Annotated in this window: 54 protein-coding genes, 2 tRNA genes and 2 pseudogenes (2 of these 58 cut by a window edge); 24 read left to right on the top strand and 34 right to left on the bottom strand. The window is 56.8% G+C overall.

Features of this window, described 5'->3' with window-relative positions; genetic code table 11:
- The 3 genes in view from ACLI4M_RS06920 to aroQ are tightly spaced (each overlapping or abutting the next) and all read left to right on the top strand, a layout consistent with a single transcriptional unit that may run on beyond the window.
- Window positions 1-881, top strand: partial view of a gallate dioxygenase gene (locus ACLI4M_RS06920; protein WP_133622634.1) — the 3' portion only. Its footprint begins 379 nt before the window's first position; only the last 881 of its 1,260 coding nucleotides appear in the window; the start codon falls outside the window, past its left edge; its stop codon occupies window positions 879-881.
- Window positions 881-1,717, top strand: coding sequence for an amidohydrolase family protein (locus tag ACLI4M_RS06925; RefSeq protein WP_048914523.1), 837 nt, complete (start codon window positions 881-883; stop codon window positions 1,715-1,717). Before ACLI4M_RS06920 ends, ACLI4M_RS06925 begins: the two co-directional genes overlap by 1 nt.
- Window positions 1,717-2,160: a type II 3-dehydroquinate dehydratase gene (gene aroQ, locus ACLI4M_RS06930; protein ID WP_048914522.1), complete on the top strand. Its 444-nt coding sequence runs from the start codon at window positions 1,717-1,719 to the stop codon at window positions 2,158-2,160. The genes ACLI4M_RS06925 and aroQ overlap by 1 nt, the downstream gene beginning before the upstream one ends.
- A gap of 19 nt (window positions 2,161-2,179) precedes the next feature.
- Here the strand turns inward: aroQ and epmA are convergent, their stop codons facing one another.
- The gene (gene epmA, locus ACLI4M_RS06935) at window positions 2,180-3,157 is read right to left on the bottom strand and encodes an elongation factor P--(R)-beta-lysine ligase (protein WP_099754289.1); all 978 of its coding nucleotides are present in this window, start codon (window positions 3,155-3,157) and stop codon (window positions 2,180-2,182) included.
- 252 nt (window positions 3,158-3,409) lie between these two features.
- On the opposite strand from epmA, the gene frdA reads away from it, so the two are divergent.
- From frdA to ACLI4M_RS06960, 5 genes are all read left to right on the top strand, one after another.
- Window positions 3,410-5,200, top strand: coding sequence for a fumarate reductase (quinol) flavoprotein subunit (gene frdA, locus ACLI4M_RS06940; protein ID WP_133622633.1), 1,791 nt, complete (start codon window positions 3,410-3,412; stop codon window positions 5,198-5,200).
- Window positions 5,193-5,927 carry a succinate dehydrogenase/fumarate reductase iron-sulfur subunit gene (locus ACLI4M_RS06945; RefSeq protein ID WP_133622632.1) on the top strand — a complete coding sequence of 245 codons (735 nt, stop codon included), beginning with the start codon at window positions 5,193-5,195 and terminating at the stop codon, window positions 5,925-5,927. Before frdA ends, ACLI4M_RS06945 begins: the two co-directional genes overlap by 8 nt.
- Window positions 5,928-5,937: 10 nt before the next feature.
- Window positions 5,938-6,333, top strand: a complete 396-nt coding sequence (gene frdC, locus ACLI4M_RS06950) for a fumarate reductase subunit FrdC (RefSeq protein ID WP_133622631.1) — start codon at window positions 5,938-5,940, stop codon at window positions 6,331-6,333.
- 9 nt (window positions 6,334-6,342) lie between these two features.
- Window positions 6,343-6,699, top strand: coding sequence for a fumarate reductase subunit FrdD (gene frdD / locus ACLI4M_RS06955; RefSeq protein ID WP_133622630.1), 357 nt, complete (start codon window positions 6,343-6,345; stop codon window positions 6,697-6,699).
- A gap of 278 nt (window positions 6,700-6,977) precedes the next feature.
- The gene (locus tag ACLI4M_RS06960) at window positions 6,978-7,502 is read left to right on the top strand and encodes a lipocalin family protein (protein WP_048914516.1); all 525 of its coding nucleotides are present in this window, start codon (window positions 6,978-6,980) and stop codon (window positions 7,500-7,502) included.
- 36 nt (window positions 7,503-7,538) lie between these two features.
- On the opposite strand, the gene ACLI4M_RS06965 is transcribed toward ACLI4M_RS06960, so the two are convergent.
- Both ACLI4M_RS06965 and efp read right to left on the bottom strand, forming a co-directional pair.
- Entirely contained in the window at window positions 7,539-7,670 is a 132-nt protein-coding gene (locus tag ACLI4M_RS06965; protein WP_048914515.1) for an entericidin A/B family lipoprotein, read from the bottom strand.
- A gap of 139 nt (window positions 7,671-7,809) precedes the next feature.
- Complete coding sequence (gene efp, locus ACLI4M_RS06970) at window positions 7,810-8,376, bottom strand: elongation factor P (protein WP_048914514.1); 567 nt, start codon at window positions 8,374-8,376, stop codon at window positions 7,810-7,812.
- 41 nt (window positions 8,377-8,417) lie between these two features.
- On the opposite strand from efp, the gene epmB reads away from it, so the two are divergent.
- The gene (epmB, locus tag ACLI4M_RS06975; protein ID WP_133622629.1) at window positions 8,418-9,446 is read left to right on the top strand and encodes an EF-P beta-lysylation protein EpmB; all 1,029 of its coding nucleotides are present in this window, start codon (window positions 8,418-8,420) and stop codon (window positions 9,444-9,446) included.
- Window positions 9,447-9,674: 228 nt separating this feature from the next.
- Window positions 9,675-10,913, top strand: coding sequence for a serine/threonine transporter SstT (gene sstT, locus ACLI4M_RS06980; RefSeq protein ID WP_133622628.1), 1,239 nt, complete (start codon window positions 9,675-9,677; stop codon window positions 10,911-10,913).
- Window positions 10,914-10,953: 40 nt separating this feature from the next.
- Here the strand turns inward: sstT and ACLI4M_RS06985 are convergent, their stop codons facing one another.
- Together ACLI4M_RS06985 and ACLI4M_RS06990 are read right to left on the bottom strand one after the other, a co-directional pair.
- A complete protein-coding gene (locus ACLI4M_RS06985; RefSeq protein WP_133622627.1) occupies window positions 10,954-13,512 on the bottom strand; it encodes a DEAD/DEAH box helicase in 2,559 nt (852 codons plus the stop codon).
- 534 nt (window positions 13,513-14,046) lie between these two features.
- Window positions 14,047-14,373 carry an FAD/NAD(P)-binding protein gene (locus ACLI4M_RS06990; RefSeq protein WP_133622626.1) on the bottom strand — a complete coding sequence of 109 codons (327 nt, stop codon included), beginning with the start codon at window positions 14,371-14,373 and terminating at the stop codon, window positions 14,047-14,049.
- Window positions 14,374-14,591: 218 nt separating this feature from the next.
- Here ACLI4M_RS06990 and ACLI4M_RS06995 point away from each other — a divergent pair, with 218 nt between their 5' ends.
- From ACLI4M_RS06995 to nrdG, 3 genes are all read left to right on the top strand, one after another.
- Window positions 14,592-15,758: a YbfB/YjiJ family MFS transporter gene (locus ACLI4M_RS06995; protein ID WP_133622625.1), complete on the top strand. Its 1,167-nt coding sequence runs from the start codon at window positions 14,592-14,594 to the stop codon at window positions 15,756-15,758.
- Window positions 15,759-15,885: 127 nt separating this feature from the next.
- On the top strand, window positions 15,886-18,024 hold the full coding sequence (gene nrdD, locus ACLI4M_RS07000) for an anaerobic ribonucleoside-triphosphate reductase (protein WP_133622624.1): 2,139 nt from the start codon (window positions 15,886-15,888) through the stop codon (window positions 18,022-18,024).
- Window positions 18,021-18,491, top strand: coding sequence for an anaerobic ribonucleoside-triphosphate reductase-activating protein (gene nrdG, locus ACLI4M_RS07005; protein ID WP_133622623.1), 471 nt, complete (start codon window positions 18,021-18,023; stop codon window positions 18,489-18,491). Before nrdD ends, nrdG begins: the two co-directional genes overlap by 4 nt.
- On the opposite strand, the gene ACLI4M_RS07010 is transcribed toward nrdG, so the two are convergent.
- Entirely contained in the window at window positions 18,488-18,886 is a 399-nt protein-coding gene (locus ACLI4M_RS07010) for a DUF350 domain-containing protein (protein WP_133622622.1), read from the bottom strand. The genes nrdG and ACLI4M_RS07010 overlap by 4 nt on opposite strands.
- 177 nt (window positions 18,887-19,063) lie before the next feature.
- Between ACLI4M_RS07010 and ACLI4M_RS07015 the strand changes: the two genes are divergently transcribed.
- Both ACLI4M_RS07015 and ACLI4M_RS07020 read left to right on the top strand, forming a co-directional pair.
- Window positions 19,064-19,585, top strand: coding sequence for a type 1 glutamine amidotransferase domain-containing protein (locus ACLI4M_RS07015; RefSeq protein WP_133622621.1), 522 nt, complete (start codon window positions 19,064-19,066; stop codon window positions 19,583-19,585).
- Window positions 19,586-19,688: 103 nt separating this feature from the next.
- The gene (locus ACLI4M_RS07020) at window positions 19,689-19,994 is read left to right on the top strand and encodes a GIY-YIG nuclease family protein (protein WP_133622620.1); all 306 of its coding nucleotides are present in this window, start codon (window positions 19,689-19,691) and stop codon (window positions 19,992-19,994) included.
- Here ACLI4M_RS07020 and ACLI4M_RS07025 read toward each other — a convergent pair.
- Together ACLI4M_RS07025 and ubiT are read right to left on the bottom strand one after the other, a co-directional pair.
- Window positions 19,981-20,484: a GNAT family N-acetyltransferase gene (locus ACLI4M_RS07025; protein ID WP_133622619.1), complete on the bottom strand. Its 504-nt coding sequence runs from the start codon at window positions 20,482-20,484 to the stop codon at window positions 19,981-19,983. The two genes, ACLI4M_RS07020 and ACLI4M_RS07025, sit on opposite strands and share 14 nt — an antisense overlap.
- A complete protein-coding gene (ubiT, locus tag ACLI4M_RS07030; protein WP_413449794.1) occupies window positions 20,478-21,002 on the bottom strand; it encodes a ubiquinone anaerobic biosynthesis accessory factor UbiT in 525 nt (174 codons plus the stop codon). Before ubiT ends, ACLI4M_RS07025 begins: the two co-directional genes overlap by 7 nt.
- 208 nt (window positions 21,003-21,210) lie before the next feature.
- Between ubiT and ubiU the strand changes: the two genes are divergently transcribed.
- Window positions 21,211-22,206, top strand: coding sequence for a ubiquinone anaerobic biosynthesis protein UbiU (gene ubiU, locus ACLI4M_RS07035; protein WP_133622617.1), 996 nt, complete (start codon window positions 21,211-21,213; stop codon window positions 22,204-22,206).
- A 9-nt stretch (window positions 22,207-22,215) separates the two neighbouring features.
- Window positions 22,216-23,094 (top strand): U32 family peptidase, encoded by an 879-nt coding sequence (locus ACLI4M_RS07040; RefSeq protein ID WP_133622616.1) that lies wholly within the window; start codon window positions 22,216-22,218, stop codon window positions 23,092-23,094.
- Between the two features lie 193 nt (window positions 23,095-23,287).
- On the opposite strand, the gene ACLI4M_RS07045 is transcribed toward ACLI4M_RS07040, so the two are convergent.
- From ACLI4M_RS07045 to ACLI4M_RS07055, 3 genes are read right to left on the bottom strand one after another with little or no spacing between them, the layout of a single operon-like run.
- Window positions 23,288-24,400: an ABC transporter permease gene (locus ACLI4M_RS07045; protein ID WP_133622615.1), complete on the bottom strand. Its 1,113-nt coding sequence runs from the start codon at window positions 24,398-24,400 to the stop codon at window positions 23,288-23,290.
- Window positions 24,397-25,545 (bottom strand): ABC transporter permease, encoded by a 1,149-nt coding sequence (locus ACLI4M_RS07050; protein ID WP_133622614.1) that lies wholly within the window; start codon window positions 25,543-25,545, stop codon window positions 24,397-24,399. The genes ACLI4M_RS07045 and ACLI4M_RS07050 overlap by 4 nt, the downstream gene beginning before the upstream one ends.
- Window positions 25,533-26,504 (bottom strand): HlyD family secretion protein, encoded by a 972-nt coding sequence (locus tag ACLI4M_RS07055; protein WP_133622613.1) that lies wholly within the window; start codon window positions 26,502-26,504, stop codon window positions 25,533-25,535. Before ACLI4M_RS07055 ends, ACLI4M_RS07050 begins: the two co-directional genes overlap by 13 nt.
- 339 nt (window positions 26,505-26,843) lie before the next feature.
- Here ACLI4M_RS07055 and ACLI4M_RS07060 point away from each other — a divergent pair, with 339 nt between their 5' ends.
- Window positions 26,844-27,854, top strand: a complete 1,011-nt coding sequence (locus ACLI4M_RS07060) for a luciferase-like monooxygenase (RefSeq protein ID WP_133622612.1) — start codon at window positions 26,844-26,846, stop codon at window positions 27,852-27,854.
- A 98-nt stretch (window positions 27,855-27,952) separates the two neighbouring features.
- Here ACLI4M_RS07060 and ACLI4M_RS07065 read toward each other — a convergent pair whose 3' ends face one another.
- From ACLI4M_RS07065 to rlmE, 17 genes and pseudogenes are all read right to left on the bottom strand, one after another.
- Entirely contained in the window at window positions 27,953-29,866 is a 1,914-nt protein-coding gene (locus ACLI4M_RS07065) for a DEAD/DEAH family ATP-dependent RNA helicase (protein ID WP_062818065.1), read from the bottom strand.
- Complete coding sequence (yrbN, locus tag ACLI4M_RS07070) at window positions 29,859-29,939, bottom strand: protein YrbN (protein WP_099753987.1); 81 nt, start codon at window positions 29,937-29,939, stop codon at window positions 29,859-29,861. Before yrbN ends, ACLI4M_RS07065 begins: the two co-directional genes overlap by 8 nt.
- Window positions 29,940-30,043: 104 nt before the next feature.
- Complete coding sequence (gene nlpI, locus ACLI4M_RS07075; RefSeq protein ID WP_133622611.1) at window positions 30,044-30,928, bottom strand: lipoprotein NlpI; 885 nt, start codon at window positions 30,926-30,928, stop codon at window positions 30,044-30,046.
- A 129-nt stretch (window positions 30,929-31,057) separates the two neighbouring features.
- Window positions 31,058-33,196: a polyribonucleotide nucleotidyltransferase gene (pnp, locus tag ACLI4M_RS07080; RefSeq protein ID WP_099753986.1), complete on the bottom strand. Its 2,139-nt coding sequence runs from the start codon at window positions 33,194-33,196 to the stop codon at window positions 31,058-31,060.
- Window positions 33,197-33,504: 308 nt separating this feature from the next.
- Window positions 33,505-33,774, bottom strand: a complete 270-nt coding sequence (rpsO, locus tag ACLI4M_RS07085; protein WP_048914493.1) for a 30S ribosomal protein S15 — start codon at window positions 33,772-33,774, stop codon at window positions 33,505-33,507.
- A 107-nt stretch (window positions 33,775-33,881) separates the two neighbouring features.
- Complete coding sequence (gene truB, locus ACLI4M_RS07090; protein ID WP_048914492.1) at window positions 33,882-34,826, bottom strand: tRNA pseudouridine(55) synthase TruB; 945 nt, start codon at window positions 34,824-34,826, stop codon at window positions 33,882-33,884.
- A complete protein-coding gene (gene rbfA, locus ACLI4M_RS07095; protein WP_048914491.1) occupies window positions 34,826-35,239 on the bottom strand; it encodes a 30S ribosome-binding factor RbfA in 414 nt (137 codons plus the stop codon). The genes truB and rbfA overlap by 1 nt, the downstream gene beginning before the upstream one ends.
- Window positions 35,240-35,308: 69 nt before the next feature.
- Window positions 35,309-38,002, bottom strand: a complete 2,694-nt coding sequence (infB, locus tag ACLI4M_RS07100) for a translation initiation factor IF-2 (RefSeq protein ID WP_048914490.1) — start codon at window positions 38,000-38,002, stop codon at window positions 35,309-35,311.
- Between the two features lie 24 nt (window positions 38,003-38,026).
- Complete coding sequence (gene nusA / locus ACLI4M_RS07105; protein ID WP_048914489.1) at window positions 38,027-39,532, bottom strand: transcription termination factor NusA; 1,506 nt, start codon at window positions 39,530-39,532, stop codon at window positions 38,027-38,029.
- A gap of 24 nt (window positions 39,533-39,556) precedes the next feature.
- Complete coding sequence (rimP, locus tag ACLI4M_RS07110; RefSeq protein ID WP_048914488.1) at window positions 39,557-40,009, bottom strand: ribosome maturation factor RimP; 453 nt, start codon at window positions 40,007-40,009, stop codon at window positions 39,557-39,559.
- Between the two features lie 212 nt (window positions 40,010-40,221).
- A tRNA-Met gene (locus ACLI4M_RS07115) sits at window positions 40,222-40,298 on the bottom strand.
- Window positions 40,299-40,346: 48 nt separating this feature from the next.
- A tRNA-Leu gene (locus ACLI4M_RS07120) sits at window positions 40,347-40,433 on the bottom strand.
- 55 nt (window positions 40,434-40,488) lie between these two features.
- Window positions 40,489-40,821: a preprotein translocase subunit SecG gene (gene secG, locus ACLI4M_RS07125; RefSeq protein WP_048914487.1), complete on the bottom strand. Its 333-nt coding sequence runs from the start codon at window positions 40,819-40,821 to the stop codon at window positions 40,489-40,491.
- 268 nt (window positions 40,822-41,089) lie between these two features.
- On the bottom strand, window positions 41,090-42,424 hold the full coding sequence (glmM, locus tag ACLI4M_RS07130) for a phosphoglucosamine mutase (RefSeq protein ID WP_099753985.1): 1,335 nt from the start codon (window positions 42,422-42,424) through the stop codon (window positions 41,090-41,092).
- A 4-nt stretch (window positions 42,425-42,428) separates the two neighbouring features.
- A complete protein-coding gene (gene folP, locus ACLI4M_RS07135; RefSeq protein ID WP_133622610.1) occupies window positions 42,429-43,265 on the bottom strand; it encodes a dihydropteroate synthase in 837 nt (278 codons plus the stop codon).
- Window positions 43,266-43,424: 159 nt separating this feature from the next.
- A pseudogene (gene ftsH, locus ACLI4M_RS07140) lies at window positions 43,425-45,360 on the bottom strand (ATP-dependent zinc metalloprotease FtsH).
- Window positions 45,361-45,462: 102 nt separating this feature from the next.
- Entirely contained in the window at window positions 45,463-46,092 is a 630-nt protein-coding gene (rlmE, locus tag ACLI4M_RS07145; RefSeq protein WP_048914483.1) for a 23S rRNA (uridine(2552)-2'-O)-methyltransferase RlmE, read from the bottom strand.
- 128 nt (window positions 46,093-46,220) lie between these two features.
- Between rlmE and yhbY the strand changes: the two genes are divergently transcribed.
- Window positions 46,221-46,514 carry a ribosome assembly RNA-binding protein YhbY gene (gene yhbY, locus ACLI4M_RS07150; RefSeq protein WP_048914482.1) on the top strand — a complete coding sequence of 98 codons (294 nt, stop codon included), beginning with the start codon at window positions 46,221-46,223 and terminating at the stop codon, window positions 46,512-46,514.
- 130 nt (window positions 46,515-46,644) lie between these two features.
- Here the strand turns inward: yhbY and greA are convergent, their stop codons facing one another.
- The gene (gene greA / locus ACLI4M_RS07155) at window positions 46,645-47,127 is read right to left on the bottom strand and encodes a transcription elongation factor GreA (RefSeq protein WP_048914481.1); all 483 of its coding nucleotides are present in this window, start codon (window positions 47,125-47,127) and stop codon (window positions 46,645-46,647) included.
- Window positions 47,128-47,376: 249 nt separating this feature from the next.
- On the opposite strand from greA, the gene dacB reads away from it, so the two are divergent.
- The 3 genes from dacB to pmrB are packed head-to-tail and all read left to right on the top strand — an operon-like array spanning window position 47,377 to window position 50,529.
- Window positions 47,377-48,810 (top strand): serine-type D-Ala-D-Ala carboxypeptidase, encoded by a 1,434-nt coding sequence (dacB, locus tag ACLI4M_RS07160; RefSeq protein ID WP_099753983.1) that lies wholly within the window; start codon window positions 47,377-47,379, stop codon window positions 48,808-48,810.
- Window positions 48,811-48,814: 4 nt separating this feature from the next.
- On the top strand, window positions 48,815-49,477 hold the full coding sequence (gene pmrA / locus ACLI4M_RS07165; RefSeq protein ID WP_133622609.1) for a two-component system response regulator PmrA: 663 nt from the start codon (window positions 48,815-48,817) through the stop codon (window positions 49,475-49,477).
- On the top strand, window positions 49,474-50,529 hold the full coding sequence (gene pmrB, locus ACLI4M_RS07170; protein WP_133622608.1) for a two-component system sensor histidine kinase PmrB: 1,056 nt from the start codon (window positions 49,474-49,476) through the stop codon (window positions 50,527-50,529). The genes pmrA and pmrB overlap by 4 nt, the downstream gene beginning before the upstream one ends.
- Window positions 50,530-50,677: 148 nt before the next feature.
- Here the strand turns inward: pmrB and cgtA are convergent, their stop codons facing one another.
- From cgtA to rplU, 4 genes and pseudogenes are all read right to left on the bottom strand, one after another.
- The gene (cgtA, locus tag ACLI4M_RS07175) at window positions 50,678-51,856 is read right to left on the bottom strand and encodes an Obg family GTPase CgtA (RefSeq protein WP_048914473.1); all 1,179 of its coding nucleotides are present in this window, start codon (window positions 51,854-51,856) and stop codon (window positions 50,678-50,680) included.
- Window positions 51,853-52,849: pseudogene (locus ACLI4M_RS07180) on the bottom strand (DMT family transporter). Before ACLI4M_RS07180 ends, cgtA begins: the two are co-directional and overlap by 4 nt.
- Before the next feature lie 105 nt (window positions 52,850-52,954).
- The gene (rpmA, locus tag ACLI4M_RS07185) at window positions 52,955-53,212 is read right to left on the bottom strand and encodes a 50S ribosomal protein L27 (protein ID WP_048914471.1); all 258 of its coding nucleotides are present in this window, start codon (window positions 53,210-53,212) and stop codon (window positions 52,955-52,957) included.
- A 15-nt stretch (window positions 53,213-53,227) separates the two neighbouring features.
- Complete coding sequence (rplU, locus tag ACLI4M_RS07190; protein ID WP_048914470.1) at window positions 53,228-53,539, bottom strand: 50S ribosomal protein L21; 312 nt, start codon at window positions 53,537-53,539, stop codon at window positions 53,228-53,230.
- Window positions 53,540-53,794: 255 nt separating this feature from the next.
- Here rplU and ispB point away from each other — a divergent pair, with 255 nt between their 5' ends.
- Together ispB and ACLI4M_RS07200 are read left to right on the top strand one after the other, a co-directional pair.
- Window positions 53,795-54,769, top strand: coding sequence for an octaprenyl diphosphate synthase (gene ispB / locus ACLI4M_RS07195; protein ID WP_133622606.1), 975 nt, complete (start codon window positions 53,795-53,797; stop codon window positions 54,767-54,769).
- 239 nt (window positions 54,770-55,008) lie between these two features.
- Entirely contained in the window at window positions 55,009-55,269 is a 261-nt protein-coding gene (locus tag ACLI4M_RS07200; RefSeq protein WP_133622605.1) for a helix-turn-helix domain-containing protein, read from the top strand.
- Window positions 55,270-55,321: 52 nt separating this feature from the next.
- Here the strand turns inward: ACLI4M_RS07200 and murA are convergent, their stop codons facing one another.
- Window positions 55,322-56,426, bottom strand: partial view of a UDP-N-acetylglucosamine 1-carboxyvinyltransferase gene (gene murA / locus ACLI4M_RS07205; protein WP_099753981.1) — the 3' portion only. The gene runs 164 nt beyond the window's last position; only the last 1,105 of its 1,269 coding nucleotides appear in the window; its start codon lies off the right edge, out of view; it ends in the stop codon at window positions 55,322-55,324.

The following is a 56,426-nucleotide window of genomic DNA, read 5'->3' on the forward strand; positions in this document are numbered from 1 at the left end:
TGTTTTCGCCGCTGTCGGCGCTGGCACCCTGGCAGGGTGGCTGGCCGATGCAGATCGTCCCGCTGGCGGTCGGGGTGCTCCAGTTCCCCATCCCCACGGCGCGGCGCTGTTACAAGCTGGGCCAGGCGCTGAAACGCGCGGTTGAAAGCTTCCCGGAAGATTTAAAGGTGGCCGTGGTGGCGACCGGCGGCGTGTCGCACCAGGTGCACGGCGAGCGCTGCGGGTTTAATAATCCCGAGTGGGACGCGCAGTTTATCGACCTGCTGATTAACGACCCTGAGCGCCTGACCGAGATTACGCTCGCCGAATATGCCACCCTGGGCGGTCTGGAGGGGGCGGAAGTGATTATGTGGCTGATTATGCGCGGCGCGCTGTCGGCCAACGTGGAGAAACTGCATCAGGACTACTATCTGCCGTCGATGACCGGGATTGCCACGCTGATCCTCGAAAACCAGTCGCGCGAGGCGCCGGTCGATGTGCATCAGCGCCAGCGCGATAAGATCACTCTGCAGATGAACGGCGTGGAAAAGCTGCCGGGCACCTATCCGTTCACCCAGGCACGCAGCCTGAAGGCCCTGCGCATCAATCGCTTCCTGCACCGCATGATCCAGCCGGAGTGGCGCAAGCGCTTCCGCGAAGCGCCGCAGGCGCTGTTTGATGAAGCCGGGCTGACCGCTGAAGAGCAGACGCTGATCAATCAGCTCGACTGGCGCGGCATGATCCACTACGGCGTCAGCTTCTTCCTGCTGGAAAAACTGGGTGCGGTGGTGGGTGTCTCGAACCTGCATATCTATTCGGCGATGCGCGGAGAGACGCTGGAACAGTTCCAGCAGACGCGCAATCAGCAGGTCCTCTACTCTGTGGCGGGGAAAGCAGACTGATGTTGACGCAACCGGTTATCGACTGTCATCACCACGTGTTTGATCCGGCGAATTTTCCCTGGGCGCCCGAGAGCGCCTATAACCCTGACGGCCACGAGCTGGCGACGCCGGATTACTACCGCGCGGTGATGCAGGCTTACCACATTCGCCACTCGCTGATTGTCGGCCCGACCTCAGGCTACAACACCGACAACCGCTGCCTGCTGGATACCATCAAGCGCGGCGCGGGGCGTTTTAAGGGGATTGCGGTGGTGCCGCGTGATGTGGACAGCGACACGCTCGCCAGCCTGCAGGCGCAGGGAATTGTCGGCATTGCGCTGAACGTGGCGATGCTGGGCACTGAACCCTTTGTCCAGCTGGATGCCCTGATGGGCAGGCTGGCAGAGCTGGATCTCTTCGCCCAGATTCAGGTGCAGAACGATCAGCTGCCCGCGCTGATGCCGATGCTGTCGCGCACGCGCACGCGCCTGCTGATTGACCACTCTGGCAGGCCGGACGTCAGCGCCGGGCTGGCGCAGCCCGCGTTTCAGGCGCTGCTGTCGCTGGCAGGCCAGCAGCGGACCAGCGTGAAGCTCTCCGGGCTGGCGAAGTTTTCCCATCAGCACTATCCCTGGAAAGATGGCCACCCATACCTGCTGGCGCTGCTGGAGGCGTTTGGCGCGGAGAACTGCATGTGGGGCTCTGACTGGCCGTTTCTGCGTGCAGGAGAGCGGATGGATATGGGCACTCAATTGATGCTGATTGAACAGCTGATCCCCGACGAGAAACGCCGCCGCCAGGTGCTGTGGCACACGCCAAAGCGGCTGTTTGGCTTTACTGAATCACAGGAGTCATGATGAGAACTATCTATGTACTGAACGGCCCTAACCTCAACCTGCTGGGCACCCGCGAACCGGAAACCTACGGCTCTGATACCCTCGCCAGCGTTGAAGCGCTGTGTCGCGCCAGCGCCCGGGAGCTGGACGTGGCGATTGAGTTTCGCCAGACCAACCACGAAGGCGAGATGATAGAGTGGATCCAGCAGGCGCGCCTGCACGCGCAGGCGCTGGTGATCAATCCCGCGGCGTGGACGCACACCTCGGTGGCGATCCGCGATGCGGTCACCGCCGTCGCGCTGCCGCTGTGGGAGGTGCATATCACCAACGTGCACAAGCGTGAGCCATTCCGTCACCATTCGTATCTGTCAGACGTGGCGCAGGGCGTGATCTGCGGTTACGGCATTCGCGGCTACCGCTATGCGTTGATGGAAGCGGCGCGGGCAATCGGGATGCAGAGCTGACGCCAGGGTGAAACCCGGCTTAGCAACGATCGACGGTAAAGGCGATTACATCGCTCAGCTTTTCCGCCTTCAGCGCCAGCATCACAATACGATCGACGCCCAGCGCCACGCCGGAACAATCCGGCATACCGTGCGCCAGGGCGTCCAGCAGGTTGGTATCAATCGGCTGCTGCGGTAGCCCGGCTTTGGCGCGCTTGCGGTTATCCTGCTCAAAGCGCAACCGCTGCTCGCGGCTGTCGGTCAATTCACGGAAGCCGTTCGCCAGCTCGATGCCCTTGAAGTAGACCTCAAAACGCTCCGCCACGCGGTGATCTTCGGTGCTGATCTCCGCCAGCGCCGCCTGGGTCGCCGGGAAGTGGTAAACAAAGGCCGGTTTCTCTTTGCCGATCTCCGGCTCCACGCCGAGCATAAACAGCAGCTGCAGCAGGGTATCGCGATCTTCCTCGCGGTTGGCCAGATCGCCCGCGCCGAGCTTCTCCGCCACTTCGCGCAGCTGCGCTTTATCCGCCGACAGCGGGTCAATCTCCAGATGGCGGATAAACGCCTGCTGGTAAGAGAGGGTTTCCGCCGGGGCGCACTCCAGCACCTGCTGCATCAGGTCATCGACCTCATTCATCAGGCGATACATATCGTAGTGCGGACGATACCACTCCAGCATGGTGAATTCCGGGTTGTGGTGACGGCCCATCTCTTCATTGCGGAAGCTGCGGCACAGCTGATAAATCGGGCCGCTTCCGGCCGCCAGCAGGCGCTTCATATGGTACTCCGGGCTGGTCATCAGATAGAGATCCACCCCTGCCGCCGCCCCCGGACCGACAAAGCGCGTCTGGAACGGGAACAGGTGGACATCGGTCACCGTCGCCTGGCTCATCGCCGGGGTTTCCACTTCCAGAACGCCACGATCGGCAAAGAAACGCCGGATTTCAGCCATAATTGCCGCACGTTTTAATAAGTTTGCGATGGGTGCGCTTGGCTGCCAGCTGGACGTTTCGCTCATGTTGCTACCTCTAAGTCAGTCAGGGGGAGGAAGTCTACCTGTCGCCGCAGCAACACACAATTCACCAGGAAATAAAACCCTCATCTCCCTTTATGGCACCTGCGCTGACTTTTTGCCAGCAACCCACCCAAATGCCCGAACACATCAACTTAGCGCATTTTTAACCCACCTATACTGGGCGGCGACTGGCGGGCAATGCCTGCCGCTATCTCTCTGGTAAGCCTGAAAAACATCAATAATGGGGAGTAAACCGTGCAGACCCTGAATACCGATCTGGTGATTGTCGGCGCTGGTGGAGCGGGACTGCGGGCGGCAATCGCCGCCGCAGAAGCCAACCCGAAACTGAAGATTACGCTGATTTCCAAAGTCTATCCGATGCGCAGCCACACGGTTGCCGCCGAGGGCGGAGCCGCCGCCGTGACCCAGCAGCAGGACAGCTTCGATTCGCACTTTCACGACACCGTGGCGGGCGGCGACTGGCTGTGCGAGCAGCCGGTGGTCGACTACTTTGTTGAGCACTGTCCGCAGGAGATGGCGCAGCTGGAGCTTTGGGGCTGCCCGTGGAGCCGCAAGGACGACGGTTCGATCAACGTGCGCCGCTTCGGCGGCATGAAGATCGAACGCACCTGGTTTGCCGCCGATAAAACCGGCTTCCATATGCTGCATACCCTGTTTCAGACCTCGCTGAAATACCCGCAGATCCAGCGCCTGGATGAGCATTTCGTTCTCGATCTGCTGGTGGATGACGGTGCGACGCACGGTCTGGTGGCGATGAATATGATGGAGGGCACGCTGCTGGAAGTGCGCGGCCGGTCGGTGATCCTCGCCACCGGCGGGGCGGGCCGCGTCTACCGCTACAACACCAACGGCGGCATCGTCACCGGGGACGGTATGGGTATGGCATTCCGCCACGGCGTGCCGCTGCGCGATATGGAGTTTGTGCAGTATCACCCAACCGGCCTGCCGGGTTCCGGCATCCTGATGACCGAAGGCTGTCGCGGTGAGGGCGGCATTCTGGTCAATAAAGAGGGCTACCGCTACCTGCAGGATTACGGCATGGGGCCGGAAACGCCGCTCGGTGAACCGAGAAACAAATATATGGAGCTCGGCCCGCGCGATAAGGTTTCACAGGCTTTCTGGCACGAGTGGCGTGCTGGCCGCACCGTTTCCACGCCGCGCGGCGATGTGGTGTATCTCGACCTGCGCCACCTCGGGGAGAAAAAGCTGCGCGAGCGGCTGCCGTTTATCTGCGAGCTGAGCAAAGCCTATGTCGGCGTCGATCCCATCGTCGCGCCGATCCCGGTGCGCCCGACTGCGCACTACACCATGGGCGGCATTGAGACGAATGCGCAGTGCGAAACGCGGATTCAGGGGCTGTACGCCGTCGGCGAATGCTCGTCCGTCGGGCTACACGGCGCCAATCGCCTGGGGTCTAACTCGCTGGCCGAACTGGTGGTGTTTGGCCGCCTGGCCGGTGAGCAGGCCGCACAGCGCGCTTCCCTGCCGCATAAAGCGCCGGATGCCGCGCTGAGCGCCCAGAGCGGCGACATCGAAAAGCGGCTATATGGACGGGTTAATCCGCAGGGTAGCGAGAACCTGGCGCAGCTGCGCGATGAGATGGGCATGGCGATGGAAGAGGGCTGCGGTATCTACCGCACCACCGAGCTGATGCAGAAGACTATCGACAAGCTGGCCGAGCTGAAAGAGCGCTTTAACAACGTGCGCGTCACCGATAGCTCCAGCGTGTTTAACACTGAGCTGCTCTACACCGTCGAGCTGGGGCACGGTCTGGACGTGGCCGAATGCATGGCGCACTCGGCTATTGGGCGCAGAGAGTCGAGAGGTGCGCACCAGCGGCTGGATGAAGGCTGCACCACCCGCGATGACCAACACTTCCTCAGCCACACCCTGACCACCTTCAACCCGCAGGGCGCGCCATCGGTGAGCTATCAGCCGGTCGCCATCACCCGCCTGCCGCCCGCCGCCCGCGTATACGGTGCGGCGTCTGAGGAGAAAGCTACCAAGGAGCCCGCCCATGAGTGACATCAGGCAGCGTGAAATTGAAATTCTGCGCTACAACCCGGAAACCGACCGCCTGCCGCGCCACGAGTTCTTTACCGTGCCGTGGGATGAGCAAACCTCGCTGCTCGATGCGCTCGGATTTATTAAAGATAACCTCGCCTTTGACCTTTCGTACCGCTGGTCATGCCGCATGGCGATCTGCGGCTCCTGCGGCATGATGGTCAACGGCGTACCGAAGCTGGCCTGTAAAACCTTCCTGCGTGATTATCCGCATGGCATCAGGGTTGAGCCGCTGGCGAACTTCCCGATCGAGCGTGACCTGGTGGTCGATATGACCCACTTTATCGAGAGCCTGGAAGCGATCAAACCCTGGATCATCGGCAACACGCGCAGCGCCGGTGAAGGCCCGGGTCTGCAGACGCCGGGGCAGATGGCGAAGTACCATCAGTTCTCCGGCTGCATCAACTGCGGCCTGTGCTACGCCGCCTGCCCGCAGTTTGGTCTTAACCCGGAGTTTATTGGCCCGGCGGCCATCACCCTCGCCCACCGCTATAACCTCGACAGCCGCGACCGGGGCAAGGCAGAGCGCATGCCGCAGCTCAACGGCGCCAACGGCGTGTGGAGCTGTACCTTTGTCGGCTTCTGTTCGCAGGTGTGCCCGAAACACGTCGACCCGGCCGCCGCCATCCAGCAGGGCAAAATTGCAAGCAGTAAAGATTTCCTGATTGCCATGCTGAAACCCCATTAAGGAGGCTGTGATGACCACAAAACGTAACGCTTATGTTCGCCCGATACGCGGCAGCTGGTGGCAGTCGCTGGCGTTTTACCGTTTCTATATGCTGCGTGAAGGCACGGCGCTGCCGGCGCTGTGGTTCAGCATTGAGCTGATCGCCGGGCTGTTTGCCCTGAAGAACGGGCCGCAGAGCTGGGCGGGATTCGTCGATTTCCTCCAGCACCCCATGGTGCTGCTGCTGAACCTCGTCACGCTGGCGGCAGCGCTGCTGCACAGCAAAACCTGGTTCGATCTGGCCCCCAAGGCGCAGATTATTATCGTTAAAGGGGAAAAGCTGTCGCCGGAGCCGGTGATTAAAGGGCTGTGGGCAGCATGCATCGTTATCACTGCCGTGGTGCTGGCCGTGGCGCTAAACGCCTGAGGAGAGAAGATGAAAACGCAACCGCAACGTTCGGATGAACCGATTTTCTGGGGGCTGTTTGGTGCTGGCGGGATGTGGGCCGCGCTGGTCAGCCCGGTGGTGGTGCTGCTGGTTGGCCTGCTGCTGCCGCTGGGCTGGGCTTCAGCCGATGCGTTCAGCTATCAGCGCATTCTTGGCTTCGTGCAGTCGCCCGGCGGCAGGCTGCTTCTGCTGCTGGTGATTGTGCTGCCGCTGTGGTGCAGCCTGCATCGCCTGCACCACAGCCTGCACGACCTGAAAGTGCACATCCCGCGCAGCAAACTGCTGTGCTACGGCATTGCCGCCGTGCTGAGTGCAGTCGCGGTGATTGGGGTGATTGCCGTGTAATAGCTGGCCGGGCATTTCACAGAGGGATCTTTAGAAAAGATCTCCATTGCTAAACGTTCAGTAATCCGGCTGAGCTCGGCCTGAGCACGCCGGAACGGCAAAAGACGCTCCCTGCGGGCCTCGGCACGCGGCATCCCTGCCGCGTGACGTCCGGCTTACCTCAGGCCGAGCTCATCCCACACGATCATCGTGCTGGCTGTGGGTTTAAAACCGCGACGATGATGCTTCGGGGGAAATCGGGACTATACTCAGGCCATTCATTATAAAAGGAATGGCCTATGTCACTGTGGAAAATGATCACCGCCGGCGGCGCCGCGCTACTCTCTGTTGCCTGCACCACCACCCCACCCAAAGGGATCACCCCGATCTCCGGCTTCGACGCCGATCGCTATCTTGGCAGCTGGTATGAGATCGCCCGCCTTAACCATCCGTTTGAACGTGGTTTAGATCACGTGACGGCGACCTACAGCAAGCGTGACGACGGTGGCCTGAAGGTGGTCAACCGGGGTTTCAACCCTAAGAAGCAGAAGTGGCAGGAGAGTATCGGCAAAGCGTACTTTACCGGATCCCCGCAGCAGGCCGCGCTGAAAGTCTCGTTCTTCGGGCCGTTCTACGGTGGCTACAACGTGATTGCGCTGGATAAGGATTATCAGCACGCGCTGGTATGCGGGCCGAATCGGGAATATCTGTGGATCCTGTCGCGCACGCCGCAGCTGGCGCCGCAGGTAAAGGAACAGCTGGTATCACAGGCACGTCAGGAAGGGTTCGCCGTGGATAAACTGATCTGGGTGAATCAGCAATAGCAAAGCCGGTGCGCAGGCACCGGCCCATCATACCGATCAGTTAGTGCTTTTCTGAATAGCTTTACCGCCGGCTTCAACGTCTTCACCCACGCCGCGCGTGGTGTTACAGGCCGTCAGCACCGAAGAGAGCACCAGAACAGAAAGAACAGCAACAATACTTTTCTTCATAGCAATTTCCTTTTAATTAGAGATAAGCACAGCGATATAAGCATAGCCGTAATTTATCTACCTGCATGTTTTGCGGGATAAAAGAAATTGAGGGGAAACGTAAGAAGGGCCTGACGATGCCAGGCCCCTTCGATCGGGCTTATTTTACGCGGGAAACGTATTCGCCAGAACGGGTATCAACTTTAATCACTTCGCCAATCTGCACAAACAGAGGCACTTTCACTACCGCACCGGTAGAGAGAGTCGCTGGCTTGCCGCCGGTACCTGCCGTGTCGCCTTTCAGGCCTGGGTCAGTATCGGTGATTTCCAGCTCAACGAAGTTCGGTGGCAGAACCTGGATTGGTTTGCCGTTCCACAGGGTCACGATGCACTCTGCGTTGTCCAGCAGCCATTTAGCCGCATCGCCAACGGTTTTCGCTTCAACAGGGTGCTGTTCGAAGGTTTCCGGGTGCATAAAGTGGAAGAACTCGCCGTCGTTGTACAGGTAGTTCAGGTTGGTATCTACTACGTCAGCGCCTTCAGCGGAGTCGGTAGATTTGAAAGTTTTCTCAACGCGGCTTCCGGTCAGCAGACGACGCATTTTTACGCGTGCGAATGCCTGGCCTTTACCCGGCTTAACAAACTCGCTTGATTCGATGGCATAAGGCTCGCCTTCGAACATGATTTTAAGACCGGGACGGAAATCGTTGCTAGAATAAGTCGCCATGAAGGCCCTCTACAATTTATAACTGGTACTTAGCCAAAAAAATGGCACACATTGTAACCCTAAATCCCCCTGTGCGAGAAGATTGGTTGCATCAACTTGCTGATGTAATCACTGATCCGGATGAATTACTGCAACTTTTAGCGTTGCAACATCACCCTGAACTGGTTTCAGGCCATGACGCACGGCGTCTTTTCGCCCTGCGCGTCCCGCGCGCCTTTGCGGCACGTATGCGCAAAGGCGATCCGCAGGATCCGCTGCTGCTACAGGTGATCACCTCAAAGCAGGAGTTTGTCGATGCACCGGGCTACAGTACCGATCCGCTCGATGAGCAGAGCAGTGTGGTGCCGGGTCTGTTACATAAATATCGTAATCGTGCGCTGTTGCTGGTCAAAGGCGGCTGCGCCGTCAATTGCCGTTACTGCTTCCGCCGCCATTTTCCTTACTCGGACAACCAGGGCAACAAACGCAACTGGCAGCAGGCCCTGGAGTATATCCGACAACAGCCAGAACTGGATGAGATTATTTTCTCCGGCGGCGATCCGCTGATGGCGAAGGAGCATGAACTGAACTGGCTGATCGGCGAACTGGAGCAGATCCCGCATCTGAAGCGCCTGCGCATTCACAGCCGCCTGCCGGTGGTGATCCCGAAGCGCATTACCGAAGCGCTGTGCCAGCGGCTGGCGCAGTCGCGTCTGCAAACGCTGATGGTCACGCACATTAACCACGCGCAGGAGATTGACGACGATCTGCGCCACGGCATGCGCATGCTGAAACGTGCCGGGGTGACGCTGCTTAATCAGAGCGTGCTGCTGCGCGGCGTTAACGATAATGCCCCCGCCCTTGCGCAGCTGAGCAATGCGCTGTTTGACGCCGGGATCCTGCCTTATTACCTGCACGTGCTGGATAAAGTGCAGGGCGCCGCGCACTTCTACGTCTCCGACGATGAAGCACGCGCCATCATGCGCCAGCTGCTGAGCATGGTGTCAGGCTATATGGTGCCGAAGCTGGCGCGCGAGATTGGCGGTGAGCCGAGCAAAACGCCGCTCGATTTGCAGCTGCGTCAGGAGTGAGTTAGCGGGGGCGCCGGAGAAACGGGTCAGGCATTTCTGGCCATCCCACTCCGGGCATAGTGAGCCCCCCGCTATGCCATTTATCACTGTTATCCAGGTGGTCGACCCGCGCCGATGCCTGACCCGCAGGTGACAAAACCTGATTTTTCCCTTCCCCTGTCAGAACATTTCCTTATACTGCCCCTCGCAAACTCTCAGACACACCGATAACAATAGCGATTTAATATTATGCGGACAGAAAACAGCGGACGCGGGCTGATACAGCGCCTGATGCAGGGCAGCCTGGTAACACAAATTATGATTGGACTGCTGGCCGGTATTGCCCTGGCCTGGTTCTCAAAAAGTCATGCGCTGGCGGTTGGCCTGCTCGGCGAGCTGTTTGTCAGCGCGCTGAAAGCCGTGGCCCCCCTGCTGGTGCTGGTGCTGGTGATCTCGTCGATTGCGAACCACCAGCAGGGGCAGAAGACCAATATCCGCCCGATCGTTATCCTTTATCTGCTCAGCACCTTCTGCGCTGCCGTGGTCGCGGTGGTTGCCAGCCATCTGCTGCCGCAGAACCTGACGCTGCGCGCGGCCAGCAGCGAGATCGTGCCGCCTTCCGGCATCCTTGAAGTGCTGCACGGCCTGCTAATGAGCATGGTATCGAACCCGATTAGCGCGCTGATGAACGCCAACTACATCGGCATTCTGGTGTGGGCGATTGGCCTTGGCTTTGCCTTCCGCCACAGCAGCGAGAGCACCCGCACTTTCCTCAACGATGCATCCGATGCGGTGACCCGCCTGGTGCGTATTGTGATCCGCTTTGCGCCGATCGGCATTTTCGGCCTGGTCGGTTCGATCCTCGCCTCTACCGGCTTCGATGCGCTGTGGGATTATGCCAGCCTGCTGGGGCTGCTGATCGGCTGTATGCTGCTGATGGCGCTGGTGTTTAACCCGCTGCTGGTGTGGTGGCAGATCCGCCGTAATCCGTATCCGCTGGTGTTTACCTGCCTGCGTGAAAGCGGCGTGACCGCGTTCTTTACCCGCAGCTCCGCCGCCAATATTCCGGTGAATATGGCACTGGCGAAAAAGCTGGGCCTGGATGAAGACACCTATTCGGTATCGATTCCGATCGGTGCCAATATCAGCATGGCCGGCGCGTCGATCACCATCACCGTGCTGACGCTGGCGGCCGTGCATACGCTGGGAATTCAGGTGGATGTGGCCACGGCTATTCTGCTGAGCCTGGTGGCCTCGATTTGCGCCTGCGGCGCATCCGGCGTGGCGGGCGGCTCGCTGCTGCTGATCCCGGTGGCCTGTAATATGTTCGGCATACCGAATGAGGTGGCGATGCAGGTGGTGGCGGTCGGCTTTATTATCGGCGTATTGCAGGATTCAGCGGAAACCGCGCTGAACTCTTCGGCGGATATTCTGTTTACCGCCGCGGCCTGCATGGCCGAAGATCGCCGCATCGGGCAGAACGCCTAAGATTGAGTCCTGGGGTCAGGCCTGCCTGACCCCGACTTATTTATGAGAAAAGCGCGGTTAAATCGTCCGGGCTAAACTGGCTCGGTTCGCTCAGCTCGTCGTCAAGGATCTCCCCCGCCAGATCGGCTTTCTGCTGCTGCAGCGCCACAATCTTCTCTTCTATGGTATCGGCAGCGATCAGCTTATAGACAAACACCGGCTTATCCTGACCCAGGCGGTACGCGCGATCGGTGGCCTGATTTTCTGCTGCCGGGTTCCACCAGGGATCGTAGTGGATCACGGTATCCGCCGCCGTCAGGTTCAGACCGACGCCGCCCGCCTTGAGGCTAATCAGAAACACCGGCACTTCGCCGTTTTGGAAGCGTTCGACCGGCGCAGTGCGGTCACGGGTGCTGCCGGTGAGGGTGACAAACGGGATACGAGCTTTAGTCAGCTCCTCCGCAATGATCGCCAGCATGGTGGTGAACTGCGAGAAGATCAGAATTCGGCGATCCTCCGCCAGCAGATCGTGCAGCATCTCACGCAGCAGCGCCAGCTTGGCCGAGTGCTTAACCTTTTCAGCGCGCGGGTCGGCCAGCAGGCGCGGATCGCAGCAGATCTGGCGCAGCTTGAGCAGCGCGTCCAGCACCAGCAGATGACTGCGCCCGGCGCCCTGCTGCTGCACCGCCAGCTGCACGCGGTCGTGCATGGCCGATTTCACCTGGTCATACAGTTCGCGCTGGGCGCCGTCGAGCGCCACGCTGCGCACAATGGTGTTTTTCGGCGGCAGCTCTTTCGCCACCTCCTGCTTGCGGCGGCGCAGCATAAATGGCCGCACGCGCTTCGCCAGCAGCTCGCGCCGCACCCTGTCGCCGTTGCGCTCCACCGGAATACGCCAGTGCTGGGTAAAGTCGCGCTCGCTGCCGAGAAAACCGGGCAGCAGGAAGTCAAACTGCGACCACAGCTCGCCGAGGTGGTTTTCCAGCGGGGTGCCGGTCAGGCACAGGCGGTGGCGGGTTTTCAGCATGCGGATCACCGAGGCAGCGCGCGAGGCGCTGTTTTTCACGTACTGCGCCTCATCAAGGATCAGCAGGTGGTAGTAGTGCGCCACCAGCTGAGGCTGGTCGCGCCACAGCAGCGAGTAGGTAGTGATCACCACGTCATACTGTTCAATGCTGTGGTAAAACTCTTTGCGCTGCGGGCCGGTGAGCGCCAGCACACGCAGATCGGGGGCGAAACGCGCGGCTTCGCAGCACCAGTTGTGCACCAGCGTGGTCGGCACCACGATCAGCGCAGGGCGGTCGAGCCGCCCCGCTTCTTTCTCTACCAGCAGGTGCGCCAGCGTCTGAATGGTTTTACCTAACCCCATATCATCCGCCAGTACCCCAGCCAGCTGGTGCTGACGCAGGAACTGCATCCAGTTAACGCCCTGCTGCTGATAGTCGCGCAGCGTGGCCCGCAGCCCGGCAGGGGGCGCCACAGGCTGTACCCCCATATTGCCGTTGAGGCGCTCCGCAAGCTGGTGCACCGCGTTGTCGCCGTCAAATATCCAGCGGCTGCGGTCATCGGCCTGGCTGAGGCGGCCGACATCCCATGCGGCTAATCTCAGCGGCTGTGGGCTTTCACTGTCAAACAGATCGATCAGGTTGCCGACCAGCGGTTTCAGCTGTGCGGCGCGGAACAGCAGGCGCTGGTTGCGCTCGTCGCGCAGCTCAATCTGCTCATCGTCCGGGATCAGGCTGAGATTGCCGGACATCCAGCGACGATCGGCGGCAAACAGACGTGCCAGCAGCGGTTCCAGCCGCACGCGACGGCGGCCGATTTTCATTGCCAGCTCCAGATCGAACCAGCCATCATCGCCCTGTACCGCGCGCCCTTCTATCGCTTCCACCTCGGTGATATTCCAGGTGAAGTCGTCGTCCATACTGACGCGCCAGCCGCGCCTGCGCAGGGCCGGCAGGCCTTTTTTGATAAAGTCGCGCCACAGGGCGGGAGATTCCGGTGCGAAGATCGCTGGCGGCAGCGGCGCCGGAGTGTAGATATGGCCGGCAGGAATGGTCTGCAGCCCGATGCTGGCGATCTGCGCCAGCCACGACTGCTCCTCTTCGGCATGGCGCTGAACGTGGTAACGCTGCCCGGCGCGGTCGGCAAAACTCTCGGCCCGGCTATTGGCCTCCACCCTTACTCCGGCGTAGTCAAAGCTGACCGCGGCGAAGTCGAGGCGCTTCTGGCGATGCCCGTAGTGGCCATAACCGCTGATAAACTTGGCGCGTGACTCCAGCTGCAGGACCGGCACCGGCTCGGCCTGAATCGTCTCAAGCGCCACCGCGATCTTCGGCTGGCGCGGTTGCAGGTTGGCCAGCATCAGCGCCGCCACGTGCTTGCAGTTATTTTTCACCGCGCAGCTGCACTCGCCGCTGGCATGCAGCCTGCCCTGCGGGCGGCTGAAGTGGACGATAACGTTGAAAGGTTCCGCTTTGCGCCCCGGTACTTCGCCGGTCAACAGGGTGTTCTGCCACGCTATATTTTGCACGCTGGCGATCAAATCGCGCGCGCGCGCAACGGTTCGCGCACCGAGCCAGCGAATGACCTGTTTTTCATTATAAGCGACGGACGACATCGGGCAGTATCCCTGAGTAACCAGAGCGGAATGGGGTTCGCTCTACAGCAACCGACAATAGTAGTAACTCCTCAGGGTTTAATGCAACCGCCATGGCACTTCAGGACGGCAAAAAATATCGCAGCACAGTGATGGGCAGCAGGTCACATCAGCTGCCCGCGAGAAATCCGTCGTTGTCATAGGGTCTGATCACCCCCTCAGCCAGCAGATTATGGTAGGGCCTGGAGTTAGCGCTGGCGGGTGAAATGGCGCAATCGCCTTAGGTTCAGCCGACGGTCAGTCTGGCAATAATGTCGTAGGTGGTTAAACCCATTCCGCCGATCATCACCTTGCTGGCCCTGGCAACGTGGCTATATTTACGCAGCTCGTAGGGGCGCCGAATATAGCGCAGTGATTTATTTTTATGCAGGTTACCCGAAACGAAGCGTTGAATACGCAGGTCCTCTTCCGTCGACCGTCGACCGGCTTTGACCGTGTCCGGTCGCGAGAAAAAGATAGTTGGCCTTTATTTTTAAATCATTATCTAACTTGATCTTAACCGTATGGTTTGAAAACGAACTGCCCTGATTTTTTATAACCCTGGTCACGCGCCCACTGATATAAGTCGGGGCCCTGACGTATATTTCCGGCAGCGGCGACGCTTTCGTCACCATACAGGGTGATTTGACAAGCGACGGTGTTAGCCAGAAAGTAGCCGGGCTGGTTCGCTAAGTGCACGCCAAATCCCGCTTCATTTTTATCAATCAGCCATATTTCCATTTGCTTATTGGGACAATAGTCAGGATACAGTGTGACTATTCTTTCCAACAGGCTGATACCTCTCGAACCGGCGCCGATAATAGCGATGCTTATTTTACTCATATTATAACCCCTGTTAGCAGAAGTTTTTTTATTAAATAGCAGCAGCTGAGTTTATTCTGCGCTCAACGTGCCGTATAAAATATCAAAAAAGGCTAAAGTTGACTAATCAGGCTGAATTAAATAAACAGCGTCCTGAACACACTAAAGGTAACGTATTCATCATGGCACCGCATGCTAACCTTTCACGCTCTCAATGATGGATAAAAGGAATATTATTCATGGCGCATAGCGATAAAGAACGGCTTATTCATACTAATATCCGCACCGCCTTTTATGGCGTGCTGCTGCTGGCCCTGGGCGTTGGCATCAGCCGTTTCTTATATACGCCGATGCTGCCGAAAATGCTGGAGGAGAAAATCTTTACTTTTCCCCAGCTGGCGTGGCTGGCGAGTGCCAACTACGGTGGCTACCTGGTCGGCAGCCTGCTGTTTTCATGGAGTGGCTTTCACCGCCCGCGCTCGCAAAATATGGTGTTTATTTTTGCCGTGCTTTCCGTGCTGCTGCTCTTCGCAATGGCGGGGGTAGATCGGGTTAATATGGCGCTGGCGGTGCGCTTTCTGGCGGGGCTGGCCAGTGCCGCACTGATGATTTTTGGCTCAGTCACCGTCCTGCACCACACCAATAATCACTGGGTTACCGCTTCGCTATTTTCCGGCGTTGGCGTGGGCATTCTGCTCGGCAATGAGTACGTCAATTGTGGGATTGCGCTTCAGCTGCATGCCGCCTCGCTGTGGCTTGGCGCGGGCGTAATCGGCCTGATCCTGCTGGTGCTGCTGGTGATTTTATCCCCCACCGCCATCGCCTTCACCCCTGAATCTCAACAGAGACCGAGACGCAAAAACAGCGTGGTGGGCTGGTGGCAGCTGGCAATCGTTTATGGCCTGGCCGGGTTCGGCTACATCATTGTCGCCACCTTCCTGCCGCTGATCTCGCACCAGCTTGCAAATAGTGTTATTTCACAGCATCTGTGGTCGCTGGTCGGGCTGGCGATTATCCCCGGCTGTTTTTTCTGGCTGCTGATGGAGCACTGCTTTGGCATCACCTTGTCACTGATTTTCAATCTGATTTTGCAGGCCATCTGCGTGCTGCTGTCGCTGAACGGCCACTCACCGCTGCTGCTGATCCTCTGCTGTCTCGGCTTTGGATTCACCTTTATGGGCACCACCGCGCTGGTGATGCCGCTGGCAAAAAAACTGCCGGTGCCTGCCGGCATCAATCTGATGGCGCTGGTGACCTTTACCTATGGCATTGGCCAGGTGTGCGGACCGCTGATGGCGGGACTGCTGCAGGGTCAGGGCGACCCGTTGAAAATATCGATTATCGCCGGTGCGGGTGCGCTGTTTATTGCCGCGCTGTTTTGCCTGAAGCGTTCAACGGTTATCTGAGTCGCAGATGAAAATCGCTGCCGACGGGTTCCTTGTGGCAAATCAATAAAACGGCCAATATTCCACGAGAAAACACTACATATAGCGCTTACCATAGCCCTGAAAAACCACATATAGGGGAGGCGCAGTGGCAACTCAGGTGATTAAACGCGACGGATGTCGGGTAAATTTCGATCCGGCACGCATTGCGGCGGCGATCCACGCGGCCGCGCAGGCAGCACAGATAAACGATGAAGATTACTGTACTTCCGTCGCCAGGTTGATTAGCCACCAGCTGATGCAGCGCCCGCAGGTGGATATTGCCGAAGTGCAGCAGGCGGTGGAAAACCAGCTGATGGCCGGACGTTACCCACAGCTGGCGCGCAGCTATATTGAGTATCGCCACGACCGCGATGTTGCGCGTGAACTGCGCGGGCGCCTTAACCATGAGATCCGCGGGCTGATCGAACAGAGTAATCCGGCGCTACTCAATGAAAATGCCAATAAGGATAGCAAGGTGATCCCCACTCAGCGCGATCTGCTGGCCGGGATCGTCGCCAAACACTACGCCCGTCAGCATATGCTGCCGCGTGAGGTGGTCAGCGCCCATGAGCGCGGGGAGATCCACTATCACGATCTCGACTACTCGCCGTTTTTCCCGATGTTTAACTGCATGCTGATCGACCTGCGGGGCATGCTGACGCACGGCTTCAAAATGGGTAACGCCGAGATCGAACCGCCTAAGTCGATCTCCACCGCCACCGCCGTCACCGCGCAGATCATCGCCCAGGTCGCCAGCCATATTTATGGGGGCACCACCATTAACCGTATTGATGAAGTGCTGGCGCCGTTCGTGGATGCCAGCCTGGCTAAACACCGCGCCACCGCCGACGAATGGCAGATTGCCGACGCCGAAGCCTATGCCCGCGCGCGCACCGAAAAAGAGTGCTACGACGCCTTTCAGTCGCTGGAGTATGAGGTCAATACGCTGCACACCGCCAACGGCCAGACGCCGTTTGTCACCTTCGGCTTCGGCCTCGGCACCAGCTGGGCAGCACGCCTGATCCAGCAGTCGATCCTGCGTAACCGCATCGCCGGGCTGGGTAAAAATCACAAAACTGCCGTGTTTCCCAAGCTGGTGTTCGCCATCAAAGCCGGGCTGAACCACCGTCGCGGCGAGCCGAATTACGATATCAAACAGCTGGCGCTGGAGTGCGCCAGTAAACGCATGTACCCCGATATCCTCAATTATGACAAGGTGGTGCAGGTCACCGGTTCGTTTAAAACGCCAATGGGCTGCCGCAGCTTCCTCGGCGTGTATCAGGAGAACGGGGAACAGATCCACGAGGGGCGCAATAATATTGGCGTGATTAGCCTCAACCTGCCGCGCATTGCCCTGGAAGCGGGTGGCGATGAGACACGCTTCTGGGCGCTGCTGGACAAGCGCCTGCTGCTGGCGAAGAAGGCGCTGATGACGCGCATTGCGCGGCTGGAGAACGTGAAAGCGCGGGTTGCGCCAATCCTCTATATGGAGGGCGCCTGCGGGGTGCGCCTGCAGGCCGATGAGCCGGTGGCCGCTATCTTTAAGCACGGCCGGGCTTCAATCTCGCTGGGCTACATCGGCATTCACGAAACGCTAAACGCGCTGAGCGGCGCGGCAATTCATCCCTACGATGATGCGGCACTGCGCGCCAAAGGGCTGGAGATTGTCGCCCGCCTGCGTGCTGCCGTGGATCAGTGGAAGGAGGAGACCGACTACGGCTTCAGCCTGTACAGCACGCCGAGCGAAAACCTGTGCGACCGCTTCTGCCGTCTGGACGCCGCCGAATTTGGCGTGGTGCCGGGCGTCACCGACAAAGGCTACTACACCAACAGCTTCCACCTCGACGTTGAGAAAAAGGTCAATCCGTACGACAAAATCGACTTTGAAGCGGGCTATCCGCCGATCGCCAACGGCGGTTTTATCTGCTACGGCGAGTACCCGAATATCCAGCATAACCTGAAGGCACTGGAGGACGTCTGGGATTACAGCTACAGCCGCGTGCCCTATTACGGCACCAACACTCCGATTGATGAATGCTACGAGTGCGGCTTTACGGGTGAGTTCGCCTGCACCAGCAAAGGCTTCACCTGCCCGAACTGCGGCAATCACGACAGCACGCGGGTGTCCGTAACGCGCCGGGTGTGCGGTTATCTCGGCAGCCCGGACGCCAGGCCGTTCAACGCGGGCAAGCAGGAAGAGGTTAAGCGCCGGGTAAAACACCTGCGCCAGGGCCAGCCCGGATGAATATCCATCAGTATTATCCGGTGGATATCGTTAACGGCCCCGGCACGCGCTGCACGCTGTTCGTTTCCGGCTGCGTGCATCAGTGCCCGGGCTGCTATAACCAAAGCACCTGGCGGCTGAATTCCGGCGTGCCGTTTACTCTGCAGATGGAAGAGCAGCTGATCGCCGACCTTAACGATACGCGCATACCGCGGCAGGGGCTGTCGCTGTCCGGCGGCGATCCGCTGCACCCGGCGAACCTGGCGGATGTCGGGCGGCTGCTGCGCCGCGTCAGGCGCGAATGCGCGGGAAAAGATATCTGGCTGTGGACCGGCTATCGGCTGGACGAACTGAGCGCTCAACAGCAGCGGGTGGTGGCGCAGGTCAATGTGCTGATTGACGGTAAATTTATTCAGGCACTGAAAGACCCGGCGCTGCTGTGGCGCGGCAGCAGCAACCAGGTTGTTCATCAACTGCGGGCAGATTAATAGGTCATACAGGCTGCGTTCAGGATACCGACGCCGGTGGAAACGCCACCCAGGAATAACCCGGCCGCCACGCTGTTGTCTTCGATACGTTGACTGATATCGCGCATAAACAGGCGCACGGCGGTAAAGACGATGAGCTGGATCACCAGCGCCACGGCGCCCCACACCAGATAATCGACCAGATTAATGGAGTTAATCGCTACGCTGGCAAGCGGAATAATATAGCCCAGCAGCGCACCGATAAACCCCCAGGTTGCCGCCAGATTATTCTCTTTAATTAAGCGCCATTCGTTATGCGGCGTAATTCGCGTGTAGATAAACAGAAATATCAGCACCATCGCGATGCTGGTGAGAAAATAGGAGCCGAAAGCGAGGATCAAATACAAGGTAGCCATAGAGTCGTCCTGATTTATGGAGGTGCGGCAAAGAATTATCATAAAGTGCGCTATTCACAAACGCCAGCCGCCTGCGTCTTCTTTACCTTTATTGCCATTCGGAATCGACCTGGTTGATTTTCTGCATGTGTGAACCACACTTATCCCTATCAACCACTCAAGTTCACAGGAGAAAATATGAGCAAGAAGATTGCAGTGTTAATTACCGATGAATTTGAAGATTCGGAGTTCACCTCCCCGGCCAAAGCCTATAAAGAGGCTGGCCACGAAGTGATTACCATTGATACCGAGGCAGGAAAAACCATCACCGGCAAACAGGGTGATGCCAGAGTGAAGATAGACAAATCTATCGATGACGTGCAGCCGGCGGATTTTGACGCCCTGCTGCTCCCGGGTGGTCACTCCCCGGATACGCTGCGCGGTGATGACCGTTTCGTCGCCTTTACTAAAGAGTTTGTCGCGCTGGGCCGACCGGTGTTTGCTATCTGCCACGGACCTCAGCTGCTGATCAGCGCCAACGCCGTACGCGGGCGGCAGATGACCACCGTGAAAGCGATCGTTATCGATCTGAAAAATGCCGGTGCTGACTTCTATGATAAAGAGGTGGTGGTGGATAATGAGCGCCTGGTCACCAGCCGCACGCCGGACGACCTGCCAGCCTTCAATCGTGAATCACTGCGTATTCTTAACGCACTCTAACCCGCTGGCCAGCTGCGGCTGGCCCGCCATCGCTTTACCGATACTCCCCTACGCAGCTGATATGCGCTAAAGTACCCGCAGATTTATCACCCTGAGACAGCCTATGAATTCTGCGGCATCCGGCGACTGGCGGCTCTATATCCTGCGCACCGCCAGCGGCATGCTCTATACCGGGATCACCAATGACGTGCAGCGGCGCTTCGCCCAGCATCAGTGCGGCAAAGGGGCGAAAGCCTTGCGCGGCAAGGGTCCGCTCGAGCTGATGTTTCACTGCGAAGCCGGGGACCGTTCGCTGGCGTCAAAGCTGGAGTATCAGGTGAAGCAGTTAAAACGGCAGGAAAAAATCAGGCTGGTGGAGCACCAGCCCGTGTCATTGGTATTGTGGCTGAACACGCTCAGAGGCGGTTAAACGGCGCCGAATACTCGATGCGCCCTTCTGCACCGCTGAACGCATCCTCCGCCAGCTTATAGACCTGAAACGCCGCTTCGCTGTTCTGCCATTTGCACTGCAGGCCTTGACGCGCTGCCGGTTCAAAGCCATAACGCCCGAAGTATGCCGGGTCGCCCAGCACTACCACCGCGGCATAGCCAAACTCATTCAGCGTATCCAGCCCTTCATAAATCAGCTGTTTGCCCAGCCCCTGCTTACGCACGCTCTCATCCACCGCCAGCGGCGCCAGCCCCACCCACTGACGATCTTCTTCCGCCAGCGTAACCGGGCTGAACGCCGCATAGCCGAGAACCTGGCCTTCATCATCGGTGGCGACGACGCCGAGCGTTAACAAGCCATCTTCCCGCAGCTGCTGCACCAGTTCAGCTTCCGCTGAGGTGGGAAAACAGCGACGCAGCAGGCTGTCGATGCTGGCAGCATCCACTCCAATTTCTGTACGAATTAACATGTTGCACCTACGCGACCCGTAGGGGAAATCGCGCCCTCGTTCAGTCCGGCTTCAACAAAATCAGCCAGTTGCATAAGTCCGATGCGCAACGGCGTCGGCATGGATTCAAGATCGACCGCATCCATCAGGTTTTTCACTTCCAGACCCAGCTCGGTATCTCCTTCGATAATCAGGCGACGCTGGAAAAACAGCGTATCGGGATCCACCCTGCGGGCGGCGATTAACAGCAGATCGTTGGCTTCTGCACGAAACCAGACATCTGCCGTTTCCCGATTGGCTACCTGCAGTCGCCCCTGTTCCAGCGTGACTGACCAACGCAGCCCGAGGTCAGTGACCTCAATCCCTAACCAGCGCCCCTCAAGAAAGTCTAGCTCACCTTCTGCCAGTGCCTGTTGAAACTGCCAGCGTAACAGCGACTGCAGCAACGGCTTCTTCAATGCGAACGGGGTAAACCGCAGCGGGAAACGCAACAATTGCGGCCCCTTACGGACACAGTGGGTGCGTAGCGGGTTCAACACCATTATCACTCCTTACGAATAAATTTCGGCTATTTTGCCATACTGGCAAAACGCGTCAGACGGCTGGATCAACAAAGTGCGCGAACTATAGGGGTTTTATCCAGAGAATCGAACCCCATCAATACGCCAATAGCTGCCTTAAATCAAAATTTGTCGCAGCCTTCCTCACTAAACTCATCGATTCTACTGATAAGTTGGATTCGATTACATGGAACTTCTCTGCCCGGCCGGAAACCTTCCGGCGCTGAAGGCTGCCATTGAAAACGGCGCTGACGCGGTTTACATCGGTCTGAAAGATGAAACCAACGCCCGTCATTTTGCCGGACTGAACTTCACCGATAAACGCCTGCAGGAAGCGGCAAATTATGTGCATCAGCGCAGGCGTAAGCTGCACGTCGCCATTAATACCTTTGCCCATCCTGACGGTTTCAACCGCTGGCAGCGCGCCGTGGATATGGCCGCCCACGCCGGAGCCGATGCTTTAATCCTGGCAGATATCGCCATGCTGGCGTATGCCGCCGAGCGATATCCCCATATTGAGCGTCATGTTTCCGTGCAGGCTTCCGCGACCAATGCCGCCGCGTTGCGCTTTTACCAGCGTAACTTCGATGTGGCACGCGTGGTATTGCCGCGCGTGCTATCGATGCATCAGGTGCGCCAGCTGGCACGCGACACGGCGGTTGCGCTGGAAGTTTTTGCCTTTGGCAGCCTGTGCATCATGGCCGAGGGGCGCTGCTATCTCTCCTCTTATCTCACCGGCGAGTCACCGAATACCGTGGGTGCCTGCTCTCCTGCGCGCTTTGTACGCTGGCAGCAGACGCCTGCCGGGCTGGAGTCGCGCCTGAATGAGGTGCTGATCGACCGTTATGGTGCCGGTGAAAACGCGGGCTATCCTACGCTGTGCAAAGGGCGCTACAAGGTGGCAGAAACGCCTTATCACGCGCTGGAAGAGCCCACCAGCCTGAATACCCTTGCGCTGCTGCCGGCGCTGCTGGCGGCCAATATTGCCTCGGTAAAAATTGAGGGCCGCCAGCGCAGCCCGGCCTACGTTGAACAGGTGACGCGCATCTGGCGCCAGGCCATTGACCGCTGCCAAGCCGACCCGGCCAATTACGCGCCGCAGCCGCAGTGGATGACGGCACTCAGTGCGCTGAGCGAAGGCACGCAGACCACCCTTGGCGCCTATCACCGCCAGTGGCAGTAGGAGATCGGTATGAAATATTCCCTCGGGCCGGTGCTGTGGTACTGGCCGAAAGAGACGCTGCAGGCGTTTTACCAGGCCGCAGCGCACAGTGAGGCAGAGATTATCTACCTTGGCGAATCGGTGTGCAGCAAGCGCCGCAGTACTAAAGCAGCCGACTGGCTGGCGATGGCGAAAGATCTGGCCGCCGCTGGCAAGCAGGTGGTGCTCAGCACCCTGGCGCTGGTGCAGTCACCTTCCGAGCTGACGGAGCTGAAGCGCTATGTGGATAACGGCGAGTTTCTGATTGAGGCGAACGACGTCGGCGCCGTCACCCTGGCCTGCGATGCGGGCGTGCCCTTTGTTGCCGGGCCTGCGCTGAATATCTACAACGCGGTGACGCTGCAGCTGCTGCTGAAAATGGGCATGATGCGCTGGTGCATGCCGGTCGAGCTGTCGCGAGACTGGCTGGCGCAGCTGCTGCTGCAGTGCGACGAACTGGGGATCCGCCGGCAGTTTGAAGTCGAGGTGCTGAGCTATGGCTATCTGCCGCTGGCGTACTCTGCGCGCTGTTTTAGCGCCCGCGCCGAAAACCGCAGTAAGGACGAGTGCCAGACCTGCTGTATTGACTACCCGCACGGGCGGCAGGTGCGCACCCAGGAGGATCAGCCGGTGTTTGTGCTGAACGGTATTCAGACCATGAGCGGCTACTGCTACAACCTGGGTAACGATCTGCTGTCGATGCAGGGGCTGGTGGATATTGTGCGCCTGTCGCCGCAGGGAGATGACACGCTGGCAATGATCGAGCGCTTTCGCGCCAATGAAACCGGCAGGCAGCCGCTGAGCCTGGCGCGATCGGCCGACTGCAACGGCTACTGGCAGCGGGTGGCGGGGCTAGAGTTGGTGGAGTAACTACGCCGTCTGTACGGGCGGGGCATGCCGCCGCCCCTACTCATATTCATGTAGGGGCCGGGCATGCCACCGCCCCTAATCATATTCATGTAGGGGTCGGGCGTGCGCCGCCCCTAATCATATTCATGTAGGGGTCGGGCGTGCGCCGCCCCTAATCATATTCATGTAGGGGTCGGGCATGCCCGACCCACCGTCAATGGCGACGATCGAGGTAGTCGCGCAGCTTTCCGACCCCCATCCCCAGTACCGTATAGACCACCGCCATGATCAGCAGCATCACCACATCTTGACTCACTTCGCTAAGCGGCAGCCCCATCTGATTTACCCCGGCAATCATCCGCGTGCCCCAGGTTGAGGGCAGCATCATCGAAATGCCGCGTACCCAGTCTGGCATCGACTGCACCGGCCACAGCGTGCCGGAAAGGTAGTAGACCGGGGTGGTAATAAACGACAGCGAAAAGTAGATGCGCTCTACCTCACGCAGGCACTCGGTCACCAGCTTCGCCAGGCCCAGCACCGCCAGCTGGAACGGGAACGTCAGCATCAGTAGCTCGGGGATGCTGGCCGTTTGCCGATAGCCCAGTACCCAAGGCCACAGGGCAAACAGCACGATAGAAAGAAACAGCCAGATGGGGATCAGCGCGGAGAGCGTGCCTAGCGTCACCGGCAGGGGTAAGGGCCCCTGGCTGCGCAGCGTCATGCTGACGCGCACGCCGGCAATCAGCAGCGAGTGCTGCAGCAGCATCACCAGCAGGCCGGGAAAGACAATCGCTGCAAAGCTGATCCCCGGGTTAAACACATCGATGGCCTGGCCAATAAATGGCGTCAGCACCACCGTAGCCTGCCGTTCGCTAAAACCCGCCATCATCATCAGCTTGAGATTGTAGCGCCCTAAAACCTGCTGCCAGGCGGCCATGACATCCTGCTGGATCTGACCATTCGCCAGGCGGTTGGTGGCATCTCCGTAGACCGGCAGCGTGACCTCTTTCCCTGCCAACATCTTCTGTTCCATATCCTGCGGCAGAATAATCACCGCAAACAGTTTGCGCAGGCCAAGGTCGCTGAGCGCCTGCGGCAGGCTGCTGTAGGCCACGTTGGTGATTTTCGGCGTAGCATCAAGCTGGCGAGTCAGCATTCTGCTGGCCGGGCTGTGGTCCATATCGATCACCGCAACGGGCAGATCCCAGACGCTGTGATTGAGATACACCGTACTCATCAGGCAGAGCGAACAGAGCAGCATCATCCACATCGGTTTTTGCAGTAGCCCGCTGAGCGTTGTGGTGAAGGCCTGCCACCACAGCCTCACTGCATCTCCTCCGGCGTTGCCAGACGGCGGAACAGGCGTTTACGCACCAATAGCGCCACAGCCAGCGGATAGACCAGCAGCAGCAGGCAGACGCTGGCCACCGGTTTTCCCGGAACGTCGCGCAGGAACAGATCAAACATGGCATACAGCGCGTGGGTGAGCGGCTCCAGATTGGAGATCAGCTGAGCCGGCCACGGCATCGACAGCTCCGGCATTGCCGTGCCGGAAAATGTCAGGGCAATGCTGACCATAATCCCCATCATCATATAGGCGGTGATCGCACTCCCGGTGAAGCTAAATAGCAGGATGCCGAGGCTTTGCGCCGCCATGACGTAGAAGAAAGCCACGCACAGAATATAGAAGGGGTTTCCCACCACCCGCGCGCTGAATACGCCGACCAGCAGGGCGATTTCGCTCACCAGCAGCACCGTGTAGCACAAGGTGTAAGGGGCCAGCTTACCGAGCAGCGCCATAGCAAAATGCCGTTGGTAAATCAGCGGCCGGCTGCGTGCCAGCACGTAGATCATGCAGGTGACGGCGAACAGCTGCACCATATGAATACTGGCGGCGAACTGCTGATAGTAGATATAGCTGCCGCTGGCGTTAAACAGGCTGTCATAAGCCAGCGTTGCGTGGGGTAGCGCTGGCATTGCCCGCCCGGTGGCCGCCGCCAGCACCGGCTGATACTGCGCATTCAGCGTACTGACCAGCCCGGCGAAATCCTGCGTCGAGTAAAAGCCCGCGCCATAAAACAGCGCGTTGTAGTAGAGCGTGACGCGCGGCTGCCGACCCGCCAGCGTATCGGCTTCGAAAAATGGCGGGATCAACAGCACGGCATACGCCTGTGCCTGGCGTAATTTCTCCAGCGCTTGCGGCTCACCGCCGGCATCCTGGCTGACATCGGCATGCGAGCCTGCATTCAGATTGCGTATCAGCGTGCGCGATAGCGTGCTGTGATCCTGATCGACCGCCGCCACCGGCAGATCCATCAGCGATCCCTCGGAGAAATCGCTGGCAATCAGGGCGAACAGCAGCAGCGGAAAACACCAGCCCAGCCAGTGGAACACCGGTTTACGCCAGGCAACGCGGACTTCACGACTGAAGGCGTGGCCAAATGCCCACAGCCCGTCTTTTACGTCTGCCATGACCACAGGGCACTCATTCCCTGACGCAGGCCTTCAACCGGCGTGAGTGGGTAAAGCCGCACCTCAAAGGTTTTGAGGTCAAAATCCCCGGTGGCGCGCGTGGCGCGTTTGGTCGCGTAGTCGCCGAGCGGCGCGATATAGCGCACCTCCGCCTCGATCACCCGATTATTCAGCGCCGGGACGCGAATGCGTATTTTATCGCCCTTGCGCACGTGAGCGAGAATGTCCTCGCGCAGATTAAATGTGAACCAGGCGGTGGGCAGCTCGATCAGCGTCAGCAGCGGGCTGCCTGCATTAAGTAATTCCCCGCGCTCAGCCGGGATTGGCCCTACCTCCCCCGCTACCGGGGCATGCACCACCAGTTCATCGCTCTGGGCTTTAATCTCCAGCAGGTTCTGCTCTGCCTGGCGCAGCTGTGCCAGATAGGCTTCACGCTGCTCGATGCGATCGCCATTTACCCCCTGATCGAGATTAGCCCGCGCCGCCTGCACCTGCTGCCAGGCACCGTCGCGCGCCTGGCGGGCATTATCCAGCTGTTCGGCGGAGATATAGCCCTTCTGCGCCACGCTCAGATCGCGCTGCCAGGTGGACTGGGCATCACGCCAGGTCGCCTGAGCCTGTTGCAGCAATGCTTTCAGGTTACGAACCGTTTCTTCACGGGTGCCGTTCAGGGAGAGGTCTAACGTCGCCTGCGCCTGGTCACGCGCCGCTTCGGCAGCCTTAAGCTGGGCAATCAGTTCGGGGGCATCCAGCACGATGAGAGACTGCCCGGCGCTGACATCGTCGCCGCGCCGTACCCGCTTCTCCACCACGCGCCCTTTCGCTTTTGAGGAGACGATCACTTCGGTGGCATCGACTTCTCCCTGCAACAGCAGGTCGTGATTATGCGCGCGGATAAGGACGGCCAGAGCGATGCCTGAAATGATAATCAGCAGGGTAAAAAAGGCTCTTTTTTTCATCGAAAAGCCCCTGAAATCAGTCGCTTCAGGGCGTTACTGAGGCAAAGCATTGCAATATCCTTCGCAAAGAAAGTCCAGGTTATCAGCAATATACTCGCTCGCCGGTGGCGATTTTTGTTGTTTAACCACTTTGCGGCGCGGCCGGGGGAGGGAAACCGAGTAAATAATGCGGTTTAATTATGCTGGCAGTTAGGTAATACTTTATTTAACTAGCAGCCTAATTAATCGCCGAACGTTTTAGCAAAAGTGCTGCGAACGGACAATTACAGCGGCAGAAGATCCCGTAGCCTGTAATTTTGCACATGGCGCACTCCCGGCCGTTAGACAAAGTGAGCAACTATGCCTGATAAGAAAAATGTACCGTTGTCGGTACTCGACCTTGCCCCGATCCCGCAGGGACGTTCTCCTCGCGATGCCTTCCACGCTTCACTCGCGCTGGCACAGCAGTCAGAGAAACTCGGTTTTCACCGCTACTGGCTGGCCGAACACCATAATATGACCGGGATCGCCAGCGCCGCCACCTCGGTACTGATCGGCTATCTGGCGGCCAATACCGATACGCTGCGCTTAGGCTCTGGCGGCGTGATGCTGCCCAACCATGCGCCGCTGGTGATTGCCGAGCAGTTCGGCACGCTGGAGTCGCTCTATCCCGGCCGTATCGATCTGGGGCTTGGCCGTGCGCCGGGTTCAGACCAGCGCACCATGATGGCCCTGCGCCGCCATATGGCCGGCCACGTCGACAATTTTCCGGCCGATGTCGCTGAGCTGATCCGCTGGTTCGATGCGCCCGAAGACGAGCCCGCGCCGCCGGTGCAGCCCGTTCCCGGTACCGGACTGAAAATTCCGGTCTGGCTGCTCGGCTCCAGCCTGTATAGCGCGCAGCTCTCGGCTCAGATGGGGCTGCCGTTTGCCTTTGCCTCCCACTTTGCTCCTGAAATGCTGATGCAGGCGCTGCACCTCTACCGCGAGAACTTCAAGCCGTCAGAACGGCTGGCTAAACCGTATGCCATGGTATGCGTCAACGTGGTAGCGGCCGACAGCGAGCGTGATGCGCGCTTCCTGTTTACCTCCATGCAGCAGCAGTTCATCAATTTGCGCCGCGGCAAACCCGGCCCGCTGCCGGCTCCGGTAGAAAACATGGATAACCTGTGGTCGCCGTCCGAACAGTATGGCGTTCAGCAGGCGTTGAGCATGTCGGTGGTCGGTGATAAAGAGAAGGTACGTCACGGCCTTGCGGCGCTGATGCGCGAAACGCAGGCGGATGAGATTATGGTGAATGGCCAGATCTTTGACAGCCAGGCGCGGCTCTACTCTTTCGAGCTGGCGATGCAGGCGCGTAATTCACTTTAGTGATTAGTGAATAAAGGTCGAGGCATGCCTCGACCCTACGTAAACTGCAGGCATAAAAAAACCAGCCCGAAGGCTGGTTTTATATTTTGCGTCAGTGATTATGCATCACGACGACGAGTTGGCGCTGCGCCAGTGTCTTCACGACGTGGGCCGCGTGATGGGCCGCCTGGGCGACGCTCACCGCTACGCTCGTTGCTGAAGCGACGACCGCCTTCTGCACCACGACCACCTTCACGACCTGCACCAGCGCCGAAGCCACCGCGTGCCGGGCCGCCTGGACGACGTTCGCCGCCACGGTCGTTGCTGCGTGGAACCGCATCACCAATCAGCTGCATGTTCATCGGCTTGTTCAGAATACGCGTGCGGGTGAAATGCGACAGCACATCGCCCGGCATGCCTTTCGGCAGCTCGATGGTAGAGTGCGTACCGAACAGCTTGATGTTACCAATGTAGCGGCTGCTGATGTCGCCTTCGTTAGCGATAGCGCCAACGATATGACGCACTTCAACACCGTCATCACGGCCAACTTCAATACGGTAAACTTCCATATCGCCAACGTCACGACGTTCACGGCGTGGACGGTCACCGGCAGCTTCGCTACGTGGTTCACGTGGGCCACGCTCTGGACGGTCACCACGACCGCCTTCACGACGCTCGTCACGGTCACGGAACTGGCTGCGTGGGCGCTGTGGCGCATCAGCAGGCACGATCAGTGGACGTTCGCCCTGAGCCATTTTCAGCAGTGCTGCGGCCAGCGTTTCAATATCCAGCTCATCTTCCGGCTGCATTTTAGCCAGCAGTGCGCGGTACTGTTCCAGATCGCTGCTTTCCAGCTGCTGCTGAACTTTAGCGGCGAACTTAGCCAGACGACGCTCACCCAGCAGTTCTGCGTTAGGCAGTTCAACTTCTGGAATAGTCAGCTTCATGGTGCGTTCAATGTTACGCAGCAGACGACGCTCGCGGTTCTCAACGAACAGCAGCGCGCGGCCAGCACGACCAGCACGACCGGTACGGCCGATGCGGTGCACGTAAGATTCGGCATCCATAGGGATATCGTAGTTAACAACCAGGCTGATACGCTCAACGTCCAGACCACGTGCCGCAACGTCGGTCGCGATCAGGATGTCCAGACGACCATCTTTCAGGCGCTCCAGCGTCTGCTCACGCAGTGCCTGGTTCATGTCACCGTTCAGTGCAGCACTGTTGTAACCGCTACGCTCCAGCGCTTCGGCCACTTCCAGCGTGGCGTTTTTCGTACGCACGAAGATGATAGCAGCATCAAAATCTTCAGCTTCCAGGAATCGGGTCAGTGCATCAGTTTTACGGCCGTAGGCAGTCCAGTAGCTCTGGCTGATGTCCGGGCGCGTAGTCATGCTTGACTGAATACGCACTTCCTGAGGATCTTTCATGAAGCGTTTAGTAATACGACGAATCGCTTCTGGCATGGTAGCCGAGAACAGCGCGGTCTGATGACCTTCTGGGATCTGCGCCATGATGGTTTCAACGTCTTCGATGAAGCCCATACGCAGCATTTCATCAGCTTCGTCCAGCACCAGGCCGCGCAGGTTAGACAGATCTAACGTGCCGCGCTTCAGGTGGTCAAGCAGACGGCCAGGGGTACCCACAACAACCTGTGGTCCCTGACGCAGTGCGCGCAGCTGCACGTCGTAACGCTGGCCGCCGTACAGGGCAACCACGTTCAGGCCACGCATGTGTTTCGCGAATTCGGTCATGGCTTCAGCAACCTGAACCGCCAGTTCGCGGGTCGGTGCCAGCACCAGAATCTGTGGTGCTTTAACAGTTGGGTCAATGTTATGCAGCAGCGGCAGAGAGAAAGCCGCCGTTTTTCCGCTACCGGTCTGTGCCATACCCAGCACGTCACGGCCCGCCAGCAGATGAGGAATACACTCAAGCTGGATTGGGGAAGGCTTCACGTAGCCCATACCGTTCAGTGATTCAAGGATGTCGGCGTTCAGGCCAAGGTCAGCAAAAGTAGTTTGGATATCAGTCATGTAGTACACGTGCCTCGTAGATTGCGGCGGCCAGTCTACATAACTCGTCGTGAAAATTTTCAGTCATTTTCATCAAAAAGTGTGAACCGGCTCAAATTAGTGGTTTCGACGAACAAAAAGGCCCTCATCCGCTAAGATGATGACTTTTCGAAAATTCGGGCAATAAAAGTTCGTCAGCTATTGCTGGTCAGATTCTGATAAATCGTCTTGTGTCTGGCCGAGTAGCGCCAGCTCCAACAATGCATATCGATGCTCAACAAAGTTGTGAACGTTGTTGGCGACCGTCAGCTTGAACAACGCTTCTGCGTTGTCCTTCTCCCCCAGACTTAGGTAGTACTTACCTAAATAGAAGTTGGTTTCACTGAGATGTTCAGCGAGCGAGGTGTTATCCGTTGCGTCTGCCTGGAGCCTTTCCATCAGCGTTTTTTCACTGATGTCACCCAGGTAGAACTCGACAATATTCCATCCCCATTGGTCCTTAACCGCTTTGTCGTAACGCTGTTTCAGCGAAACTTTGGCCTGGTCTGCGTTGATCTCACGTTCTGTGAGATACAGCCACAGGCTGCGGAAGGGATCGTTAGGATCGTCTTGATAAAACGCCAGCAGATCATCTTGCGCCAGTTTAAATCTTCCGCCGTAATACAGGGCGATACCACGATTTAAACGCGCATAATTGTAAGTTGGATCAAGCTCAAGTACAGAATCGAACGCTTCATAGGCAGCATCAAAATTGCCTGCCTGCGTTAAATAAATGCCTAAGTAATTGAATACTTCAGGCATATCGGGTCTGATAGACAGCGCTTGTGAAAAATCATTCCGCGCCAGTGCTCTCAAACCCAAACTATCATACAACACTCCGCGCTCATATAACAGCTGTGCGCGTTCATCATCGGTCAATGACCGACTGGCAAGTATTTGTTCCATGCGAGCGAGAATGACTTCCTGTTGCAGCGTAGGCTGCAAAGGGACTGCCAAAACTTCGTTCTTACGCCAATCGGTGTTGCTGCATCCTGCCAGCGTTAAAGCTGTCGCAACAATACACCAGCGCAAAAATGGCTTCATTTCCCACTCCTGAAAACAAACATTGGGATGCACATCCTGTCATCCGCCTGCCATGCACAAGGCCATCCCGCCCTCGCGTTCAAACAATTCCCCGCACCGGCTGGCGCGGGGAACTCAATGGTGATGCGCTTATTCTGCTTCAGGCGTTGCCGCTGACGCTTCTGGAGCTGCTTCAGGCTGAGCCTGCTCGCTGGCTTCTTTGATGCTCAGGCGTACACGGCCCTGACGGTCAACTTCCAACACTTTTACTGGAACTTCCTGACCCATCGCCAGATAGTCAGTCACTTTTTCTACGCGCTTGTCAGCGATCTGAGAAATGTGTACCAGACCTTCTTTACCGCCACCGATTGCGACGAAGGCACCGAAGTCAACGATGCGGGTCACTTTACCGTTGTAGATACGGCCTACTTCGATTTCTGCGGTGATCTCTTCGATACGACGAATCGCGAACTTCGCTTTGTCGCCGTCGGTTGCTGCGATTTTCACAGTACCGTCATCTTCGATTTCGATGGTAGTGCCAGTCTCTTCTGTCAGCGCACGGATAACCGAGCCACCTTTACCGATTACGTCTTTGATCTTATCAACGCTGATCTTGATGGTGTGGATGCGTGGAGCAAACTGAGAGATGTCGCCACGCGGCGTGCTGATAGCCTGTTCCATCACGCTGAGGATGTGCAGACGCGCGCCCTTAGCCTGGTTCAGTGCTTCATGCATGATTTCGCGGGTGATACCTTCAATTTTGATGTCCATCTGCAGCGCGGTGATACCTTCACGGCTACCGGCTACTTTGAAGTCCATGTCGCCGAGGTGATCTTCGTCGCCGAGGATATCGGACAGTACAACAAAGTTGTTTTCGTCTTTGACCAGGCCCATCGCGATACCGGCTACGGCAGCTTTGATTGGTACGCCTGCATCCATCAGTGCCAGAGAAGCACCGCAAACAGACGCCATTGAAGACGAGCCGTTTGATTCAGTGATTTCAGACACGACACGCACGGTGTATGGGAACGCATCGCCTTTAGGCATCACTGCCAGCACGCCGCGTTTCGCCAGACGACCGTGACCAATTTCACGACGCTTCGGTGAACCAACCATGCCGGTTTCGCCGACAGAGTATGGAGGGAAGTTGTAGTGGAACAGGAAGTTGTCGGTACGCTCGCCCATCAGCTCATCAAGGTTCTGCGCATCACGGGCAGTACCCAGAGTTGCCGTCACCAGCGCCTGAGTTTCACCACGGGTGAACAGCGCAGAGCCGTGAGTACGTGGCAGTACGCCAGTGCGCACGTCCAGACCACGGATCATGTCTTTTTCGCGACCGTCGATGCGTGGCTCACCGCGCAGGATGCGGCTACGAACCACATTTTTTTCCAGCGTGTGAAGGATGTCGCTGATTTCGCCAGCGTCCAGCGCTTCGTCTTCAGCCAGCAGTGCAGCGGTGGTTTCAGATTTGATCACGTCAACCTGAGCGTAACGCTCCTGTTTTTCGGTGATGCGGTAAGCATCGCTCAGGCGAGATTCCGCCAGTGCAGCGATACGACCATGTAAAGCTTCGTTTACAGCTTCTGGCTGCCAGTCCCAACGAGGTTTACCGGCAACGGCGACCAGTTCGTTGATGGTGTCGATAACGATCTGCTGCTGCTCGTGGCCAAACACCACTGCGCCCAGCATCTGGTCTTCGCTCAACAGCTCAGCTTCAGATTCCACCATCAGAACAGCGGCTTTAGTACCTGCAACCACCAGGTCCAGCTTGCTCTCTTTCAGCTCATCGGTAGTTGGGTTCAGTACGTACTGGTCGTTCAGGTAACCGACGCGCGCAGCACCGATTGGACCGTTGAACGGCAGGCCAGACAGCGCCAGCGCTGCAGAAGCACCGATCAGGGCAACGATATCCGGGTTAACCTGTGGGTTAACGGAAACCACGGTCGCGATAACCTGTACTTCGTTGACGAAACCTTCCGGGAACAGTGGGCGCAGCGGGCGGTCAATCAGACGTGAAGTCAGGGTCTCGCCTTCGCTTGGGCGGCCTTCACGACGGAAGAAGCTGCCTGGGATACGACCAGCAGCGTAAGTACGCTCCTGATAGTTAACGGTCAGCGGGAAGAAATCCTGACCTGGTTTTGCATTTTTACGGCCTACAACAGTTACGAACACCGCAGTGTCGTCCATGCTTACCATGACAGCAGCTGTTGCCTGGCGAGCCATCATACCGGTCTCAATAGTGACGGTATGCTGACCATACTGGAATTTTTTAACGATCGGATTCAGCAAAATTATTTCCTTAACATCAGGGCGGGTAGTTTTTTATACCGGCCGTGGATTTCCGATCTTCATTTTTGCATCCTCGCGACTAATGACAACCCTAATCCCCAATGGGACAAAGCCTCTCATTAGCCGCGCGAACCTCTGCAACTGAAGATCACACCCAGCAACAATACAATAGTTTGCGCATAATTGCTGCCGCTTGCGTGAAAAAAGGGGCCATAAAGGCCCCTTCCAGCGAATCTCGCACAGGTTGTCCGGTTTCCCCACTTTTCTGCCAGATTGCTCTGATAGCGTGGCGGGACAACCCGTAAGACTTAGCGACGCAGACCCAGACGCTCGATCAGGCTGGTGTAGCGTGCAACGTCTTTACGCTTCAGGTAATCCAGCAGCTTACGACGCTGAGATACCATGCGCAGCAGGCCACGACGGCTGTGGTGGTCTTTCTTGTGCTCAGAGAAGTGACCCTGCAGATGGTTAATCTGTGCGGTCAGCAGAGCAACCTGAACTTCGGTAGAACCACTGTCGTTTGCGCCGCGACCGAAATCAGCAACGATTTGTGCTTTAGATTCAACACTTAGAGACATGATACAACTCCAAATTAAAAGATAAATGTACAGGCGCCGATCTCTAATTCAGCAACCCAGTGTAAAGCCGCGCCATTCTACTCTGCGCGCCACTTAATCGCAAATGGCTAGTCGGAATATTCTACAACCAGGCGGCGCGGTGCCACGCGTCCATCGTCAGCAATTTCTGCCATGCCGATAAACTTGTGCTCGTCACCCTCAGTCACGCGAACCAGCCCGCTGGCCGGCGCGCCTGCTGCCTGAACCGGCATGCCCTGCTTGAAGTAAGCGGCAACCGAGCTCAGCAGGTTAACCACCGGGTATTCCGCCGCCGGGCTGTCCATCGGCATCAGCAGTGCATCCAGCAGCTCCGCCGGGGCTTTCTCCTGACGATGAGCCTCTTCCGCCAGCTCCTGCAACTGTTCCAGCGTCACCATCTTTTCAATGGGATAGGTGGCAACCTGTAAGCGGCGCAGATAGGTCACGTGTGCACCACAGCCCAGCTTCTCGCCGAGATCGTCGATAATGGTGCGGATGTAGGTGCCTTTCGACACGTGAATTTCCAACTCCAGCTCATCCCCTTCATGGCGGATAAACAGCAGCTCGTAAACCACGATACGGCGTGATTCACGCGGCACTTCAATGCCTTCTCGCGCATATTCATACAGCTTGCGCCCCTGGTACTTCAGGGCCGAATACATCGACGGCACCTGCTGGGTCTCACCACGGAAACTCTCCAGCGCCTGCTCCAGCATATCAGCGCTGAAGGTAACCGGACGCTCGCTGACCACGATGCCATCGGCATCAGATGTATCCGTGCGCTGCCCGAGGCGGGCAATCACCCGGTAACGCTTGTCGGACTCCAGCAGATACTGGGAAAACTTAGTCGCTTCCCCAAGGCAGATCGGCAGCATGCCGGTTGCCAGCGGATCCAGCGCACCGGTATGACCGGCACGGTTGGCGTTATACAGGCGTTTGACTTTCTGCAGCGCGTCGTTGGAGGACAATCCGCTAGATTTATCCAGCAACAGTACGCCGTGAATATCGCGACCGCGACGACGAGGACGACTCATTACTCTGCTTTGCCTTCTTGCTCTTCATCTTCTGCCGGGCCACGGCGCTCTTCATCGTTTCTGACGACGTTGGTCACCAGGTTCGACATACGCATCCCTTCAACCAGCGAGTTATCGTAGAAGAAGGTCAGCTCTGGCACGATGCGCAGGCGCATCGCTTTGCCCAGCAGGGTACGGATGTAGCCTGAGGCATCGCCCAGCGCACGCAGGCCAGCTTTGATTGCCGCTTCATCTTTGTCGTTGAGGAAGGTCACGAACACTTTGGCATAGGCCAGGTCGCGTGATACATCAACGCCAGAAACCGTCACCATCATGCCGAGGCGCGGATCTTTAATCTCGCGCTGCAGGATCATTGCGATCTCCTTTTGCAGCTCCTGTGAAACACGCTGCGGGCGACCGAATTCTTTCGCCATAATTATTCTCTCCAAATAATTTGGGAGGCCAGAAGCCTCCCAAATACAGTCAATTATGAAAAGTGACTATTAATCAATGGTACGCTGGATTTCGATAATTTCGAAGACTTCGATCATATCGCCAACACGCACATCGTTGTAGTTCTTCACGCCGATACCACATTCCATGCCGTTACGGACTTCGTTAACGTCATCTTTGAAGCGGCGCAGAGATTCCAGCTCGCCTTCGTAGATAACCACGTTGTCACGCAGTACGCGGATTGGGTTGTGACGTTTGATGTTACCTTCAGTCACCATACAACCGGCGATAGCACCAAATTTCGGTGATTTGAACACATCACGTACCGCAGCCAGACCAATGATCTGCTGTTTGTACTCAGGTGCCAGCATACCGCTCATCGCTGCTTTCACTTCGTCAATCAGATTATAGATGACGGAGTAGTAACGCAGATCCAGGCTTTCAGAATCAATCACGCGGCGCGCAGAAGCATCGGCACGAACGTTGAAGCCAACCAGGATTGCGTTAGACGCAGCGGCCAGAGTGGCGTCGGTTTCAGTGATACCGCCCACGCCAGAACCGATGATTTTCACTTTCACTTCATCAGTAGAAAGCTTCATCAGGGACTCGGAGATCGCTTCGACAGAACCCTGTACGTCAGCTTTCAGCACGATGTTCAGCTCGGAAACTTCGCCTTCGGTCATGTTAGCAAACATGTTTTCCAGCTTAGATTTCTGCTGACGCGCCAGCTTAACTTCACGGAATTTGCCCTGACGATACAGCGCAACTTCACGGGCTTTCTTCTCGTCACGTACCACGGTCGCTTCATCGCCCGCTGCCGGAACACCGGACAGGCCGAGGATCTCAACCGGGATAGATGGACCCGCAGTCATCACTTCGCGGCCCAGCTCGTCACGCATCGCACGCACACGGCCATACTCGAAGCCGCACAGTACGATATCGCCTTTGTTCAGCGTACCTTCACGTACCAGCACGGTAGCAACCGGACCACGACCTTTATCCAGGAAGGATTCGATAACCACACCGCTTGCCATACCCTGGCGAACTGCGCTCAGCTCCAGAACTTCAGCCTGCAGCAGGATAACGTTCAGCAGGTCGTCGATACCGGTACCGGCTTTTGCAGAAACGTTGACGAACATGTTCTCGCCGCCCCACTCTTCCGGGATGATCCCGTACTGAGTCAGTTCGTTTTTAACACGATCCGGATCGGCTTCTGGCTTATCGCACTTGTTCACTGCAACGACAACCGGCACTTTGGCCGCTTTGGCGTGCTGAATAGCTTCGATAGTCTGTGGCATCACGCCATCGTCTGCTGCAACAACCAGGATAACGATATCCGTTGCCTGAGCACCACGTGCACGCATTGAAGTAAACGCTGCGTGGCCCGGGGTATCCAGGAAGGTCACCATACCGTTGTCGGTTTCAACGTGGTATGCACCGATGTGCTGAGTAATGCCGCCCGCTTCGCCAGAGGCGACTTTGGTCGAACGGATATAGTCCAGCAGAGAGGTTTTACCATGGTCAACGTGACCCATGATGGTGACAACCGGCGCACGGGATTCGTGAACGGCATCGGTATCACGATCGCTCATTACCGCTTCTTCCAGCTCATTCTCGCGGCGCAGCGTCACTTTGTGACCCATCTCTTCCGCGACCAGCTGGGCAGTTTCCTGATCGATAACCTGGTTGATGGTCGCCATTGCGCCCATTTTCATCATCGCTTTGATGACCTGGGAACCTTTGACTGCCATCTTGTTAGCCAGCTCAGCTACGGTAACAGTTTCGCCGATAATGACGTCACGGTTAACCGCCTGAACAGGCTTGTTGAAGCTCTGCTGCAGGGTGCTTGGCTTACGCTTGCCGCCTTTACCGCCGCGAACCTGCGCACGCGCTTCTTCACGGTCAGTTTTCGCTTCAGAATGCTTGTTGCCTTTCTTGCGAACCGGGGCTTTGGCTGGGCGTACCGCAGTGCGAGTGCGACGGTCACCTTCAACCTGAGCGTCGTTTTCGTCTTCTGCAGCACGGGCGTGAGTTGAAGTGGTGACGTGGTAATCAGAGGTGTCTTCAACCTCTTTAACTTGCGCCCACTCTTCACCTCGTTCGGCCGCCATTTTGCGAGCTTCTTCGGCTACGCGCTTCGCTTCTTCTTCGATCTTGCGATGCGCTTCTTCTTCAGCTTTACGCTTCAGTTCTGCCGCTTCCGCTTCACGGCGGGCTTTGTCGGACTGGGAAGCCCGGGTGGTATCGTCGGTATGTTGATTGCTCACTTTATCTTTTTCCGCTGCTTCACGTTTGGCTTTATCAGCTGCCTCACGCTTGGCCTGCTCCTCGGCTTCACGCTTCGCTTTGTCTTGAGCTGCGCGCTGGGCTTGTTCTTCAGCCTCGCGACGAGCCAGTTCTTCCGCTTCACGCTCTGCCTGGGCTTCTGCTTCTGCCTGTTCAGCATCAGCCGGATCGCCTTTTACATAAGTGCGTTTTTTGCGGACTTCGATTTGCACCGACTTACTTTTGCCCCCGGTGCCTGGAACACTTAATGTGCTGCGCGTCTTGCGCTGCAAAGTCAGCTTACCAGATCCGCCGCCATGATCGCGATTCAGATGGGTAAGTAATGTCTCTTTCTCGTGCTGGGTAACAGAGTCGGTTTCAGACTTTTGGATCCCTGCATCAGCAAATTGCTGTACCAGGCGTTCTACCGGTGTCTGAATCTCTGCGGCCAGCGATTTTACGGTTACATCTGTCGTCATGCTGTTCCTTCCTGCTACAGTTTATTACGCGTCGTCGCCGAACCAGCAGATATTTCGTGCAGCCATAATCAGCTCACCAGCCCGCTCATCGCTCAGGCCATCAATATCTGACAGGTCGTCAACACCCTGCTCGGCAAGATCTTCCAGCGTGCAAACGCCTTTTGCCGCCAGCTTAAAGGCCATCTCACGCTCCAGACCTTCCAGACCTAACAGGTCATCCGCCGGTTTGGTATCGCCGAGGCTCTCTTCTTTTGCCAGTGCCAGGGTGGTCAACGCGTTTTTAGCCCGGTCGCGCAACGCTTCTACCGTGTCTTCATCCAGACCGTCGATTTCCAACAGCTCGTTGATTGGCACGTAAGCCAACTCTTCGAGAGAGGAGAAGCCCTCTTCTACCAGTACGGTAGCAAAGTCTTCATCGATATCGAGGTGTTTGGTGAAGACATCAATGGCAGCATGAGCTTCAGCCTGATGCTTAGCCTGCAGGTCGTCGACCGTCATCACGTTCAGATCCCAGCCACTCAGCTGAGAAGCCAGACGCACGTTTTGGCCATTACGGCCGATCGCCTGAGCCAGATTTCCGGCTTCTACAGCGATATCCATGGTGTGATTATCTTCATCCACCACGATAGAGGCGACATCCGCAGGGGCCATTGCGTTGATCACGAACTGCGCAGGATTATCATCCCACAGCACGATATCAATACGCTCGCCACCCAGTTCACTGGATACCGCCTGAACACGCGCACCACGCATACCTACGCAGGCGCCGACCGGGTCGATACGCTTGTCGTTGGTTTTCACGGCGATCTTAGCTCGGGAGCCTGGATCGCGCGCAGCGGCTTTAATTTCTAACACTTCTTCAGCAATTTCCGGCACTTCAATGCGGAATAGTTCGATCAGCATTTCCGGTTTGGAACGGCTAACGAACAGCTGAGCACCACGCGCTTCAGGGCGCACGGCGTAAAGTACGCCACGGATACGGTCACCCGGGCGGAAGTTTTCACGTGGCAGCATATCTTCACGAATGATCACGGCTTCCGCGTTGGTGTTAGAACCATCGTTTGGACGCACTTCAAGCGAGATATTGTCGCGGTTTACTTTCTTCACCACGCCGGTGATGATTTCGCCTTCCTGCTCACGGAACTGATCAACCACCATCGCACGCTCTGCTTCGCGCACTTTCTGCACGATAACCTGCTTGGCAGTTTGCGTGGTGATACGGTCAAAGGTCACAGACTCAATCTGATCTTCAACGAAGCCACCGAGTCCGAGAGTTTCATCTTCGAACTGTGCCGCATCCAGCGTAATTTCGCGGGTAGGCATGGTGACTTCATCAACAATCAGCCAACGGCGGAAGGTATCGAAATCGCCACTTTTGCGATCGATGCTGACGCGAACGTCAATTTCCTGCTCGTATTTTTTCTTGGTGGCTGTGGCCAGCGCGCTCTCCAGCGCTTCGAAAATCTTCTCGCGTGGGAGGGACTTCTCATTAGAGACCGCTTCTACAACAGCTAAGATTTCTTTGTTCATCCTGGTATGCCTCAATCCGGACTTTTAAAAGTGGGGAACCAGGTTCGCCTTCTGGATGTTGCTCAGCGCGAACACTTCGTCGTTACCCTCAACGGCAACAGTGATCATCTCACCTTCCACAGATTTGATGATGCCCTGCCATTTGCGTCGGTTCTGAACCGCCATACGCAGAACCAGGCTCACTTCTTCGCCAGTAAATCGTACGTAATGCTCTGCGGTAAACATTGGACGGTCAAGGCCAGGCGAGGAGACTTCGAGGTTGTAAGCCACGGTGATCGGGTCTTCGACGTCAAATACCGCACTGACCTGGTGGCTCACATCAGCACAATCATCAACATTGATGCCATCTTCACTATCAATATAGATGCGCAAGGTGGATGTGCGACCGCGTACAAACTCAATACCAACCAGTTCGTAGCCTAGCGCTTCTACCGGTGCTGAGATCAGCTCTGTTAATTTTTGCTCTAATGTGGACAATCCCACCCCCAAGACGTAAAAAAAGGGCCTATAGCCCAGTGATGCTGCTTCCTGATAACAAAAAACCCCGAAAATTCGGGGCTTAATGTCACTGGACCCTGTAAACCGCCAAAGGCGGCTCGGCACAGTCCAAAAGAATTTTTTTCAAAATCGCTGCAGTGCGCCATTAAGTAGTGCAAACAGTATATTTGAAAAAGAACTCTAAGGGAAAGTGGTTGCGGGGGCCGGATTTGAACCGACGACCTTCGGGTTATGAGCCCGACGAGCTACCAGGCTGCTCCACCCCGCGTCCGAATACTACGCAAAACTTGCATAAATTGCAAGCACAACTGAGATTTGGTACCGAGGACGGGACTTGAACCCGTAAGCCCATGCGGGCACTACCACCTCAAGGTAGCGTGTCTACCAATTCCACCACCACGGCACTAAAGAGGCGACTTTTTTATTTCTGTCGCGTCGAAACGGTTACTGCTTACTGCTTACTGCGGGATATCGTTGCCCGGCGCTGCCGGTTTAGCTGGCGTAGTCTGTTGGGACTGCGCTGGCTGGGTCAGATTTTCCCACTCGCTTCCTTTCTGAGTTTTGTTGCTGTTGATGTTACCCAGAACCAGACTGATAATGAAGAACAGGGTCGCCAGCACTGCAGTCATACGGGTCATGAAGTTACCAGAACCGTTAGAACCGAACAGCGTACCAGAAGCGCCTGCACCAAATGATGCTCCCATATCAGCGCCTTTACCTTGCTGCAGCATGATCAGACCTACAAGGCCCAGCGCTACAATAAGGAAAACAACTAAAAGAGCTTCGTACATAATCAACCTTGTTCCTTGCGCGTTAACCGCACATCAAAAGCTTCAAACCAGTTAGTCTTGATAAGCAGGTAACAACCTACCTATGAAGCGGGTGTGAATACTAACCAAAGGCGCCCGCACGTGCAAGAGCAATTTCATAGGCTGCTGCTGAGTGCGGAAAAAATCAGCAAAGCGCTCTATTTACGTGCGAACGAGGGAGAAACAGTGCAAATCATCAGCACGGGGCGACCGGAAAAAAGGTCGCCCCCTGGATAAATCGGTTGCGGCGTTAAACCGCTTTTACCGCATCGGCAATGCGGTGCGCCAGCGCGGTGACCTGCGCTTCGTCCTCGCCTTCCACCATCACGCGGATCAGCGGTTCGGTGCCGGATTTACGTAGCAGCACGCGGCCACGGCCTTTCAGCTCGGCCTCCACTTCTGCCGTGACGGCTTTCACCGTGGCATCTTCCAGAGGATCGTGGCTACCGCTAAAGCGTACATTGACCAGAATCTGCGGCAGCAGTTTCATGCCGCTGCACAGGTCATGCAGGCTCATATGGTTACGCACCATCGCGGTCAGCACCTGCAGGCCGGCCACAATACCGTCACCGGTGGTGGTTTTGTCCAGCAGAATGACGTGCCCGGAATTTTCAGCGCCAAGACGCCAGCCCTTCTCTTTCAGCTTCTCCAGTACGTAACGGTCGCCGACCTTGGCACGCGCAAACGGAATACCAAGCTGCTTCAGCGCCAGCTCCAGGCCCATATTGCTCATCAGCGTACCCACCACGCCGCCGCGCAGCTGGCCCTGACGCAGACCTTCGCGCGCGATCAGATAGAGGATCTGGTCGCCATCCACTTTTTGACCAAGGTGGTCAACCATCATGATGCGGTCGCCGTCACCGTCGTAGGCCAGACCCACGTCAGCTTTCTCTGCCAGCACCCGCTCCTGCAACAGACGCAGGTCGGTCGCACCGCACTCTTTGTTAATGTTCATGCCGTCCGGCTGCACGCCGATAGCAATCACCGTCGCACCCAGTTCACGCAGCACGTTAGGGGCGATGTGATAGGTGGCACCGTTAGCGCAGTCGACCACAATTTTCAGGCCGTTCAGGCTCAGTTCGCTCGGGAAAGTCCCTTTGCAGAACTCAATGTAGCGCCCGGCAGCATCGACAATACGACTGGCTCGACCCAGCGCGGCGGACTCGACGCAGGTGATCGGCTTTTCCATCTCGGCTTCAATCGCCTCTTCCACGTCGTCCGGCAGCTTGGTGCCCTCGGTGGAGAAGAATTTAATGCCGTTATCGTCGAACGGGTTATGCGAGGCGGAAATCACAATCCCAGCCTCAGCACGGAAAGTACGGGTCAGATAAGCAACCGCAGGGGTCGGCATCGGGCCGGTAAATGCCGCAGAGAGTCCGGCTGCGGCAAGGCCTGCTTCCAGCGCGGATTCCAGCATGTAGCCAGAAATACGCGTGTCTTTACCAATGATGATTTTCTTCGAGCCGTGGCGCGCCAGCACCTTGCCTGCAGCAAAACCCAATTTCAGCACAAAATCAGGCGTGATTGGCGATTCACCCACTTTGCCGCGGATGCCGTCGGTACCAAAATACTTGCGGTTACTCATAGTGTTATTCTTCCCTTGCGGACTGTGTAGCTTCGACGACGCGCATCGCTTCTACGGTTTCTTTCACATCGTGTACGCGCAAAATATGGGCGCCCTGCATTGCCGCAATCACCGCGCAGGCCAGGCTGCCGGTCAGGCGCTGCGAAGGGCCTACATTGAGTAACTGTCCAATCATACTTTTGCGCGACATGCCGACTAACAGTGGCAGCCCAAAGCGATGATAATCGGCCAGATGCGCCAGTAACTGATAGTTGTGCGACAGATTCTTACCGAAACCGAAACCCGGGTCGAGTAGCAACTGCGATTTTTTGATCCCGGCCGCTTCGCAACGGGCGATATGTTCAACAAAGAACTGATCCACATCGCGCAAAACATTATGGTATTGCGGCGACTGCTGCATGGTTTTCGGCTCCCCCTGCATATGCATCAGGCACACCGGCAGCCCGGTCTCTACCGCCGCGGCCAGCGCGCCCGGCTCCTGCAGAGAGCGGATATCGTTGATGATATGGGCGCCAACGCGCGCCGATTCGCGGATCACCTCGGGCTTCGACGTATCCACAGAGATCCACACTTCAAAGCGCTGAGCGATAGCCTCAACCACCGGAATAACACGCTCCAGCTCCTGCTCCACGCTAACGTCAGCAGCGCCCGGGCGGGTTGATTCCCCCCCCACATCAATAATGGTCGCACCGGCGTTGATCATCTCATTGGCATGGGTCAGTGCCTGAATCAATTCGTTATGTTTGCCGCCATCAGAAAAAGAGTCGGGGGTGACGTTCAGAATCCCCATAACGTGAGGATGAGAAAGGTCGAGCACGGAATCTCTGGCGTACAGCTTCATGACGAATGGTCTCCGGTTAACAAGTCTATATCCGTCATACTTGAAGCTGCATCTGTGTTGGCTGCGTTTGCTCGCCTTGATGCAGTTCCAATTATTTGGGATATAAAAAAACCCCGGTCAGCGCCGGGGTTTCGATTATAACAGCTTACTGCGGCAAAATTACTTGTCGCCGAACTGCTCGGACATGGTGTTGCCTGGGTTTGGCGTACGCGGTTCATCGACCGGACGCGGCGCCTTAGGCGTGCCGTTATTGTCTGAGCTGTTGCTGCTACCAGAGTCTTCCCAACCCGCTGGCGGACGCACTTCGCGGCGTGCCATCAGGTCGTCGATCTGTGGAGCATCAATGGTTTCATACTTCATCAGCGCGTCTTTCATCGCGTGAAGGATGTCCATGTTCTCACCAAGCAGGACACGGGCACGCTTGTAGTTCACTTCTACCAGTGACTTAACTTCCTGGTCGATGATACGCGCGGTTTCGTCAGACATATGCTTAGCTTTCGCCACGGATCGGCCGAGGAACACCTCGCCATCTTCTTCTGCATACAGCAACGGACCGAGTTTCTCAGAGAAGCCCCACTGCGTAACCATGTTACGTGCGATCGAAGTAGCGACTTTGATGTCGTTCGACGCGCCGGTAGAAACATGTTCCACACCGTAGATAATCTCTTCCGCCAGACGGCCGCCGTACAGGGTGGAGATCTGACTTTCCAGTTTCTGACGGCTGGCGCTGATGGCGTCGCCTTCAGGCAGGAAGAAGGTCACACCCAGAGCGCGTCCACGTGGAATAATCGTCACTTTATGTACCGGGTCATGCTCAGGAACCAGAACGGCCGATGATGGCATGGCCTGCTTCGTGATACGCGGTAGACTCTTTCTGTGCTTCGGTCATCACCATGGAGCGACGTTCCGCACCCATCATGATTTTGTCTTTGGCTTTTTCAAACTCTACCATCGACACCACACGCTTGTTACCACGTGCCGCGAACAGAGCAGCTTCGTTGACCAGGTTAGCCAGGTCAGCACCGGAGAAGCCAGGCGTACCGCGCGCAATGATTGCCGCATCGATATCCGTCGCCAGCGGTACACGGCGCATATGCACTTTCAGGATCTGCTCACGTCCGCGAACATCCGGCAGACCAACGACAACCTGACGGTCAAAACGGCCCGGACGCAGCAGCGCAGGGTCGAGTACGTCAGGACGGTTAGTTGCGGCGATAACGATGATGCCTTCATTGCCTTCGAAGCCGTCCATCTCAACCAGCATCTGGTTCAACGTCTGCTCACGCTCATCGTGACCACCACCTAAACCGGCACCGCGCTGACGGCCAACGGCATCGATCTCATCGATAAAGATGATGCACGGCGCGGCTTTCTTAGCCTGTTCGAACATGTCGCGCACACGAGATGCACCCACACCAACAAACATTTCAACGAAGTCAGAACCGGAAATGGTAAAGAAAGGCACTTTTGCTTCACCGGCAATCGCTTTTGCCAGCAGGGTTTTACCGGTACCCGGAGGACCGACCATCAGCACGCCTTTCGGAATTTTACCGCCGAGTTTCTGGAAGCGGCTTGGCTCGCGCAGGTATTCAACCAGCTCGCTCACTTCCTCTTTGGCTTCGTCACAACCGGCAACATCGCCAAAGGTTGTTTTGATTTGATCTTCTGTCAGCATGCGGGCCTTGCTCTTGCCGAAGGACATCGCGCCCTTTCCGCCGCCGCCCTGCATCTGACGCATAAAGAAGATCCAGACACCGATAAGAAGCAGCATAGGGAACCAGGAAATGAAGATTGAAGCCAGCAGGCTCGGCTCTTCTGGTGGTTCACCCACTACTTTTACATTTTTAGTCAACAGGTTATCGAGTAACTTGGGGTCGTTGACGGGGATGTAGGTCGTATATCGATTACTGTCTTTTTTGGTTACGTTAATCTCACGCCCGTTAATACGTGCCTCGCGGACCTGATCCTGGTTCACTTCAGACAGGAAGGTTGAATAATCAACCCTACGGCCATTCGACTCGCTGGGCCCAAAGCTCTGGAATACAGACATCAGCACGACTGCGATGACTAACCAAAGAATTAGGTTTTTCGCCATGTCACTCAAGGGATTAACCTCATATTACAACTGTGTTAACAGACAGCGTAGGGTACTATATATCCGTCATATCTGGAATCGCTGTGATCCCGGCTATTAGGGTTATAGTTTGCGCCCTGTCGCTACAATGTACACTTCACGCGAACGAGAGCGTGAAGCGTCCGGCTTACGAATTTTTACTTTCGTAAACAGGGAGCGAATTTCCCGCAGGTATTCTTCAAAGCCATCTCCCTGAAACACTTTCACTAAAAAACTGCCGCCAGGTGCCAGAACATCACGGCACATCTCTAACGCCAGCTCACATAAATACATCGAGCGGGGAATATCAACTGCAGGGGTACCCGTCATGTTTGGTGCCATATCTGACATCACAACCTGAACTTTGGTATCCCCTACGCGATCCAGCAGGGCTTTCAATACCAGTTCATCACGAAAATCGCCCTGAAGGAAATCGACACCAACGATGGGATCCATTGGCAGGATATCACAGGCGATGACGCGACCCTTTGACCCAATCTGCGTTACCACATATTGCGACCAGCCGCCTGGCGCCGCGCCGAGGTCAACCACGGTCATACCAGGTTTGAAAAGCTTGTCGCCTTGCTGTATTTCATCAAGTTTAAACCAGGCGCGCGAGCGCAACCCTTTTTTCTGTGCCTGAAGCACATATTTATCGCTAAAGTGTTCCTGTAGCCAGCGGCTGGAACTGGCCGAACGCTTTTTACCAGTCATACAATTTCCAACTATGATTCGTTGTTCGCGATAAATAAACCGCGCAAATCAGCTCTGCCGATTTGGTGATACACCAGAGATGGCGGTAGAATGACCCGTTTTCAATCCCAATGTAAGTAAAAAATACGATGAATCTGAGTACCAAACAAAAACAGCACCTGAAAGGCCTGGCCCATCCTCTGAAGCCCGTTGTCATGCTGGGCAACAATGGTTTGACCGAAGGGGTGCTGGCCGAGATCGAACAAGCACTTGAGCACCATGAACTTATCAAGGTGAAAATCGCCACAGAAGATCGTGAGACGAAAGCCCTGGTAGTGGAAGCTATCGTGCGCGAAACACGTGCAGTTAACGTGCAGGTCATCGGCAAGACGCTGGTGCTGTACCGTCCAACGAAGGAACGCAAGATCTCCATTCCGCGCTGAGGAGTCGGCCGTTTTTCGTCACGGCCCGTCCATACTAAGCTCAGGTCTGGAGAAAGTGCCATGCTCCTGATTCTGATAAAAGGCCGCGATGCGGCCTTTTTCTTATCTTTACAAAACCTTCAGAGAATAATTAAAGATACTCTACTTTCAGAATTTCGTATTCCACATCGCCGCCGGGGGTTTTGACAATGGTCACGTCATCAACGACTTTACCAATCAAACCGCGCGCCATCGGTGAGTTCACTGAAATCAGGTTCTTTTTAAAATCGGCTTCATCATCGCCCACAATGCGGTAGGTCGACTCTTCGTCCGTTTCGACATTTAGCACGGTGACGGTGGTGCCAAAAATCACGCGGCCGTTCGCATTGCCGGCCATTTTTGTGACATCGATCACCTGAGCATTGGAAAGCTTGGCTTCGATTTCCTGAATACGGCCTTCACAGAACCCCTGCTCCTCACGGGCAGCGTGGTATTCCGCATTTTCTTTTAAGTCGCCGTGTTCCCTTGCATCCGCAATTGAGGCAATAATTCTTGGGCGTTTTACGGTTTTCAGCTCTTCCAGCTCTTCGCGCAATTTTTCCGCGCCCTTTAACGTCATCGGAATCTGATTCATCTCAATACCTCGTAAAATCTGTCCTGTTCAATGTGTCGTCGTCCTGACGCATGGCATGCAGGAAAGGCGTCCCGCGGCGCTTATTACTGATTTAAAACGAAAGAAGCCTGACCCGGAGCAGTTTCCAGGGTCTGGCTTATTTTGCAATTTGATACGTATTTTACCCCAGAGTTCCTCAAGGGTCATCGTTTACTTTCCACCACGATGCACCGTAGTATGACAGCATCACCTGTCAGTTACCGCGAGATTATGCGATTTTCACGAATTGTCACCGGCATTAGCTGCGCATTTATGCTGCAAGCGCAGGCAGCCCCCGTCGAAGACTACACCCAATACTTACCCGACGGCGCGAACCTGGCGCTGATTGTGCAGAAAATTGGCGCTGCGTCGCCCTCGATTGATTATCACAGCCAGCAGATGGCGCTGCCGGCCAGTACCATGAAAGTGATCACCGCGCTGGCGGCACTGTTACAGCTTGGTCCTGATTACCGTTTTCACACCCAGCTCGAAAGCAAAGGCAGCCTGAGCGGCGATACGCTGCGTGGCGATCTCGTAGCACGCTTCGGCGGTGACCCGACGCTGACGCGTCAGGACCTGCGCAATATGGTGGCGGCGCTGAAGAAACAGGGCGTGCAGCATATTGATGGCAACCTGGTGATAGACACCTCGGTGTTCGCCAGCCACGACAAAGCCCCCGGCTGGCCGTGGAATGATATGACCCAGTGCTTTAGTGCTCCGCCTGGCGCCGCTATCGTTGACCGTAACTGCTTCTCGGTGTCGCTGTACAGCGCGCCGAATCCGGGAGAAAAAGCCTTTATCCGCGTGGCTTCCTGGTATCCGGTCAATATGTTCAGCGAAGTGCGCACTCTGGCAAAAGGGTCACCGGATGCGCAGTATTGCGAGCTGGACGTGGTCCCCGGTGAGCTGAACCGCTTTACGCTCACCGGCTGCCTGACGCAGCGCAGTGAGCCGCTGCCGCTGGCGTTCGCGATACAGGATGGAGCGAGCTATGCGGGTGCTATCCTCAAATCCGAACTTCAGAGCGCCGGTATCGACTATACCGGGCATCTGGTGCGCCAGACGCAGGTGACGCAACCCGGTACCGTACTGGCCGCGACGCAGTCGGCTCCGCTGCACGATCTGCTGAAGATCATGCTGAAAAAATCCGACAATATGATCGCTGATACGGTGTTCCGCACCATCGGTCATGAGCGCTTCGGCGTGCCGGGCACATGGCGAGCAGGCTCGGATGCCGTACGTCAGATCCTGCGTCAGAAAGCCAATATCGATCTCGGTAACAGCATTCAGGTCGACGGTTCCGGCCTGTCGCGCCACGATCTGATTTCGCCTGCGACAATGATGCAGGTGCTGCAGTACATTGCGCAGAACGATCAGCAGCTAAACTATATTTCTATGCTGCCGCTGGCGGGTTATGACGGAACCTTACGCTATCGCGGCGGTCTTCATGAAGCCGGAGTGGATGGTAAAGTGTCCGCCAAAACGGGTTCGTTGCAGGGTGTTTATAACCTTGCCGGCTTTATGACCACCGCCAGCGGACAGCGCGTGGCTTTTGTCCAGTATCTGTCTGGTTACGCCGTACCACCTGAGGATCAGCGGCAGCGCCGTATCCCGCTGGTGCGCTTCGAAAGCCGTCTGTATAAAGACGTTTATCAGAACAACTGAGCCGATGAAAATACTGATCGTTGAAGATGATGTGCTGCTGCAGGAAGGGTTATCCCTCGCCCTGACCGGTGAGGGGTATGCGGTTGACTGTGCCGCCAACGCCCGCGAAGCAGTGGCCTTGCTGCAAAGCGGTCAGTACAGCTTAATCGTACTCGATCTTGGCCTGCCCGACCGGGACGGAGCCGACCTGCTGCGCCAGTGGCGCAAAGAGCAGATTGACCTACCGGTGCTGATCCTCACCGCCCGTGATGCGTTAGAAGATCGCGTCGACGGGCTGGATGCCGGAGCCGATGACTACCTGATCAAGCCGTTTGCGCTGGTTGAGCTGAAAGCGCGCGCCCGTGCACTGATTCGCCGCTACCAGGGTAAGAGCGATAACCTGCTGCAGCATGGTGACATTGCGCTCAATCTCTCCTCTCAGCAGGTGGGGGTTGAGGGCCAGCCGATCGAAGTGACACCAAAAGAGTTTGCGCTGCTGACCCGGCTATTAATGCGCATCGGCCAGACCGTGCATCGCGAAACCTTACAGCAGGATCTCTACAGCTGGCAGGATGATACCGGCTCCAACACCCTTGAAGTTCACATTCACAATCTGCGCCGCAAGCTGGGTAAGGATCGGATCAGAACGGTACGCGGCGTCGGTTATCGCCTGGAAGCGCGTGAATGAACAGTATGCGTCGGCGTTTGCTGATCATGCTGGCGCTGATCCTGCTCAGCTGCCAGCTGATGAGTGCATTATGGTTGTGGCATGAGAGCCGCGAGCAGATCACCTTTCTGGTTAACGAAACGCTCTCTGCTCATTCCCGCAACGACCAGGTAGAGAATGAGATCCGCGAAGCGATTGCCTCGCTGCTGCTCCCCTCTCTGGTGATGGTGTGCTTCACGCTGCTGCTCTCCTTCTGGGCCATCAGCTGGATCATCCGCCCGCTGCGTTCGCTGCAAAAAAGCCTCACCGCCCGCTCTGCCGATAATCTCACCCCGCTGCCGCTGCATTCCGAAATGGATGAAATTGTCGCAGTTACCGGCTCGCTGAATCAGCTGCTGGGCCGCCTGGATCACCAACTCCAGCAAGAGAGATTATTCACCGCCGACGCGGCGCATGAACTGCGTACCCCGCTGGCGGGCCTGCGTCTGCATCTGGAACTGCTGGAGCAGGAAGGGGTAAAAAAAGGGCCAATGCTGGTTGAGCGCATCGATCAGCTGATGCACGTTATCGAACAGCTATTGATGCTGTCGCGCGCGGGCCACGCGCTGGCCAGCGGGCATTATCAGACGGTATCGTGGCAGGAGATCGTTGAACCCTTGCGCGAAGAGATTAATGAACTGCTGGCCCTGCGTCAGCAGCGGCTGATCGTCAGGGGCGATCTGATGCTGTCGGTACAGGGCGACGCGGTGCTGCTGCGTTTGATGCTGCGCAACCTGTTAGAAAATGCCTCGCGCTACAGCCCACAGGACAGCACAATTACATTGAATATCACTGCCAGCAATGATGGCAGTGAAATCACCGTCTGCGATGAAGGCCCCGGCATCGAAGAAAGCGCAGTGCGCGAAGTGGTAAAAGCCTTCCGCCGGATGGACCAGCGCTACGGTGGCAGCGGCCTCGGGCTGAATATCGTCCAGCGCATTATCCAGATTCACCACGGCAATTTTGACCTGGCCAACCGCAGCGACCGCCAGGGATTGATCGCCACCTGCTGGCTCCCTTACCAACTGGGTTAGTCGCCGCTTCCGCTTCCTTTCCCCAGTGGATAAAAACGCCTGCGTCAGTGGGATCGGCTGTGCTGCATCTCTCGCCTGACCACCGCGATTATCGGTTAGCACCATGTAAAACGGGACGCCAGTGGCGTCCCGTTTTTTTTAGCGTGGATTAACGCTGATAGACCGTTTCGACACCTTCTTCGTCGTCTTCGTCCCAGTCGTCATCCCAGTCATCGTCTTCTTCAACTTCTGGCTGTGCTTCTTCCAGCTGCTGACGATGGTAGTCATCCCACATGAATTCCACTTTCTCTGGCTGCTTCGCTTCCAGTTCTGCTTCTTTCGGGTTGGCGTTGATAAAGGACATCAGGTCCCAGCACAGCGCATTGACGCCCACGCGGTTCGCCGCGGAGATCAGGTAATACTTCTCGGTCCAGCCCAGCGCGTCTGCAATCGCTTTAGCACGCGCCTGCGCCTCTTCCTCATCCAGCAGGTCAACTTTGTTGAACACCAGCCAGCGTGGCTTATTGAACAGCTTGTCGCTGTATTTTTCCAGCTCGCCGAGGATGATGCGCGCATTCTCAACCGGGTCGCTTTCGTCAATCGGCGCCAGATCGATAGTGTGCAGCAGAACGCGGCAGCGCTCGAGGTGCTTCAGGAAGCGAATACCCAGGCCAGCACCATCCGATGCGCCTTCGATCAGCCCTGGAATATCGGCCACCACGAAGCTCTGCTCGCTGTCCATGCGCACCACGCCGAGGCTTGGCACCAGGGTGGTGAACGGGTAATCGGCCACTTTTGGCTTCGCGGCAGAAACCGCGCGAATAAAGGTCGATTTACCGGCGTTTGGCAGGCCCAGCATACCGACGTCGGCCAGCAGCATCAGCTCCAGCTGCAGGTCGCGCTTTTCGCCCGGGGTACCCATTGTTTTCTGACGTGGCGTACGGTTTACGGAGGATTTGAAGCGGGTGTTACCCAGACCGTGCCAGCCGCCCTTCGCTACCATCATCTGCTGCTGATGGTGAGTCATATCACCCAGCGTTTCACCGGTACCCTGGTCGATAATACGCGTGCCGACCGGCACTTTGATCAGGATATCGTTGCCGCGTTTACCGGTACAGTCACGGCTCTGGCCGTTCTGCCCGCGCTCGGCACGGAAGGATTTCTCAAAACGGTAGTCAATCAGGGTGTTGAGGTTTTCATCAGCCTGCATATAGACATCGCCGCCGTCACCACCATCACCCCCGTCTGGACCACCACGCGGAATATATTTCTCACGACGGAAGCTGACGCAGCCATTGCCGCCGTCGCCCGCTACTACCAGAATCGTCGCTTCATCAACAAACTTCATTTTACTTCTCCGTCACTCATTCGCCCGGGCTCACTGCCTGCTGGCAGCGGGTCGGGATTGCTCCGCCGTGGCCATAAGCGATGACCAATTGCGGAAAACATGGCGCCTGACACCACGACGATTGCTCCAACAAACCCTAAGGTATTGAGTTGCGGAATGGCAAAAAAGTCGGGCCAGCCAAGCGATAAAAATTCTGAAAACAGCAGGGTAAATAAGGGCGTCAGCGTCACGATTGCGCTGACCTGTGCCGCCTGCCAGCGTGCATAGGCTTCCGCCAGCGCGCCATAACCCACCAGGGTATTGAGCGCGCAAAATAACAGACAGCCTAACTGCCAGCCGTCCAGCTGCCACAACAGCTCCAACCGAGCCATCGGCAACAGCGCCACTGCACATAAAGTGTACAGCAAAAACAGGATTTGTTGCGAGCCCAGAACGGCGCAGCAAAATTTTCTGCGTCACGCCGTAGACTACCCACACCATGGCCGCGCTGACACCGAGGATCACACCCCAGGTGTAATCCGTCAGGCGCGTGAAGATCTCAATCAGGCTGGTGTTAAAGAACATCACCAGTCCGCATAACAGCATCACCCCACCGACGATCTGGCTGCCACGCATCCTCTCTTTCAGGATGAATACGCTGGCGAGCATCATGCCCGGCGGTGCCAGTTGGGCAATCACCTGGGAGGCGGTAGGGCTGAGATACTGCAACGAAGAACCAAACAGCACGAAGTTGCCCATCAGACCCGCGGTGGCAATTAACACCCAGACCAGCCAGCGCGGGTGACGAAAGAAGTCACGCGGCGGCAGTTGGCGTTTCAGCGCTAAAATTGCGCCCAGGCCTGCTGCTGCAAGGAGAAAACGGTAGAGCACCACCGTGGCGGGATCCATCACCACCAGCACCTGTTTCATCGCAATAGGCAACGAGCCCCAGCTCATTGCAGTGACCAGCGCGAGAGCGGTCCCTATCCCTGCCTGCTGCTTACTGACTGACATCGGTGTTCCCTGGCAGAATGTAAAAAGCCCCGCAGTCTAGTGCGGGGCTTTTCTTTTCGTCGTCGCATAGAGCGGCATTTGCCACTCTGCGGCACGAAAACCTAATTACTCAGCAACGATGCTGATGTATTTACGGTTGTTCGGGCCTTTAACTTCGAATTTGACCTGGCCGTCTGCAGTTGCAAACAGAGTGTGGTCACGGCCGCAGCCAACGTTGGTGCCCGCGTGGAATTTGGTGCCACGCTGACGAACGATGATGCTACCAGCCAGAACAGTTTCGCCGCCGAAACGTTTTACGCCCAGGCGTTTTGCGTTGGAGTCACGACCGTTACGAGTCGAACCACCAGCTTTCTTGTGTGCCATTTGTCAGATCTCCTATTAAGCGCTGATGCCAGTGATCTTCACATCAGTGAACCACTGACGGTGACCCTGCTGCTTACGGTAATGTTTACGACGACGGAACTTAACAATCTTGATTTTGTCGCCACGACCGTGAGCAACGATTTCCGCTTTAACCAGGCCACCAGAAACTAATGGTGCGCCGATCTGAACGTCTTCGCCGTTAGCAATCATCAGAACCTGGTCGAATTCAACAACTTCGCCGGTTGCGATGTCCAGCTTTTCCAGGCGAACGGTCTGACCTTCGCTTACTCGGTGTTGTTTACCACCACTTTGGAAAACCGCGTACATATAAACTCCGCTCTCGCGCTTGCCTTCTTTGATTTCGGGCTGCGCTATAAATATTCACAATAGGGCGCGAATTCTACGCAACTTCCTCACTAAAGACAAGTGCCTGTTACGCTGTATTGCAGAAAAAAAACGCAACATGAATGGAGACGTTTCACCGCCGCGTTTTTGCAGTACAATCTGTCATACATTTCATGCCACAGGCACGGGTTAAGGCGCTTATCATAGCAGCGAACTGAGCGATAGCTGAAAAGACTGATGAACTTAGAACAGATAAACGAACTCACCGCGCAAGATATGGCGGACGTCAATGCGACAATACTCGACCAGCTGAACTCCGATGTATCCCTTATCAACCAGCTGGGCTACTACATTATCAGCGGCGGAGGGAAACGCATCCGCCCAATGATCGCCGTGCTGGCTGCACGCGCGGTGAATGATTACTCCGGTAAGCAGCATATTACCGTTGCAGCTCTGATCGAATTTATTCACACCGCGACGCTGCTGCACGACGACGTCGTCGACGAATCCGACATGCGGCGCGGCAAAGCCACCGCCAATGCGGCATTTGGCAATGCCGCCAGCGTGCTGGTCGGCGACTTCATCTATACCCGCGCTTTCCAGATGATGACCAGCCTGGGTTCACTCAGGGTGCTGGCACTGATGTCGGAAGCGGTGAACGTGATTGCGGAAGGGGAAGTGTTACAGCTGATGAACTGTAACGACCCGGATATCACCGAAGAGAGCTACATGCGGGTGATCTACAGCAAAACCGCACGCCTGTTCGAAGCGGCGGCGCAATCCTCGGCAATCCTCGCCGGTGCCACAACGGCACAGGAACAGGCGCTGCAGGATTATGGCCGCTATATCGGCACCGCTTTCCAGCTGATCGACGATCTTCTCGATTACAGTGCCGATGGCAAAACTCTGGGGAAAAACGTCGGTGATGACCTGAGCGAAGGCAAGCCTACGCTGCCGCTGCTGCACGCGATGCGTAACGGCAACCCGGAGCAGGCTGCGATGATCCGCTCGGCGATTGAAGAGGGTAACGGGCGTCATTTACTGGAACCCGTTCTGGAAACCATGCGTGAATGTGGTTCGCTGGAATGGACCCGCGACGCCGCAGAGAAAGAAGCCGATAAGGCGATCGCTGCGCTGAATGTCTTACCGGAATCACCGTGGCGTAGTGCGCTGGAAGCGCTGGCGCATATGTCAGTACAGCGCGAATTCTAATCCCGACTCTGCTTTAACAGCGCGGCCTGCCGCGCTTTTTTTATCTCAACAATCTGGCTATCTTGCCCGACAGCTCCGCCCGCCCTCTCATCTTTCTGCAACACCCTCACGCCATTACCTGCACTTTTGCGTAGTACTACGCAAAAAATGTTTTAGTCGCGCATTTTACTGGAAATAAACGGAAATTATTTGCTATAAAGCACCTGTTATATCCAAAAGTGCCCAAGGAGGGTAAGCACGTGAGACACACTCAGCAAGACTGGCACCCCGCCGATATTATTGCCGCGCTGCGTAAAAAAGGCACCACGCTGGCTGCACAATCCCGACAGGCTGGCTTAAGCTCATCGACACTCGCCAACACCCTGTGCCGCCCGTGGCCGAAAGGCGAATGGTTGATTGCTGATGCGCTGAATATTCATCCATCGGAGATCTGGCCCAGCCGCTACTACGATCCGCACACCCACCGGCTGCTCGATCGTAAACAGCGGATCCGCAAGTAAAAAAAAAGGGCCGGTATTCTCTACCGACCCTGCTTCCTGCTGCGCGCAAAGATTACTCTTCGCTGCTGCCGCTTACGCGCTGGATGTTCGCCCCAAGAGCGGCCAGCTTGTCTTCAATGTGCTCATAACCACGATCGATGTGGTAAATACGATCCACAATGGTGGTGCCTTCTGCGATACAGCCCGCCAGAACCAGGCTGGCGGAAGCACGCAGATCGGTAGCCATAACCTGGGCACCGGACAGTTTTTCCACCCCGTGGCAGATCAGCGTGTTGCTTTCGATCTCGCCGTGCGCGCCCATGCGTACCAGCTCTGGCACGTGCATAAAGCGGTTCTCGAAGATGGTTTCGGTAATCACACCGGTCCCTTCCGCGACCAGGTTCAGCAGGCTGAACTGGGCCTGCATATCGGTTGGGAAGCCCGGATGCGGCGCGGTGCGCAGATTGACGGCCTTAGGACGCTTACCGTGCATATCCAGGCTGATCCAGTCTTCACCGGTTTCGATATCGGCACCCGCTTCACGCAGCTTAGCCAGTACGGCATCCAGAGTGTCAGGCTGTGCCGCACGGCACACCACTTTACCGCCGGAGATCGCCGCAGCGACCAGGAAGGTGCCGGTTTCAATACGGTCAGGCAGTACGCGGTACACGCCGCCGCCCAGGCGCTGCACGCCTTCAATGGTGATGCGGTCGCTGCCTGCGCCGGTGATTTTCGCCCCCAGCGTGTTCAGGAAGTTAGCGGTATCAACGATTTCCGGCTCGCGGGCCGCATTCTCAATCACGGTGGTGCCGGTTGCCAGCGTGGCCGCACTCATAATGGTCACGGTCGCGCCAACGCTGACCTTATCCATCACGATATGCGCGCCTTTCAGGCGGCCATCAACCGAGGCTTTCACGTAGCCCTCTTCCAGCTTAATCGTGGCGCCGAGCTGCTCCAGGCCGGTGATATGCAGGTCAACCGGGCGCGCACCGATAGCGCAGCCGCCGGGCAGTGAAACCTGCCCCTGGCCAAAACGCGCCACCAGCGGACCGAGCGCCCAGATAGAAGCGCGCATGGTTTTCACCAGATCGTAAGGCGCACAGTAAATGTTGACCTCACTGGCATCCAGATGCACGGAACCATTACGTTCTGCTTTCATACCCAGCTGGCTGAGCAGC

It is taken from the genome of Erwinia sp. LJJL01 (assembly GCF_047300805.2).
Lineage (GTDB): Bacteria > Pseudomonadota > Gammaproteobacteria > Enterobacterales > Enterobacteriaceae > Erwinia > Erwinia aphidicola.

Bases quoted from the DNA above. Each gene is read 5' to 3' on its own strand.
- truB (WP_048914492.1), bottom strand. From the start codon at position 34,826: ATGAGTCGTCCTCGTCGTCGCGGTCGCGATATTCACGGCGTACTGTTG.
- ACLI4M_RS06925 (WP_048914523.1), top strand. From the start codon at position 881: ATGTTGACGCAACCGGTTATCGACTGTCATCACCACGTGTTTGATCCG.
- ACLI4M_RS06960 (WP_048914516.1), top strand. From the start codon at position 6,978: ATGTCACTGTGGAAAATGATCACCGCCGGCGGCGCCGCGCTACTCTCT.
- efp (WP_048914514.1), bottom strand. From the start codon at position 8,376: ATGGCGACTTATTCTAGCAACGATTTCCGTCCCGGTCTTAAAATCATG.
- rbfA (WP_048914491.1), bottom strand. From the start codon at position 35,239: ATGGCGAAAGAATTCGGTCGCCCGCAGCGTGTTTCACAGGAGCTGCAA.
- ACLI4M_RS07025 (WP_133622619.1), bottom strand. From the start codon at position 20,484: ATGTTAATTCGTACAGAAATTGGAGTGGATGCTGCCAGCATCGACAGC.
- ACLI4M_RS07050 (WP_133622614.1), bottom strand. From the start codon at position 25,545: ATGGCAGACGTAAAAGACGGGCTGTGGGCATTTGGCCACGCCTTCAGT.
- greA (WP_048914481.1), bottom strand. From the start codon at position 47,127: ATGAATCAGATTCCGATGACGTTAAAGGGCGCGGAAAAATTGCGCGAA.
- glmM (WP_099753985.1), bottom strand. From the start codon at position 42,424: ATGAGTAACCGCAAGTATTTTGGTACCGACGGCATCCGCGGCAAAGTG.
- pmrB (WP_133622608.1), top strand. From the start codon at position 49,474: ATGAACAGTATGCGTCGGCGTTTGCTGATCATGCTGGCGCTGATCCTG.
- infB (WP_048914490.1), bottom strand. From the start codon at position 38,002: ATGACGACAGATGTAACCGTAAAATCGCTGGCCGCAGAGATTCAGACA.
- ACLI4M_RS07060 (WP_133622612.1), top strand. From the start codon at position 26,844: ATGCCTGATAAGAAAAATGTACCGTTGTCGGTACTCGACCTTGCCCCG.
- epmA (WP_099754289.1), bottom strand. From the start codon at position 3,157: ATGAGCGAAACGTCCAGCTGGCAGCCAAGCGCACCCATCGCAAACTTA.
- rpsO (WP_048914493.1), bottom strand. From the start codon at position 33,774: ATGTCTCTAAGTGTTGAATCTAAAGCACAAATCGTTGCTGATTTCGGT.
- ACLI4M_RS06965 (WP_048914515.1), bottom strand. From the start codon at position 7,670: ATGAAGAAAAGTATTGTTGCTGTTCTTTCTGTTCTGGTGCTCTCTTCG.
- ACLI4M_RS06990 (WP_133622626.1), bottom strand. From the start codon at position 14,373: ATGAGTAAAATAAGCATCGCTATTATCGGCGCCGGTTCGAGAGGTATC.
- ispB (WP_133622606.1), top strand. From the start codon at position 53,795: ATGAACTTAGAACAGATAAACGAACTCACCGCGCAAGATATGGCGGAC.
- nlpI (WP_133622611.1), bottom strand. From the start codon at position 30,928: ATGAAGCCATTTTTGCGCTGGTGTATTGTTGCGACAGCTTTAACGCTG.
- ubiU (WP_133622617.1), top strand. From the start codon at position 21,211: ATGGAACTTCTCTGCCCGGCCGGAAACCTTCCGGCGCTGAAGGCTGCC.
- ACLI4M_RS07065 (WP_062818065.1), bottom strand. From the start codon at position 29,866: ATGACTGATATCCAAACTACTTTTGCTGACCTTGGCCTGAACGCCGAC.
- sstT (WP_133622628.1), top strand. From the start codon at position 9,675: ATGCGGACAGAAAACAGCGGACGCGGGCTGATACAGCGCCTGATGCAG.
- epmB (WP_133622629.1), top strand. From the start codon at position 8,418: ATGGCACACATTGTAACCCTAAATCCCCCTGTGCGAGAAGATTGGTTG.
- pmrA (WP_133622609.1), top strand. From the start codon at position 48,815: ATGAAAATACTGATCGTTGAAGATGATGTGCTGCTGCAGGAAGGGTTA.
- yrbN (WP_099753987.1), bottom strand. From the start codon at position 29,939: ATGAAAATGACTGAAAATTTTCACGACGAGTTATGTAGACTGGCCGCC.
- frdC (WP_133622631.1), top strand. From the start codon at position 5,938: ATGACCACAAAACGTAACGCTTATGTTCGCCCGATACGCGGCAGCTGG.
- ACLI4M_RS06995 (WP_133622625.1), top strand. From the start codon at position 14,592: ATGGCGCATAGCGATAAAGAACGGCTTATTCATACTAATATCCGCACC.
- ACLI4M_RS07040 (WP_133622616.1), top strand. From the start codon at position 22,216: ATGAAATATTCCCTCGGGCCGGTGCTGTGGTACTGGCCGAAAGAGACG.
- rlmE (WP_048914483.1), bottom strand. From the start codon at position 46,092: ATGACTGGTAAAAAGCGTTCGGCCAGTTCCAGCCGCTGGCTACAGGAA.
- nusA (WP_048914489.1), bottom strand. From the start codon at position 39,532: ATGAACAAAGAAATCTTAGCTGTTGTAGAAGCGGTCTCTAATGAGAAG.
- aroQ (WP_048914522.1), top strand. From the start codon at position 1,717: ATGAGAACTATCTATGTACTGAACGGCCCTAACCTCAACCTGCTGGGC.
- ACLI4M_RS06945 (WP_133622632.1), top strand. From the start codon at position 5,193: ATGAGTGACATCAGGCAGCGTGAAATTGAAATTCTGCGCTACAACCCG.
- ACLI4M_RS07010 (WP_133622622.1), bottom strand. From the start codon at position 18,886: ATGGCTACCTTGTATTTGATCCTCGCTTTCGGCTCCTATTTTCTCACC.
- cgtA (WP_048914473.1), bottom strand. From the start codon at position 51,856: ATGAAGTTTGTTGATGAAGCGACGATTCTGGTAGTAGCGGGCGACGGC.
- rplU (WP_048914470.1), bottom strand. From the start codon at position 53,539: ATGTACGCGGTTTTCCAAAGTGGTGGTAAACAACACCGAGTAAGCGAA.
- ACLI4M_RS07055 (WP_133622613.1), bottom strand. From the start codon at position 26,504: ATGAAAAAAAGAGCCTTTTTTACCCTGCTGATTATCATTTCAGGCATC.
- yhbY (WP_048914482.1), top strand. From the start codon at position 46,221: ATGAATCTGAGTACCAAACAAAAACAGCACCTGAAAGGCCTGGCCCAT.
- secG (WP_048914487.1), bottom strand. From the start codon at position 40,821: ATGTACGAAGCTCTTTTAGTTGTTTTCCTTATTGTAGCGCTGGGCCTT.
- ACLI4M_RS07020 (WP_133622620.1), top strand. From the start codon at position 19,689: ATGAATTCTGCGGCATCCGGCGACTGGCGGCTCTATATCCTGCGCACC.
- ACLI4M_RS07015 (WP_133622621.1), top strand. From the start codon at position 19,064: ATGAGCAAGAAGATTGCAGTGTTAATTACCGATGAATTTGAAGATTCG.
- folP (WP_133622610.1), bottom strand. From the start codon at position 43,265: ATGAAGCTGTACGCCAGAGATTCCGTGCTCGACCTTTCTCATCCTCAC.
- rpmA (WP_048914471.1), bottom strand. From the start codon at position 53,212: ATGGCACACAAGAAAGCTGGTGGTTCGACTCGTAACGGTCGTGACTCC.
- frdD (WP_133622630.1), top strand. From the start codon at position 6,343: ATGAAAACGCAACCGCAACGTTCGGATGAACCGATTTTCTGGGGGCTG.
- dacB (WP_099753983.1), top strand. From the start codon at position 47,377: ATGCGATTTTCACGAATTGTCACCGGCATTAGCTGCGCATTTATGCTG.
- ACLI4M_RS06985 (WP_133622627.1), bottom strand. From the start codon at position 13,512: ATGTCGTCCGTCGCTTATAATGAAAAACAGGTCATTCGCTGGCTCGGT.
- nrdG (WP_133622623.1), top strand. From the start codon at position 18,021: ATGAATATCCATCAGTATTATCCGGTGGATATCGTTAACGGCCCCGGC.